Here is a 57671-nt window from a genome sequence, read left to right as displayed (position 1 = left end):
TATAATTATCAGGCTGTGGGGAATATGAACGAATTGAGCCATCCCACCATCTAACTTGTTGACCTTCCATTTTAGGTCCGAAATTCGCATAAGATCTAAAGTACGGTCTAAAACCACTTGGAGAAGCTGGATCTGCAATCCATCCTTCTTCAGTAGCTCCATTTGCTACATTTGTTTCTCTATCATAACCTGGGCCATAAGTATTTTGAAATCTCGGTAAAAAAGCAACCTGATCCATTGAACCCTGATAGTTAAAATCAATTCCTAAACCTCTGCTTTTTGAACCTTTTTTAGTGGTGATTACTACAACACCACTACCAGCGTCAGAACCATACAATGCAGATGCACTAGCACCTTTTAGTACAGTTAAACTTTCAATATCAGCTGGGTTAATATCTAAAATACCATTACCCCTAACGCGTTGATCGTCCCAATAGTTGTTATTGTTTGCGCCTGCTGCTCCATTTTGGCCATCATTTCTTATCATTACACCATCCACAACGTAAAGTGGCTGCTGATTGTAGTTTATAGAGTTGATACCTCTAATTTGTACGTTTACAGCACTACTTGCACCACCAGGTGCAGTTGTAATTTTTACACCGGCGGCTTTACCATAAAGTGCAGAAGCAAAATTGGTATTCCCAGCCTCGGTTAACTGTTTTGCAGTTACAGTACTAACGGCATAACCAAGCGATTTTTCTTGTCGTTTTATACCTAATGCCGTAGTTACCACATTAACCTCATCAAGCTGGTTGGTACTTTCTTTTAATACAATTGCAAATGTAGTTTTATCGCCTACAGCTACTTCTTGCCTGGTGAAACCGATTGCATTAAAAACAAGAACATCAGTTGAATTAGCTGAAATAGAGAATCTTCCACTCCCATCTGTTTGTGTAGCCTTAGATGTTCCTTTTACAGAAATACTTACACCAGGTAGTGCACCCGATGCATCTTTTACTGTTCCTGTAACAGTTTTCTGTGCATAAGCAGCTATTGTAAAAATTGTTAACAATAGCGTACTTAAACACGTTAAGTACATTTTTTTCATTTTTTTGTAGTTAGTAATAATTTATTTAGTTAGCTGGTTGTTAATAGATGATTTTTGTTTGTTTAGTCCTTTATTTTATCATATCGTAAGGTTTAAGTTTATGTAAGGTGATTAGTTAAAATGACTATGCTCAACAAGTAAGCTTGCCGCTGCTAATGATTCTGCCTGTTCGGCCAGTTTAGAAAGTACAATGGTTGTTTGATCTGCTACCCTTGGGATACAAAACTCATTTATAGCTTGCTGTATTGGTGGCAAAAGCATTTTTCCTGCTTTAGCACCACGCCCACTTAGTATAATTCTTTCAGGATTCATAATATGAATTAAGGTTGCCAAGCCTTTTCCTATTTGAAATGCAGCATCTGATAATATAGAAATCGCAACGGGATCTTGGTTTACCACAGCATCCAGAAAATGATCTGCGTGGCTTTTACTTTTATCAGCAAATAATGCTTTCATACTAGTTTCAGCATCATCATTTACAGCTTTCTCTGCTTTACGTACCATTACCAAAAGGGAAGTTTCAACCTCAAGGCAACCGCGTTTACCACAAGAACATAACGCGTCAGAATTTGACAATGGAATATGGCTAAACTCCCCCGCGTAGCCGCTACTACCACGATAAAGCTGGCCATTAACAATCATACCTAAACCTGTTCCCCAACCAATGTTAACCACCAATACATCCTTTAAGTCAATAGCCTGCCCAAAATTCAATTCAGCTAATGCAATTAAACTGGAATCATTATCAAGAAAAACCGATAGGTTTAAGTTTCTGGAAAGGTAATCCTGTAAGCTAGAACCATCTTCAATATGCAGGAAAGAATAATTCATCCCCTTTTCTGCATTTACAAAGCCAGGCATTCCAATTCCTACACCTAATAAATCAGCTCTGTTTATTTTAGATTTTTCAATACATGCATTTATAAACTCAATTAATTCATCAGGACTATCTGCAGCAGACATATCCAAATTAACAAGCTGGGTTGGGAGAACTTTTTTATTTGATAAATCATAAATCGTAAGGCGGGTAATAAACTGATCCATTGCCACTGCCACGATGTATTTTTTGTAATCGGGATTTAAAAGAAACATGATCGGCCTGCGGCCACCTGTTGATGGCGCCAAACCTTGCTCAATAATCTGACCTTCTTCCACCAATCCATTTACGGTAGAAGTAATCAGTGGTAAACTCTTTTGTGTAAGCTTACTTAAATCTGTTAACGATAATACTTTCTTATAATAAAGAAGCTTAATAATATCAGCTTTTAGTCGCTGACCTTTTTCTATTATAACAGACATTTAATTTGGTTTTAAAACAAACTTAATAAAAAAATATAAAACAACATTAATCTTTTTAAAAAAATTAAAAAGATTAATTATCTATAAAAAAACGACTTACATAAAATGGAAGTCGTTTTGATTCAAATTTGTATTCTTTAGTGAATTCCTTTTAGTAATCTGCTCCACCTAATTTTGTGGAAGAAAGATGCATTGCTATCCCAACTCATCCAAATAAAGAGGGCTTTACCAACCACGTGATCCTCAGGTAAAAAACCCCAATAGCGAGAATCTATAGAATTATGACGGTTATCTCCCATCATCCAATAATAATTCATTTTAAACGTATAAGCAGTTGCCAACTTATCGTTAATGTACCAGTCCTTTCCCTTTTGTTCTACTTTGTTTCCCTCATATGTCCTAATTGCCCTATAATATAAAGGCATTGTGTTACTATCCAACTGAACGGTCCATCCTTTTGCTGGAATTTTTACAGGCCCAAAATTGTCTACATTCCATTTACGATTTTTATCAAGCGGGAAAAGATCGCCATCATCAACTGATGGAAGTTTTACATCTAAAGCAACAGATTTTATAAAATCCAACTTCTTTAACTTTTCTATCATTTCCGGAGTAGCGTTTGCTATATAAGTATCGGCACTAAGCTGCTGCATTTCGCCAACTGTAAAACCTAATTCGGTAAATACATCAAAATTAATATCGGTTGTTTTAAACTGGATTTTATAAGGCATTTGTCCGGTATTTTTTAAAGGCTCATTTTTACCGTTTACACTTACAATACCATCTTTCATACTTATCACATCACCAGAAATACCAATACATCGCTTAATGATATTTTCTCTTTTATCAACTGGCCTGCTGGTTATGGTGTATTGATTGTTAACGGTTTTCCAATCAGATTGACGTACTAAATTATAATAACTCGGTTCTTGATTTTCAAGGGCTACAGTATCTCCAACGGGTAAATTGAAAACAACTATATCATTTCTTTTAATTTCTGATAAGCCTGGTAAACGATGGTATTTCCATTGTACTCCATCCCAATAAGCTTTTGTACCGGTTAGGGGCATAGTATGATGTGCAAATGGAAAAGCAACCGGCGTCATAGGTATTCTGGCTCCATAATTTACCTTACTTACAAAAAGGAAATCGCCGATTAACAAAGATTTTTCCATTGAACCACTTGGAATGGTATAAGCCTCAATAAAAAACACCCGGATAATGGTTGCAGCAATTACAGCAAAAATAATGGCATCAAACCATTCTCTAGTTTTAGTTTTTTTCTTCTTATTTACATCGTTCTTTTTGCGCCAAAATTTCCAGTTCATAGTTTATAATTATAGTTTGAGTTAAAGATCAGTTTGTTACAACAGATTTTTAGATAAATCAAACTTCACTTTGTTACAATAAGAGATTGATCAAAATACAGCTTCTAACTAAGAGGCATCAATGTTCTTGCTCCCCGTTTAGTATTCTTGCTCCTGCGGTATATTAAAAGCCCAACACTTGGTTATTTTTTAAACAAAAAAAGCGGGAGACTTTTAAATCTTCCGCTTTTCTATTAATAGGGTATATTTTTTTCTAATGGATTCCTCTAAATAATCGGCTCCATCTAATTTTATGAAAGAATGAAGCGTCGCTATCCCAACTCATCCAAATAAATAAAGCTTTACCAACCACATGGTCTTCAGGTACAAAACCCCAATAGCGAGAATCGGCAGAGTTATGGCGATTATCACCCATCATCCAATAATAATTCATTTTAAAGGTATATGATGTAGCTGGTTTATCATTAATATACCATTCGTTACCTTTTTTCTCTACCTTATTTCCCTCGTAAGTTCTTATAGCTCTATAATATATCGGCATGCTTGTACTATCTAGCTGAACCGTCATTCCTTTAGCAGGGATTTTAACAGGGCCAAAATTATCTACATTCCACTTGCGATTTGGATCGTGTGGAAATAAGCCACCATCTTCTCCAGCAGGCTCTGCAGCCATATTAATAGATTTTACGAAATCAAATTTCCTTATTTCATCAGCCATTTCTGATGATGCATTAACCACATAAACCAAAGGACTAGAAGTTTGCTGTATGTCGGAAATTTTTAAACCAATATCATTAAACACAGAAAAGTTAACATCATTCGTTTTAAATTCAACTTTGTAAGGCATCATCCCTGTGCTTTTTAAAGGCTCAGCTTTACCATTAATGCTTACTATTCCATTCGTCATACTTACCACATCGCCACCAATACCTATACAACGTTTAATATAATTTTCGCGTTTATCAACTGGTCTGCTGGTTATGGTGTATTGACTGTTAACGGTTTTCCAGTCAGATTGTCTAACCAAATCGTAATAACTAGGGTTTTGGTTTTCCAGGGCAACGGTATCACCTTCAGGGAAGTTAAAAACAACTACATCATTTCTTTTGATATCTGATAATCCCGGTAAGCGGTGATATTTCCATTGAACACCATCCCAATAGGCTTTTGTACCGGTCAATGGCATAGTATGGTGTGCAAAAGGAAAGGCAACGGGTGTCATTGGTATTCTTGCACCATAATTTACCTTACTTACAAAAAGGAAATCGCCCACTAATAACGATCTTTCCATTGAGCCTGAAGGTATGGTATAGGCTTCAATAAAAAACACTCGAATAATAGTTGCTGCAATTACTGCAAAAACAATGGCATCTACCCATTCTCGGGTTTTAGTCTTTTTCTTTTTATTGGCATCATTTTTCTTCTGCCAGAATTTATAATTCATATATCTTAATTTTGGTTCACGATTTATTTAATCGATTACCTGTTATCTGTATTTTCGTTTAACTGATTAGTTGTTAAATTTTTTAACTGTTTCTCAACTGTTAACTGAAAACTGTTTTATTCAAATATATCAGTTATATTGAAAAAACCCTTTTTATTCTGCAACCACTCTGCAGCTACCACTGCGCCCAAAGCAAAACCTGCCCTATTGTGTGCAGTGTGTTTAATTTCAATATCATCTACCTCACTACTATAAATTACAGTATGTGTACCAGGTATATTTTCAATTCTATGAGATTCTATCAGCAACTGTTCTCCTTTTGGAAAAACTTCTACATCCGTACCTACAACTTCATTTAACCATTCTGTTTTTCTTTCCAGGTTTTCTACAATGCCTTCGGCAATTGTAATGGCTGTACCACTTGGCGAATCCAGTTTTTGTGTATGGTGTATTTCTTCTACCTGCACTTCGTAAGCTGGATAGTTATTCATCAGCTTTGCTAAAGTTTTATTCAGTTTGAAAAACAAATTAACGCCAATACTAAAGTTAGAGCCATATAACAAAGTATTGTTACCCAAATCGCATTCATTTTTAACTTCCTGCAATTTTCCGTACCAACCAGTTGTACCTACAACAACAGGTACATCGGCATCAAAACAGGTGTCGATATTTTGTAATACAGCATCCGGTGTACTAAAATCTATTGCAACATCTGCGTTTTTTAAATCCTGACGGGTTAAAGTATCTTTAGAAGATATTTTTAAAACAACTTCATGACCGCGTTCTAAAGCAAATTTCTCTATAATCTGGCCCATTTTGCCATATCCTAAAAGCGCAATTTTCATATTTTATTTAAAATGTAAGGGATAGTTTTAATGCTGGCGTGGCCGGATTAAAGCTATACATACTGTTGTTATTAATTACTGTTGGGGTAATTTTAAAAGTAAGCTTATCATCGATATTAAAGAAATGCAAACGGGCGGCTACGTAAGCATCAACCACATTTGCAAAGTAGATTAAACCGTAAGAAAACAATACAATTTGCTTATTTCTTTTATAGGTGCTTTTTGCGGTAAGAATTCCTTCATTAGAATATCTTGCTAAGGCGGGGTTGCCAACTAAATTTGTTGCACCTTGTACTCTGGCTTCTCTATACTGTGCTTCGGCTAAAAAGATTTTATAGTTGTTGCTGTTATCAATGTAAGAAAGTGTAAGTACAGTGAAACCGGTATAAATAGCTGCAATTTTACCAATGGTATAAACTTTTTGGAGTGTTTGGCTTTTTCCGGCTCTTTCGCCATACCCATCACTAAGCAACTGGATATTATAAACCTGCCCTAAACCTGGTAATAATAATGATTTTAGTACCGCTTTACGTCCTGCAATTTTACCAGGGTTTACATAACTTTCTTTAGCACTCTTTTTTCTAACGGTATCTTTACCAAGAGGCTTAATTGCCTTTGTTTTTAAATTTAAAGTATCAACAGGTTTTTGCACACTATCTTTTACCTGTGCGTTTGCCACGTTTATAAGAAAAAAAGTAAACAAAGAAATGAGTATAATCAGCCTACCTTTTTGCATTACCAATCTAATAATTCTAAGATTCTGTTTAGATCGTCATCGCTCATAAAAGGGATTTCTATGGCTCCTTTTCCGTTTTGACCAACTTTTAATTTTACTCGGGTTGCAAATTTAGAAGCTAAATCATCCTGTAGCTTTTTGTACTGGAAAGAAACAACCTTTTCTTTAGGTTTTTCGCTTTCCTTTAATGGAAGATGTTGCAGGTTACGCACCAGTTCTTCTACCTTACGTACCGATAGTCCTTTTTCCAGTATTTCCTGATGGATAAATAATTGTTTATCTACACCATCCACATTTATCAATGCACGGGCATGGCCCATTGATATTTTTTGATCGCGGATAGAAGCTTGAATCGCTGGCGGAAGTTTAAGTAAGCGCAAATAATTGGTTACCGTGGTACGGTTTTTACCAACACGTTCGCCCAATTGTTCTTGCTTTAAGCCAACTTCATCAATCATTCTTTGAAAACTCAATGCAACTTCAATTGCGTTTAGGTTTTCTCGCTGAATGTTTTCTATCAATGCCATTTCCAGCATTTGCTGATCGTTGGCACTACGGATATAAGCAGGAATTTGAGTTAAACCGGCAAGTTTTGAAGCCCTAAACCTACGCTCACCAGAAATAAGCTGATACTTATTTGCTGAAAGTTTTCTAACGGTAATAGGCTGTATTAAACCTTGTACTTTAATGGAATCGGCAAGCTCATTTAAAGCAACCTGATCAAATTCTGTACGTGGCTGGTATGGATTGGTTTCAACTTCTGTTAAATTTACATGACTGATGGTACCAATCTGTTCGGTTTCGCTTACAGGGTTTACACTCTGTTTTGGCGGATGAGAAGATTCGCTATCATCTAAAAGCGCACTTAACCCTCTTCCTAAACCTGTTTTTCGCTGAAAAGATGTCATCTATAATTTATAAAGTTGCTGTACCTATGTTTTCTTCTTCTTTTAACAAGCCGTTTTTCTTTACAATTTCACGGGCAAGGTTTAAGTAATTTATGGCACCCTTACAATTTGCATCGTGCATAATTACAGAAACACCATAACTTGGTGCTTCACTTAAACGGGTATTACGTTGAATAATGGTTTCAAAAACCAGTTCGTGGAAATGCGTTTTAACTTCTTCAACTACTTGGTTTGATAAGCGTAAACGTACATCGTACATGGTTAAAAGAATACCTTCAATCTCTAACGCTGGGTTTAAACGGTTTTGTACAATTTTAATTGTATTTAACAATTTGCCCAATCCTTCTAAAGCGAAATATTCGCACTGAACCGGAATAATTACAGAATCTGCAGCGGTTAAGGCATTAATGGTAATTAAACCCAATGATGGAGAGCAATCGATGATAATAAAATCGTATTGATCTTTAATTTTCTCCAAAACCGCTTTCATTTTATACTCACGATTATTCAGGTTGATCATCTCAATTTCCGCACCCACTAAATCAATATGTGCAGGGAGTAAATCTAAATTCGGAGTATCTGTTTTCTGAATCGCTTGTGCAGGATCAATATCGTTGATGATGCACTCGTAAATGCTATCTTTTATATTCCGGGGATCAAATCCAATACCTGAAGTTGAATTTGCCTGAGGATCAGCATCTACCAGTAAAGTTTTATACTCTAATACGGCTAAACTCGCAGCCAGGTTAATAGATGAAGTTGTTTTACCAACGCCACCTTTTTGATTTGCTAATGCAATAATTTTGCTCATTTATCTATCCGAAATTTACTTAACGTTTATTTGGGCTGTATTATTTAATGCGATTTAATCAGCAAAAAGTTCTATTTTTGTGCTGTTTACGCCCTTTTTCACAATCAGCTAAGATACAAACTATATGGCAATTTTAGCAATAAGGCTGCCTGCGTTTTAAACATCTTATTAACAATTATACATGATTACAATTATTGCCGCCACAAACCGATCTAATAGCAATACGCTTAAAGTTGCTAAATATTATCAGAACCAGCTTAAAATTAAGGGTGTAGAGGCTGGCATTTTTAGCTTAGAGCATCTGCCTATTGATGTTTTGAATACGGATATGTACGGTAAAAGATCGGAAGCGTTTCAGAAAATACAAGACTTAATTACCGCAACTGAAAAGTTTATTTTTATAATGCCTGAATATAATGGGAGTTATCCTGGGGCGTTAAAAGTACTGATTGATGCAAGTAATTTCCCTGATAGTTTTTACGATAAAAAGGCGGCTTTAGTAGGCATTTCTTCTGGCAAATACGGCAACATTCGTGGTGTAGATCATTTTACAGGCGTTTGCCATTACATCCACCTAAATATTTTACCGCTACGCTTACACATCCCAAATATTAAAATGGAATTAGATATGGATGGCAATTTGATTAAAGAAGATACCATAAAATTTACCAACGAGCAGATTGATAAGTTTATAAAGTTTTAAGGTAAAAGCTTAAAGTCCAAAGTAGAAAGCTTAAAGAAAAGGGACAGGTAAAAAAGTTCGGGATCGTAGTTAACTACTCGCCGCTATTGTTTTTATTATTCTTGCTAGGCATTAGAATTTGGAAATGAACGCTTCGGTGTATATGGCAATTGTAGCCCCGCTTTTACGCTGTATCCCCGATGAAAAATCGGGAGATGCCGCTTCAATCATGTTTAAACACAAAGTTTGTGCACTTAATGTCCCCACTTCTTGCTGCTCTTATTAAATAAACCAGCGCGACAGCGGTATCCCGATTTTTTCTATCGGGATTTAGCAAAGGGCGGGACTGCATTACCCAAAGGCTACTGACAATAATTTCCAAAAAAACAATTCGCTTCTAACCTTAATTAGCAAAATATCGCCTCCCCAGAAAATTGACCTGACCCAAAAAAAACGTTTCATTAGATATTATATAAGCCATGAAGAGAGTTAAAGTGATTTGAAAAGCAAAACCTGTCTTTTATTTTAAAGCTTTTCCTGCTGTTTGCTTCAATCTTTTTAACAAACCTAATCTTTACTAAAATTTAGAGTTTCTGCAAGTTAAAAAGGATTTTTGCGACCATCAGGTTTAGAAAACCTCAGATACTGTAAAAACAATAAAGCTTGTTATTCTACTTTTCTAAGGCATAAACCGCGAATGAAGCCAACCAATGATCGCCACCATAATTACCAGCAAAAACAAGCGGTAAAGCATTTGCCAAAAATCCATTGGCTGTAGCTTCAAAATGCTTTTTCCATTTATGGTTTTTTGGCAGTTCCTTTGCAATTCCCTTCATGCACCATGCCCTGGTAAATGATAAACCAACTAAATGTACGCCTTGATAATCGTTAATATCACTAATTACAGGCATTTCACTAATTCGCTTAATGCTTTTTTCTTCATAAAATTTGTTCAACCAATTTACAAATTGAGCATTTGGCAGTACTCTTCTCATTAAATCAGCAATTTCCAAACTAGGTGAAAAGAAATCAGAACCATCTGGCTCCAGATATGCCGGTGTAGCAGTATTATCCAAATAAAAGGCTTTCGCTTTATCATCAATTAACTTTTCAAAATCTTTATCTTTAAAAATACGTGCCCAATCTAAAGCGAAAACCAACCCAAAAGCGGTATTTGGATGCACGCCTGTTCTGTTAGGATAAGTTTGTTTTGGCAAATATGCATTCCAAAGTTTTAAAATCTGCTGCGTTAAAGGTTGCAAAGCAGTATACCATTTTTTAGCATCAGGGTTATCCCAGGTGTATAATTCCTGATCCAGTTTTAACAGCCATGCCCAGCCGTAAGTGCGCTCGTAAGTATTTGCCACTTGATACTTGCTGAAATATTCAGCCTCAGCAAGCATTTTTTCTGGCGTAAAGGTTTTATTTAACTGCGCAATAATTTCCTGTTTATTTTTTAAATCTGGAACCGTTTTCAACAAGCGCAGTAACATCCAATGTCCATGCACAGAACTGTGCCAATCTAAACAACCGTAAAAAGCAGGATGTAATTCACTCGGCAATAAACGACCATCAACGGCGGTATTGGCCACATGAGATGTTTTATTTGGGAACTCTTGACTAATGCAACCTAACGGCATTTTCGAAAGCTTCTCAGCAACCTCCGGTGTTAAAGTCGGAATAACTTGTGCCTTTATGGAGTAAGATAATGTTGCAAGCAAAAATAAAGCGACAAGTTTTTTCATATGCGTTAAAATTTTTTGAATGAGTGAATTATAAAATTTAGAATGAGTGAATTATAAAATTTAGAATGAATGATTGATTGATTTTTGAATGCAGAAAACTAACATTTTCTTATTAAAATAATTTTGAATGTAGTTGCAAGTTAACATTCTCTAATTCATTCATTCAAAATTCATTCATTCAAAATTCATTCATTCAAAATTCATTCATTCAAAATTCAATCATTCAATCTTCACTCATTCAATCTTCACTCATTTTCTAATCAATTCCTTTCCTATGCTCCAAATCTAATCCATTTATCGCCTTCATGGCCAAAAATGAATGATCCTGGATGCAACATTTCGGCAAAATCTTCTATTAATGAAACTGCATTTTCTGCCGAGCGTTCACGATTTACATCGTCGTTTAATAAAACAATTCTATTATTTTGTACTGCTTGCCAATCTGCACTAAGCATACCGGGTACTTCTCTCATTAAATCGGTTAGGGTTTTACCTGGCTGATAATAAACAACGTATACGGCACTCATCACATCAGTTTCTATCATCCCTCCGGCTTGTGTTATTTCTTCAGCCAAAAAATAATTTGGGTTATTGCTTAAATCCAAACATGCAACCGGAATTTTATCCATAAACTTAATCTTATGCTCTACAATATCCAAACGTTCCTGTAGTTCTTCCTGTTTAGCGGCATCAAGCCCAATAAATAAATCGTTTAAAAAAGACATCTGCATTAAATTTATTAATTTGTGCAAAAATAACATTCCTTTATTCATGCGAGGCTCATTTAAGTATATATTTTGGTTTTTATGCACTACAATTTTCATTTCTTGTCGGGAAGAATCTACAGATCAAAATAAAAAAGTCTTTAATATTAACCTCGATCAGGGCTTAACATCGCTTGATCCAGCATTTGCGAGAAACCAAAATGCCATTTGGATGACTAACCAGCTATTTAATGGACTGGTACAAATAGATTCTACTTTAAAAACAATCCCTTGCATAGCCAAAACCTGGCAAATTTCTGCTGATGCACTTACTTATACCTTCAATTTGCGTAACGATGTTTACTTTCACGATGATCCAATTTTTAAAAATGGGAAAGGGCGAAAAGTTGTTGCAACAGATTTTGCTTATAGTTTTTATAGACTAATTGATCCTAAAGTGGCATCATCTGGCGGATGGATTTTTAGCGATAAAGTTAAGAATCAAAATAATTTTGTGGCGCTTAATGATTCTACGTTTCAAATTAAGCTTATTAGACCTTTTCCTCCTTTAATGAGTTTGCTAACTTCTCAATATTGTTCTGTTGTGCCTAAAGAAGTGGTAGAGCATTATGGAAAAGATTTTAGAAGCCATCCTGTGGGCACTGGTCCGTTTAGCTTTAAATACTGGAAAGAGGGCGAAATTTTGGTGCTTTTAAAAAACAATCACTATTGGGAAAAAGACAGCAATGGGGCGCAATTACCATATATAGATGCTTTAAAGGCTAGTTTTATTACGGATAAACAGAGTGGTTTTATGAGTTTCTTGAAAAAGGACCTCGATTTTTATTACAGTGTAGATGGAAGTTACCGAGATGATATTTTAACCAAAAGCGGAAGAATGACTAGTAAATATAAAGGCAAGTTTCAACTTAAAAAGGGCCCGTATTTATGTACAGAATATGTAGGAATTTTAGTAGATAGCTCTTTAGCTATTGTAAAAAACTCTCCGCTAAAGGTTAAAAAAGTTAGACAGGCAATTAATTATGCCATAGATCGTGATAAATTAATTAAATACCTACGCAACGGAATTGGAATACCAGCTACCTCGGGTTTTATACCAAAAGGAATGCCTGGTTTTGATAGCTCGGCCGTTCATGGCTATCCTTATAATCCAAAACTTGCTGCAAAATTATTAACAGAAGCAGGTTTTCCGGAGGGCAAAGGACTAAAAGAAATTACATTAAATACCACTACAACTTATAAAGACTTGATTGAATTTATACAGGGCGAATTAAGTGCAATTGGAATTAAAACAAAGATAGATGTTAGTCCAAGTGCGAGCCTTAGAGAGTTGATGGCTAAAAATAATGTGAACTTTTTTCGTGGTTCGTGGATTGCGGATTATGCGGATGGCGAGAATTATTTATCAATGTTTTACTCCAAAAACAAAGTGCCTTATGGGCCAAATTATACAGCATTTTACAACAAGGCTTTTGATAAATTATTTGAAGAAAGTTATTATGAGCCTGATAATGAAAAGCGCTTTAAGCTTTACCGCCAAATGGACCAAATGGTGATGGATTATTCTCCCGTTGTACCTATCTTCTACGATCAATCGGTAGTAATGCTCCAAAATAATATTAGCGGCTATCCAATGAATCCGTTAAGCTTGATGATTTTAAAACGGGTTAAGAAAAAATAAATATTACAAGTACTTTTTTCTTTCTTTTAAGCTATTTGGGCAAGCTTTTTTGGTAAAAAAAGAGGAGCACTTTTTTGTACTCCTCTTTTGTATTTATTTAAAAATCACTGTGAACAACCCTGTCCTGCCAGTGTTTGATAGCCAGATGCTATGCACTGTGCATATTGGGTTATAGAGTCAGCTGTTTCACCACTTGGAGGAGCCGGGTATTGGGCTCTGCAATCAGGCACTACCGATAAATATTTATCAGCACAATCATTACCAGTACTTGGTCCACCGCCATCACCGGGATTTACCAATCCGCCCATAATAGTCTTTAACTGAGCTCTTGTAAGTACTTCAACATTAGCAAGAGCTGTTGGATTTGATTTTAATTTTTTCATATATAAGTTTTTTAAACGAATTTAATAAATAGAATTTAAAATACAAACCCATAGTTATTACTCTACTGTACGCCTCCCATACCTCCGCCTTGTTGCTGCTGATCTTGCTTAACATCGTCGTTTTTAATTTTCTTTTTCTCTGTAAATTTAAGTTTACCGAAAGAATAACTAAAGTTAACACCAAACGAACGCAGTGGATAATAAATATTTGCAGTCTTATAAATAGTACCAGCGTCGCTCTGAGCGTTATTAACGGTTTTAATATGTAAGTCTTTAGTGAAAGGGTTCAATGTATTTATTCCTATACTACCTTTTTTATTAAACAAATCTTTTTTGATAGATGCACCATAGATGTAAAATGGATCGGTAACACCTTGATAAGTACGTTTTTTTGAAGTAATTACATTAAAAAGCTCAAAATTATATCCTTTACCAAAGCCATAAGCCGAACGTACAAACCAGTTAAAATTAAAATATGTTCCTGTATTAATATTTGTTATAGTATTTGTAACAGAATACGTGTCGCCTGTGAAATTTGTCATCAAAGTCCATTTTGGCTTAGGATTGTACGATGCAAAAATATTAAATCCATAAGTTTCGGCTACACCCACATTAATATAACTGGTTAATGTTTTTGTTGCATTATCTTCAGTTAATGGGGAGATAGAACTTTCTATTACTCCATTAGTGCGACGGTAATAAACAGATGCATTAATAATTGATCCTTTAATAAAGGTTGAATAACCTAATTCCATATTTTGGCTCAATTCAGGATCCAGGAATGGATTGCCTTGCATAATGTTAAACTGGTCGCTTTCATTTCTAAAAGGGTTTAAATAGTTTAATGATGGTCTTTGTACCCTTCTGTTGTAGCTTAACTTTAAAGTTTGATTACCCTTAAAAGTTTGAGAGATAACTGCACTTGGAAACAGGTTAAAATAATTATTTTTAGCCGGACCGCCAGCAAAGCTAATATCCGTATATTCTGCTCTCAAGCCACCTTTAAACTTTATCTTTTTTGTTAAATCAAAACTGATTACACCATATGCTGCAGCAATATCCTGTGTATAATCAAAGTCTTTTTCTGATAAATTGGAATATTGACTTTTTATATTACGGAAAATTCCTTTTGCACCAACCTCTAATATAGTCGCCTTAGTAAATGGATAGGTATAATCTGCTTGTGCAGTATATTCATTGTTTTTACCTGTGTTTTCACTTCCAGTTGCCTGTCCGTTTGGGTATTGTGCAGAGGTAAGAAAGTTTGTAAAGTTGTTTGGTGTTCTACCTGTTGACAATTGACCAGAAAGCGTAAATTCTTCACCCTCTTTTTTAGTTGTCTTCTTATAATCAACATTCCAATCCATGTTATTCATTGTCATGTTAGCCCTACCAACATTATTAGCAACAAGATCATTAATATTGTAAACTGATTCACTTGGCCCACCATTTGAAAAACGGCTGAATTTTACATTTGAACTTATATTATTATACGCATTAAAATCATAATCCAAACCAAAGCTACCATTTACTGCGTTTCTATTCCACTTTGAATTACCCGTTTGCAAGATATTTATAACGCTTCCATCTGGTTTTATAGTGTTAGTAACATATTCAGTTCTTGTATTTTGAGGATAAGCATAAAAGCCCCCTAACGCCGTATTTAAGCTCAATCTACCCGTTTTTGCAGTTAAATTGAATGAACCATTGTTTTGTCGGCTTCCTGCTGAAGCATTTACACTTCCACTAACACCCTGTGCATTAGATTTTTTGGTAATGATATTAATGATACCACCCGATCCTTCAGCATCATATTTTGCAGAAGGACTGGTAATTACCTCAACACTTTTAATCTGCTCTGCAGGAATCATTTTTAAGGCATCGGCAACGCTGCTTGCCATTGTACCAGACGGTTTTCCGTTAATTAAAACCCTAACCGCAGCACCACGTAATTGTACATCACCGTTTGCATCAACAGATAACATTGGCACTTTACGCATTACATCCGTAGCATCGCCACCCGCATTTGTTCCATCAGCTTCGGCATTGTAAACCATTCTATCAACTTTATTTTCAATAATGGCTTTTGTTCCTTGAATTTGAACATCGGCTAAATTATTTTCGGTTGATGAAATATAAATTGTACCCAAATTATTATCGGGTTTTGATGGTGTGGTTGTTACTGTAATAGATTTTGTTTTGTAACCCATAAAGCCTATCAGTAATTTATAGGTATCTGGAGCAATATTTTGCAAGGTAATTTTACCCTTTGGATCGGTTACACCACCGTTAACAGATTTGTTGTTACTGGTTTTAACCAATGATATTGTAGCATAATCAATAGGTGTTTTTGATAATGAATCTAAAATTACCGCAGTAATACGTCCGGTAACAGCAGATTTTTGGGCACCTCCACCAAAGCCTCCCATGCCAGGCATTTGAGCTTTGGCATTAATCAGTATCCCTAAAGTGAAAATTAAAAGTAAAAGTCGTTTCATGTTTGTTAGTTAATCTTTTGTAATTAGTCGACGCAAATTGCATTTTGTTACAATACAACAAAATACTTTTTACGTGATACAAATAAATTAATCGGCAAACTGATGAATTTAGTCGGTAAACAACTATGCAATAATTAGGAAGCGCTTAATTATAATAGAATTATTTTACCGGCTGATATTATTTGGTCTTGAGTAAACCATCTGCATTACATTTATATTTCGCATGGCAAAAGCCGCTTCACAGTAATTTAAATAGTAATTCCATTTACGGATAAAAGTTTCGTCAAAGCCCAATGCCTTAACTTTATCTAAGTTTTTATTAAACTCTATAAACCAAAGGTGAAGTGTTTTAGCGTAATCAAGACCTAAGTCTTTTAAATCAACCAATGTCATATCTCCAGTTTCATTTATAGCATTATTTATGGCGGCAACAGAAGGTAATAAGGATCCGGGGAAAATATGTTTTTGAATCCAATCTACACCATTGCGCAGTTTATCGTAACGGCTATCGGGTGATGTGATGACCTGAAAGGCTAAAATCCCATCAGGTTTTAATAAATACTGGCATTTTTCAAAATAGGATTCTAAATATTGATGACCAACGGCCTCTAGCATTTCTATAGATACAATTTTATCAAATGTGCCTTCAATTTTACGGTAATCCTGAATAATAATTTCCACTTTATCCTCCAGATTTTCTGCTGCAACCCTTTCGATTGCTAATTTTTGCTGCTCTTTTGAAATGGTTACCGAAGTTACTTTGCAGCCATAGTTTTTAGCTAAATAAATTGCGTTTCCACCCCAGCCACTTCCAATTTCCAAAACATGATCGGTTGATTTTATTTTAAGCTGTTTCGCTAATCGTTCATATTTAGCATATTGAGATTCTTCTAAACTTAAATCTTCCTGATAAAAATAACCACTCGAATAGGTCATTGTTTTATCTAAAAAAGTTGCGAAAAAATCATTATTTAAATCATAGTGCTCAGAGATATTTTTTTGAGAACCAGCTAGTGTATTCGCCCGGCGTACATGATAAAGCTTATTTACCCATTTAAAAAGATTTAATGCCAAAGATTTAACCTTGCTTCCACTAACGGATGGCGCATTTTCGATATTCAAAATTACCCACTTTATAACGTTTGTAATATTGTTTGTATCCCAAAGGCCACTGGTATAGCCCTCCCCAAACCCAATATCCCCATAAAGTGCTATTGATTTAAAAAAATCTGGGTGGTTAACCTGGATATTTGCATTAATTTTATTTTCGCCATTACCAAAAATTAAGGTTTCGCCGCTGGGCAAAGTCATTTCTAGTTTCCCTAAAGTCATTTTAGAAAGCGCATTAAGTACTATTCTTTCGAAAAATCCTGTTGATGTTTTAGTGGCGGCAATGGAATTCATGATCTTTTTTTGAACGTTTAATTATGGTTTATATGGCTTATATACGTTACGTTGCAGCTCAGGGTTTTCGGCTTTTGGATGAAAAGGTGTTTTTTTTAACCACAACCTAAAGGCTTGCCAGTGTATCATCCACATTACCTGTAATGGAATTAAAGGGATAGAAAAGAAATATTTAAGCAAACTGCCATTGGTAAGCACTTTTCTTTCACCTTTTAAAGTGGTTATAAAGAAACGATTACCTTTTTTATCCAAATCATCAATTTTAATATCCAGCTGCGCCCCAGGAACCTTTAATTTGAAATCAAAAGCATTATCATGATCTATAAACGGAGAAACATAAAAATATTTTGTAGTTATTTTTTTAAAAGTATCGCCTTCTAATTCGTCCTTACCGAAGAAAAAAAGTTTCATTTCTCTATAAGTATTACTGATTTCTGCTATGCAGCAAACTGGTTTTTCATCTTCATCGAAACAGTAATAAAAGGAAACGGGATTAAAATTATAACCCAGTACATTAAGATTTGTTAATAATTTAATTTTAAACTTTGAGCCATCAACACCATTCTCCTTTAAATAACTTTCTAAATGTCCGCGGGTATTTTTAGTTCTATCTGGGTTTTCTTTCGGAAGCTGAAGGTGTTCTTTATCTCTAAATGAAAATAAATTAAAATGATTTCTGCTAAACCAACGCAACCTTTTACTCAAAGCATCAATTTCATCCAAATCAATATAAAACATATACACATTGTACCAAAAGGAGTGTTTTTTGGGTGCAAGGCGATTGTGCATCACTTTAGCAGTGTATATGCTTGAGGTAATATGGGATGTGGGCGATGTCATTTAGCTACTACAATTTACAAATCATTTTTGTTATTCTGAACTAGGTGTTTATTTCACAGCATAAACTGATTAAATATTAAATCCCTGCACACAAATCAACTGCACTTTTATAGGCATCTTCATGAAAGCCATATTTAAAATAACTGCCGCAATAATAAATAGGTCCGGTTTCGTTTAGCTTATGCAATTGCGCTTGTGCTTGCATTGCAGGCACATCAAATAATGGGTGATGATAATCGATTTCTTTAATCACTTTATCAACATTTAAAGTGGCTGTAGGATTTATAGAAACGAAATAATTTTGTTTTTTCGAAACTCCTTGCAAATTATTCATCCAGTAAATGGTGCTCGGCAACAAGTTATCACCTTGCTTTTCTACACGGTAATTCCAACTGCTCCACGCTAATTTAGCGATTGGCATTTGCGCTTCATCCGTATGTACAACTGCTTTATTCAATTGATATTTAAATTTCGAAAGCAATTCGGTTTCAAGTGGCGTTTTATCTTTTACAATTTCAAAGGTTTGATCGGCATGGCTGGCCATAATTACCTTATCAAACTCAAACTTCTCTCCTTTCGATGATTCTACTTCTACCTTACCATTTGCCAAGCGTTTAACAGCAACAATTTTGGTGTTGGTTTTAATCTTATTGCGAAAAGGTGCTATTAGTTTTTCGCGGTAGGCCTGACTTCCATTTTGCAGTGTATACCATTGGTGCTGGGTATCTAATCCTAAAAAACCATGATTTTTAAAGAAACGGATTAAAGTAACCGCCGGAAAATCCAATATCTGATCCATTGGGGCACTCCAAACCGCAGCACTCATCGGGATTAAATATTGCCACAACATATCATCGCTGTACCCAAATTCCTTAAAAAACTGTCCGATAGAATGGTTTTGATATTCTGGCTTATCCAAAATTTCTATACTTTGTTTATTGAAACGATTAATTTGCATCAACATTTTTAAATAAGAAATATTGAACAAATTTTTCCGTTGAGCGAATAAATGATTTAGGCTGGAGCCGCTATATTCTAAGTTTTTCGGCAAAAACTGCACACTAAAAGACATATCAGTTTTAATAACTGGTGCATCTATTTCTTTAAATAATTTGCAAAGATTAGGATAGGTTTGATAGTTAAAAACCATAAAACCGCTATCAAGATAAATAGATTTTCCATCCTCCTGGAGTATAATAGTATTGGTATGCCCACCAATATAATCCAGTTCTTCAAAAACCGTAATATCATATTTATGTTGTAGCAAATGGGCGCTTCCCATTCCTGCTATCCCTGAACCAATAATGGCGAGTTTCTGCATTTTTATAGATTTAATTCTTTTCTGGGCTAATTTTTTTCAAATAAATAATGGCACACCATCCATTCGTTCCCTTTGTTGTAATTAAATAATTCGGCACAAGCCATATAAAACAAACGCCAATAAACCCACCATTTTACAGCTTGAGCTTTGCCATAAGTATTTTCGAGAATTGGCATAATTTCCTTCTTATGGTTATCCATGTTGCTTAACCAAGCTTCGGATGTTTTACCATAATTGGTACCATTAACTACCCAGTGCTTCTCAATTTTCAGATCATCATTAAAGTAGAAAAATAAATGGTTTGAAGGCATAATTCCACCCGTAAAAAAGTATTTGCTCATCCAATCCGTTTCATCTATAACTTCATATTTGTAAGCCAAAGTTTTATGCGTAAAAATGTGGACGAAGAGTTTTCCATCGGGTTTTAAAAATGAAGAAACCTTTGCCAACAGTAATTTATAATTGCGCATATGCTCAAACATTTCAACAGAAACCACCCTATCAAAAGTATCGGCAATGGTAAAAGTATTCATATCAGCAGTAAGTACGGTAAGATTTTGAATGCCACGCTGCCTCGCCGTTTCATCTATAAAAACTTTCTGCGTAGCAGAATTTGAAACTACTGTAAATTTACTTTCAGGAAATTTAGCCGACATGTAAAGCGATAAAGAACCCCAACCACAGCCTAACTCTAAAACATTTTGACCACTTTGTAAATCTGCCCGCTTACAGGTTAATGCCAACATATCATCTTCGGAGGTATCAATATCTTTAACTCCCGGCTTCCAATAACCGCTGCTATATTTTAGGTTTTTACCTAAACAATACTGAAAAAACTGCGTGGGCAATTCATAATGCTGTTCATTTGCATCTGCAGTGTTTATAGCAATTGGAGAAGATTTTAACTCAGCAACCAAATCCATAAATTTCTGCTGTTGTAATTCTTCATCGCCAAGTGTTTCATCGTCCAGGCGTTGTTTAAGCAATTTTCTAATGCCAATACGTAATGCAGCATCAGGAAGTTTATCGTTTTCTAAAAGTTTATTGTACCACATATTAAGATAAGGGATTGTAAGGTGAAAGGTTTAAGCTTTTTTAAACCAAGGGAAAAAAGCACTTGTTGTTTGCTGATATTTTTTATAGGCTACAGGCTTGCTCCTTAAATTTTGTTCTTCATTATTTGGAACTCCAGTAACTTTTAATAATAAATATAAAATAATAGCAGGGCTAATAATGGCTAAAATACCCCATGGGGATGCTAAGGCGAAAACAAAATAACCCATCCAAGTTAACCATTCGAAAAAGTAATTTGGATGCCTACTGTAATTCCATAGTCCGGTGTTACAAACTTTGCCTTTATTAGAGGGGTCTTTTTTAAACTCGGCCAGTTGTCTATCAGCGATCATTTCACCAAAAAAAGAAATTATCCAAATGGCTAATCCTAAATATTCTAAAAAGGAAATTGTTGTTAATGAATTTGCCGTAATTATAAAAAACGGGATGGCTAAAAGCACATTGGATATAGCTTGAAACTGGAAAAACCAGAAGAAATTTCGATTAGCATTTTCTCCCCATTCCTTACGTAATTGCTGGTATCGGCCTTCTTCTTCATTTAAATGACCAATTACGCGTTGCCATAAATGCAAACCCAGGCGTAGCTCAGCCAGTAAAAACATGCCGCAAATTAAAAATTTTCGGGTTTCTAAGCCTTCTGATAAGAAAAAAGTGATTACTGTAATTACAGGGAAATTTAAAGCCCAGAAAACATCAACTACGCCAGCATTTTTAATTTTTTTGGCCCAAAGCCAAACTAACGCCATAATTACGCAACAGGCAATTAAAGAGAGAAGCGAAATAAATAGAATGTGTTTGTAATCCATTTTAAGGTTTTGGTTTTTAGGCCTATGGATAAAAAGCCCAAATGATATAAACTTTCGTTATATCCTTAACCTTTTACCTTTTTGCCAGCAATTCTTTAACACCTTCGCCAGTTTTTAGTTTGAATAATTGAACTAAAACATAAGCTAAAGTGCCGATGCTACCTAAACATACGAATAAAATGGTCCAAACGATTTTAAGGAAAACGTTTTTTTCTTTGTAAAACATCCACAAGGTGATTATGAAGATGTTAGCGTAAAAATCCCATAAAGTGGCACGCATCCAGGGGATACTGCCAAGAAAATCCCACTGCTCAAAAAGGTTACTCTCTATAGAAGTTGTAATTACTTTATAGCACATAAAAACAAAAAGTGCCGAGAAAACAATTTTGAGCAGGTTGATCATATTAAAAGCTTTAAACTTTTCTAATTTTGATAATTCGCATCCAATGCAAAACTTTCATCACTGGATAAGTAGGGTCAAACTCCCACCATTTAGAGGCAAAGTTTGGGCTATTGGGTTTTTTATGGTGATTATTTTGAAATAGCTCGCCCATTAATAAGAAATCCCATGGAAGAGAATTTTTACTATGATCGTCATTATCATGATTTGAATAACCATATTTATGACCACACCAGTTTACAATGGCACCGTGTAAAGGTCCCATCAAAAAATGTATAGGTAATAATAAAAACATCCACCAGTGGTTTGCAAAAACAACGTAAAAGCCTATATAAAATAAGCCACAAGAAATTCTCCAAATCCACGAATCGCCAATACGATCTACAAGAGGCCACTCCGGATAATTGCCTCGAAAAGCAGGCTCTGGCTCTATTTTAAAACGTAAATAATTTAAATACATATTCTTGGTTGCAAGCATCATTCCAAACACATCTTTAAAGAAATGTGGAGAGTGTGGATCCTTTTCCGTATCGCTATAGGCATGGTGCATGCGGTGTAAAATGGCATAAGCTCTTGGATTTAGGAAAGAAGAACCTTGCGAGATTAATAAAACCAGATAGAAAAACTTTTCCCAAAAAGGCTCCATTTTAAACATTTTATGTGATGAGTAACGGTGCAGAAAAAAGGTTTGACTAAAAAGCGATAGAAACCAATGTGCAAGAAAAAATATTAAGATAATCATTTACTATTTGTATATGTGTGTTGTGCTATTATTAACGAGTTTTTGCGGTTTTTGGTTTCTTTAGAACAAGAAACCTTTAGAGACGTAGTTTAGTTATTATCAAAAAGACTGTACTAATCCCTATTACGTTATGGTTTCCCTGTTTTACGTAATGCTAAAGATTAATACAGTCTAAAATTTATTTATCTACCGAAATCGTCTTGTACTCTAACGATATCGCTTTCATCTGATGGGTTTGAAGCATCAGTATGTTGCCAAATTTCTGCTACAACACCCCAATCTTCTAAACCGATTAGGCGGTGGCGCTCACCTTGTTGCAATTTAATTTGATCTTTTGGATTATATTTTTTCACTTCACCTTCTTCATCAGTTTCGCTGGTTTTAATGCCAACAGTACCAGTTACTACTTGCCAAATTTCGGCTCTACGGTGATGATATTGCCACGAAAGGCGTGTATTAGGTGCTACAATTAAAATTTTAGGACTTAATTTACCGCCTATTTTAAGGTCTTCAACATTTAAACCATCAAAATAAGTATCAGCAAATTGTTGAGCCTGCGCTTCATCAATTACAAAAAAACCTCCCCACGGACGGGTTTCATCGCGGTTTACTACATTAAAACCTTCAATTTTTAAACGTTGTGCAACGCTTTCGAATATTTCTTTTTTATCGTTTTGCATAAGGTGGTAAAAATAAGGCTTATAAATTAAAAAAGCCCTTTCGGGCTTATATTTTTTTCTCAGCAAAATTATATCCTGCTTTACAATATTAATGGCATGATTTTACTGTTCCTCCAAGAAATGCACTGTTACATGCAGTATAACAGGAGACGCCACAATCGAACGCGACAGCAGACCGTACACGCTTATATTTATCGGTGCATACACAATTAACTGTTACAACGGTTGCGCCACCGTTAATTTCTCTCATTTCTTTTCTAGTTAATTTACCAGAAAACTTTTGCGATTTCATCTCTTTTTCCATGTTTTTTGATTTAAAGGTTATTTCTATTTTAGAGTTATAAACTATTTCATTTGGATACTAAAGAGCAATTAAAGTAAATACCACTCAATCTTAGAGTTAACACCTACCTTAATTGCTTTTTTAATCGTTTTTACCAGCCAAAAACTTGCTTCAGATTAGGATTTAATACAATCTGATTTTGTGGAATTGGTCTGTAATAATACTGCGGTTCTATAAAATTTCGCTTTACCGATTCGGTTACAATATTTCCACCATTGCTTACATCTTGAAGACAAACAGCTGCATCAGAAGCAATTAATCCAGTTCGGTAATAAATTAACTTGGTGCCTAGTGTATTTTTTTCTTTCTTATCCTCAGCAGGAATAGAAGCAGATGCATCAATTAAAATGATATCTGGTATACCATCACCGGTAAGGTCATATTTCCCTAAACCTGCAAAGTACATCCCTTCGGGGCTTTTTGTTAGTAAGCTACCGGCTTTCCACCTCATTAAATCATCGTACCTGGTATTTTCGAAGGCAAATTCTATTCTGCGTTCCCTTCTTATTTCTAAAATTATGCCCACGTTACCGCTAACATTATTGTACTGTTGTTGCAATTTTAAATCGGGTGAAGAATTTGCCTGTACCATGTTTAAATCTGGCATTCCCACCCTTTTTCTAATCAAATTGATGGATAAATCCAAATCCTGTTGGGTTAAAACATTCAACTCTGCCTTAGCTTCAGCATTTATTAATAGTACTTCCGCATAGCGATACACAGGAAAATCGACACTGTTTATGGTTGCATCATCTTTGCTATTTACATAACCTTTTAGTTGATGGTATCCCGTAAAATTTCTACTTAATTCTTGAATATATGGTGTACTGTTTGGACTCATTATCCATCCGGGGTATGCCATTGTTTGACTTAAACGGGGATCACGATTTTGAAACTCCTGTACAAAACCCAGTTTATCGTAATTTGGAATATCTGTAAAACGGCTGCCATCTTTCATCAAATAAGATTGAATAAGATCTTTGGCTGGCGCTTGCTCATAACCTCCAAATAGTGTTCTATTTACGTTTTGACTTTTATTTTTGGTCTGGTCAAAAACATTAACCAAAATTACCTCTGGGTTGGTTGTTAAATCCTGACTGGTAAATAAATTTCCATAATCCTGATCTGTTTTGCCAGTAGAATAAATAGAGAACTTTTTAGAAGCCATAATATCATTTGAAACATTAACCGCAGCCTGAAGAAATGTATTTGCACTAGCGGATAAATTCAATTCTGGATGATATTTACGATACGTACCTTCATAAAGTGCTGCCCTTGCATAAAATGCAGCTACCGCCCATTTACCTGGCGTACCTGTAGGAACGCTTTCTTTAACGTTTTTATAGGCAAAGTCTAAATCAGCCATTACACTATCAACAACTAAGGCACGTGGATCGCTCGCTTTCAGTAAACCTGCATCGCCTGGGTTTAAAGTTTTGGAATACCAAGGCACATCAGAGAAACGCTTAATTTTATCTATATAAAACATTGCCCGATAATATCTTGCTAATCCAGCGTAATGCCTTTTAATGTCATTACTAACTATTGCATGATTACAGTTTTCTAAAAAATAATTTACATTTCGTAATCGTTCCCAATCCCAACCCACTATTAAATTTTGTGCAGTTGTTTTTCCACCCATAACAAGTTTCACTTCCACAGCAGCCGTTGTAGAAACATTATCGCTACTCTGATCGTTTAAATAGCTGCCCCTATCTGGTTGCGAAAGCAAACCGTTAATATATGATGAAAGATCGTTTTCGGTATTAAAAAAAAGACTTGGCGATATACTGGTTTGCGGAAGGCGATCGAGATCGCCTTTTTTACAAGCGGCAAAGCATAAGGTAAATGCCAATAAGGTATATATGATGTTATATTTCTTCATAACTGATATTTTTAAATAATTAAATGCGAGAGGGAGTTAAAAGTCTAAATTTAAACCAATAGCATATTTCCTTTGATAAGGATAGGCCCATGCAGTTGCTCCTTGATTTACAGCCTCAGGATCGATGTATTTCTTAATGGCTGAAAATTCGTAAAGGTTATCGCCCGTAACAAAAACACGTAAACGACTTATTTTGAAACGATTTGTAAACTTTGAAGGTAAAGTGTAACCCAGTGAAATATTTTTAATTCTTAAATAAGCTCCGTTTAACATGTACTTTGTTTGTGGAATATCTAATCCGCTGCCAAAATTATTATCAGCAAGCCATGATTGTAAAACCGGATAATTTGAATTGGTGTTGGCATCGGCTAATCCGGCAGCAATATATGAAGCAGAGTGTTGTGCTCTAACTTGTGGCGCATCGGCCGCTGCTCTGTAATAATCAAGATTCCAAGGGTAAACGTTAGCATAAGGCTGTTGATAAGGACCCCAAAACAAATAGTGATGAGGATAAAAGTCTCTTTTTAAAACGCCCTGTAAGAATATAGAAAGATCGAATCCATTCCAATCCATATTAAAATTAGCACCAATAGTATAGCGATTACTGCTATTTCCAATAACCTTTAAATCTTTAGGATCAAGCGTACTTAAACCCTTTTCAATTTTGCCATTTCCATCCAGATCTTTGTATTTTGGCCAACCCTGTACAATGGTTAAAGCACCCCACGGAATAATACTGGTTTCGTTTAGAGCTGCTATTTCGGCTTTATTTTGGAATAAACCATCGTTTTCAAGTCCCCATATTTCTCCAATGTTTTGTCCAGGCCTGTAATCACCAGAAAATAATTGCTGTTCATTAGGAAATTTTGTAATTTCTGTTTGCGAATCCGCCAGCGATATTTTTGCCTGAAATCCGAAAGGTTTAGAAGCAACTATAAAACGATCATGGTAGGTGGCAGATAACTCCCATCCTTTTGTTCTTAAATCAGCACTATTTTGTCTGGGCACTGCAGTTCCAAGTACACCAGGCAATTCCTGTCCGCCAGTAAGCATTCCGCTTGTATTGCGAATAAAATAATCAAATGCAAATAGAAACTTATCTTTAAAAAGACCAATATCCGTTCCTACATTTAAGGTTGATACCTTTTCCCAAGTATAGGTATTTGGATCAACCAACAAACCGGGCGCACCTTTTATAATAGGACTCTGCCCAATGCCGCCAATAATATATTTGGATGCATCTGTTGCCAGCGATTGAATATAACCGAAATCACGAAGTGGAGGATCAGAACTAATTGCTTGATTGCCTAAGGAACCATAAGATGTACGTAATTTAAAAGTAGAAAGTACCGGAGCTAAAGGTTTAAAAAAATCTTCAGCACTAGCTATCCACGCTCCAGATGCTGAAGGGAAAAACCCCCAACGCTTTTGGATAGGAAATCTGGATGAGCCATCGTATCGGCCAGTAGCTTCTAAAATATAGCGCTCTTTATAGGTGTAGTTTATACGGGCAAATCCACTGGTTGTTGCATAAGATCTATAGGCCGCACCTGTTGTAGCTGTACCGTTGGTTAGCGCAATGTATGGCAATGAAGAAGATATAAGACCATCTTTTGATGCCGTGATTTCAGAATAATTATAATCTTCTGAGTTATAACCTAACATTGCACTAAAAAAGTGATTGCCTATTGTTTTTTTGTAGGTACTATATAAGTTAAATGCATTATGATCCAAGTATCCGTTTCTTTCACTTACGCTGCTCAAACTTCCTTCTTCTCGCACATCATTAGGGCCATATCCAATTTTGTATTTTTTAGCATTTTTAGAATACCGCCAAAGTTCCCTTTTAAATGAAGCATCGCCATTAATAACTAAATCGCCTTTTAAAAATGTAGCGGTTGCACTACTTATATTCTGAAAGCCAAACGTAGTTTCAAGATTTTTTCCACCATCCGTTAGTTTAGCAGCCAATCTTCCTGCACCTGTATTTGCCCATGTACCATCAGGATTTACTGCTACATCAGTTGGTTTTAGGTAATAAAGATCTGTAATATCGGTAAATGGATACGCTCGTTTTGTTTGATAAATATTAAGGTTATTATCAATTTTAAGCCAATTTAAAGGTGTAAAGGTAACTCTTGGTCTTAAAGCGTAACGATCCCAAAAATCATCCGATAGTTTATTCATTCCATTTTCCTTAGTATAATTTGCAGATAAGTAATAAGTTAATGGCTTGTTATTTATGTTAGCACCGCCAGAAAAAGTTAAGCTATGGTTTTGAGAGAAGCTAGCGCTATTAAAAAAATATTTATACCAGTCGTTATTTCCCATATATGCCCACTTTGATGGATCTTTAATATCAACACGGGTATCGGGCAAAGCTGGATTATCAGAACGTTCTTTTGCCCATTTTAGATACTCATCAGAATAAGTTGAATTATTCCAGGGGGTATTATCTACAGCTGTTTCTACAGTTCTGGCGTAGATATAAGGATCGGTGATGGGCTGAGGTAAAATTGTAGGTTTGCCCCAGGTACTCAATGTACTATAGCTGATGGTTTGATGATCAACCGAACCCTGCTTGGTTGTTACTAAAATTACTCCGAAAGCAGCCCTAGCTCCGTAAATAGCAGCAGATGCAGCATCACGCAATACAGTAAGTGAAATAATATCAGAAGGTGTAAGTCTTAACAAATCTTCGTTGTTTGCTGCCGGAATACCATCAATTACAATCAACGGAGAACCACCATTGATGGAAGTCATCCCCCTGATGTTAATATCCGGCGTAGTACCAGGACCACCACCTTTATAAGTAATATTTAAACCCGGACTAATACCTTGCAAACCCTGCATAACATTTGAAATAGGCCGTGACTCTAAATCTTTTCCTGATATTTGATCGATAGCACCAGCTACATTTATTTTTTTCTTTGTACCAAAACCAACAACAAGAACCTCCTCAAGTCCTGCGTTTTCTGGTAAAAGCGTTACATTCAGTTGAGTTTGACCATTTAATGTAATTTCTTGTCTTTTGTAGCCAACATAAGCGAAAATAAGTATGGCATCAGGCTTAACACTTATGCTAAAAGCTCCGTTAGAATCGGTTGTGGTAGCTTGTTTAGTGCCTTTAATAAGAATGCTCACTGCTGGTAAAGTTTCCTTACTTTCACCATCTATAACTTTCCCCTTAAGTGTAATATTTTGAGCAAATGCACTCGTAGTTATCAAAAAAAAGCAAATCATCCAAAACAGTGAGCATCTTTTCTTTATTATCTTGCCGAGAGGTAATAATAACAGGTAATTTTTTTCCATCCTTAATTAATTGAAATTGATTATTTAAAATACAGACATTGTATTTTGCCGCTAAACTATCTGCATTTCAACACCTGAATATCAATTACATGTTAATTAATTCACCGCTCATTTATTCAATAAATTAACATTGACGTAATAAATAAAAAACAGCCTATACTGTTTATTAAGGCACTTTTTTAGAGCTGTTTTAACTCACTAAGCCAATCCATCACATCATTATGTAATGTTATAGAACATGAATTTTGAATAAAAATTGGGGGTTTAGAGCTAGATTTCTTCACAATTGCCAATTAATAGCGTGCCGATTTATCATAAATACCCTTTAAACGTTGCAAATACGAAAGGAATTTTTAAAAATTTACTATTGAAATGGCTTTTTTGAATATAGAAAAACTAAGGGGTATATGATTTATCTTAAAAAATTGATGACAATTATTTAAAACTATATAGGCAAAATTAATACTGCTGTAGATTATGCTTAAGGAGGGAAAACTTGATTGTTAAAAAAAATTACGGTTGGCATCCACCTAACCGCAATTAATCATTAAACTAACTAAAACAAAATAAGCAGCGATAGTATCTCTGCAAATCCCATATGTCAAATAACTTATTAATTCAGCCAGAAAAGAAATTTCTAACCTACCCACATCCCCCCAAAACACACCTATACATGCCTAAAATCGCTTAAAAATTAGCCAACGTTGAAATGATTTCCCTCAAGAGAAATACTTAATAAGAATTATAAGGAGAATGCTATAATATTTTACTTGGCAACATTGGGTTTGTTCTCATTGGAGTTTGGATTATGATTAGATGATCTTCTACCTCTCCTCCAGTAACTATACCAGTTGGCGAAGAAACATCAATCTTTGATTTCCCATAACGCAAACACGCACATAAGTATTTTTATTTACTCTATTTGCTGGTATTATCCATGTAAGGTCTACTGATGTTTGATTTGCAGGTGCCGAAACTGTTACTCTTTCACTATCATCAAAAATACCATTCTGGTCAAAATCAATCCAGCCAGAAATATAAGAACATTTCTATCTGAGAGACAATACTTTTGACAGAAATAAATGAAAAAACAAAAGGATAGTTATTTCTTTTAAAAAGCAAAGATCCAAGCACCTAAAACTATGTGTAAACCCTCACTACTACCCAATGCTTTTAGAGTTTATATTTTCCAATAATCTGGACTACCCATTGTTAATAAAAGGCTACTCAAGCTTTCACAAATTTGTCATCCATAAGTGAAGGTCTTCCCTTGAGGTAATTTTTAATTTTTTACGAATCCGATGTTTTTTTCCTTGTACAGCTTTTACAGAAAAGTTTCCATATCGAGCAATCTCTTTTGTTTCAAAATTTAGCCTTAATAAAACACAAATTTCAAGTTCTGAAACAAGTAAATCTGGGGTAATGGATAAAAGTTTATCAATAAATGTGGGAGAAAAGGCTTTAAATTTTGGAAGAAACGTGGGATCATTTTTTTTTGCGAGATTAATAATTTCATTCAAAATTTCTGAATCACCATGTTCAGCAACTAATTTAGTATTGTCGTTTTCTTCGAGATATGTTTTTTTAACAAACTGAGTTTGCTTTCTTAATAGAAAAAAAATAAGAAAAATGCTCGCTCCAATAAATATAACAAGAATTATATTTACCGTACTTAACCTTATTTCTTCCTCAGGTTTAAGCAGGGCTATTTCTTTTATTTGTAATTTATCTTCTTCATTTAAACTATCAGCAAGCATTGAATATTTTCTCAGAAATACATTTTCCATTTCCTTGTTTTTCATCGCACCATAAACTTCAAACATTCCTTCATATATGGCTTTTTTCTGCTCTGTCATTCTCGATACTAATGCCATTTTAAGTGCATTCTCATAAGCTGTGATTGCCTTTTGATATTCTTTTTTCTTAAAATATAAAGTACCTAGATTTTGAATGGTTTGAATCTTGATTCTAATAAACTTTGATTCATCGTAATGACTAGAAAGATGGTTTGCCAAAAGGATATATTTTTCCGCAGAATCACACTTATTAATACTCAGATAAAACAATCCTAAATTATCAAGTGCAATTATTCCACCACTTTTTAACTCTGATTTATTGCTAACCCTTTGAAATTCTTTGACACTTTGACTGAGATAAAATAATATACTATCTGAAGAATTTTTGCTTGCTTGAAGTATGTGAGAAATATTTGAATAAGCAATACCAATATGCGCATGAGATTCGTCAGCATTTGGAATTTTCTCTGCAAATGATGCTGCCTGATCCATTGATACCCTTGCCTCTTTAAAAAATCCCAATTTCGTATAACTTACACCTTTCATCGCAAAAAGCTTCGATAAAAGCATGGGGTTATTTAATTTCAATGCAGTTTGAATATTTTGATCGGCTAATTCTAACACCTTGTTATATCGCCCAAACTCAAATAATTTTTTCCCCAAGCTAACACTACTTCGAACAGACGCCGTAGGATAATCAACTGACAGGCAAAGTTTTTGTATTCGATGATTTAATTCTACAGACTCTTCAACTGAGTTGTTTTTATCAAGCAAAGAAAGTAAACTATCTATTCTTTTTTTAAGATAGGAATCGGGCTTTGTTCCTTGCCCCAAAACTGATAATGAACTGTAAATCAATATTAAAAAAACAAATAACTTCATAACATTTATAACGCATTATGCGATTGAATTGGATAAACTTAAATTTCAATAAATGCAACCGATATAGTGGCACATTTTTTTTATTTCGCCCATTAATTTGGATCAAAACTTAATATTTTTCAGGCAATGTTTGGGATAAATGCGAGCCTATGTTTTAATAGTTGAAGAGGATACTTATAAGAGTCTAAATTAACAAAAATGTTACACTTAATTTTATAAATAATCTGTTTTAAAGAAAAAAAATTAAATACCTAAATCTACCCAAATAATCCAAGAATTAAACAACAGAAATTAATCTTATTTTTTTAAGAAAGTAAGACTACTTGAATAGTACATCTCAAAAAAAATAAATAGAATATTATTAGGCATCCAATGGGTATAAGTAGGTAGCCACCACCCTTTATTTTAAGTATAAGTTGACGGTTCTTTGTATTAATAAAAATTAAAAGAACTACAAAGGATTATACTTGTCATCCATGCCTTTAAAAACCTTAAAAGAACTACAAATAGTACTTATTGATAATGATCCAAACATCATTAATACACTTAAGCTTGCATTTTTAGGTTTCAAGCATCCTACCTTCCGTTTCAATTTTACTTTAACAGGTTTAAAAGATTTAACGAGCTTAAAGGATGTGCTATTTAAACCTGATGTTATCTTTTTCGACAATTATGCATCTGATTTTAATGGTTATCAAGGTTTAAATCAATTAATTAAACATTTCCCTAAAAGCGCAGTAATTGTATACTCTAAAGATGATGACAGTTACGCCATTATTGAAGCTATACAACTTGGTGCTAAAGGGTATCTAAAAAAAGGAGTTAGCAACGATGAGCTTTTAATGGCTGTTATTAAAGTAATGGAAGGTTGTTTATATATCAGTCCTTTATTAATTAAGAAAATATTTGAGGTTATAAAATTTCAAACTTATCAATTTTCTGTACTTACAAGCAAGGAAAATGAAATTGTAAATGCTATAAATAGAGGTTTAAGCTATAAATTAACAGGATATAGATTAAATATTTCTATCAACACGGTTAGAGAACATATTAAAAGAATCTATAAAAAACTTAACATTAATAGCAAAGGAGAATTAATGGCCATGAACAGAACAAATCCAGAAGAAGCACCTTTAAAATTTGAAAACATGGAAGAGTGCTTATAAAGCTGATTATTTTTTTATCCTGATAGCTTTTTAGTTGTATCTATTTTCTCTTCACTTCCTAAATAAATCAAAATTTTACCTTCTTCATCCAGTAAAACATATAAAGGAATGCAATTTACTCTGTATGCAGTCCCTGTTTTTCCAAGTCCTTTCTGGTTATATTCGTCGATTACCTGAGACCAGGGCATTTTTTCCTCATCCATTGCCGAAAGCCAGTTTGATCTTTTCTTATCTAATGAAACACTAATAATTTCGAAATCTTTAGAATGATATTTTTGATAAACCTCTTTCCAATGTGGAATAGCATTTCTACATGGCTTACACCAACTTGCCCAGAAATCAATCAAAATGTATTTTCCTTTCGCTGCTGAAAGGGTGAGCGACGTACTATCTGTTTTTAAAAGTGTAAAATCTGGAGCTACATTGCTAGGTGTCAATAACTGTCTTAGGTCAACATCTTTTGCAATCGATTCATAGTAAAATGAGTTTTTAGCAGCCCCTTTAAACTTACTTAAAAAGGTAACCAGATCTGCTAATGGCATTGTTTGATTTCTTTGATAGTAAATATTCAATAAGTATGGCCCAATAATAGAATTAGGATTTTCAGCTATAAGTTTATTAATCCATTCCATTTTCCATATGCCCGCTTCTACAGTTATTTTATTTATTGCTGAGTCTAACCTACCTTTCTTATTTTCGTCATTTTCTGCTTGGTACTGCTTTTGCAACAATACATATTCAGCATTAAACTTTAACCTTTCGGGATTGTTCATGTAACTATTATACCTTGCTTGATTATCTGAGCCACTAAACACAACATTAATAAGTGAAGCCTCTTTATTACCACCGTATTTGGTATAATCACGATGTACAGCACCAGCAGTATCAGCATTTAAAACAATAATACCCTTATCTACAAACACATCAGTAGACCAATTACCAGGTTTAATGGTAATTAGCATTACTTCTTCCCGATTAATTTTTCCTGTCAAGTTAAATGTACCATTTTGAAATACAGCACTATCCACCGCTTCGGCATCACCGTATCTGGTTAGCTTAACTGTTCCTTTGTCGAGGCCCTTTATAGTGCCTTTTATATTAAAATTTCCATCTTTTTTATCCTGTGAATAGGAATTTATAGAAACAAATAGCAGTACGTTTAATAGAAATAGAATAGATTTAAAGCTGTTTTTCATTTGGGTTTATTTTACAACAAGTATACCTTTAATAATATGAAATACATACAGTTATAAAAATAGATTAAGGTTTTTTTAACGAAGAGAAAAGCAAATAAAAAAGACCAATCTAAATGAATAAATCGGCCTTTAAGGGTGGAGAATATCGGATTAAAAAATTCGCTTAAAACTTCTCCGTAGATGCCTTTTTGATATTCTGAGAGGGCTTTTACTTTTCTAATTTCACTATTTTTAAAGGATTGCTGGCAGACTTTTGTCAGACTTAACAACCGCATTTACAATAGCAAGAATACCAAAATCGAAATTCCTTTACAAGAAAAAACGTAACTTATGACATGTACAGCAACTCGCCAAATAAACAAAGCACAATAATTTTAAATTGTTAGGCTTTTAATTTATCTATTTTAGTAAGAGCTACGGGCTTGCAGGAGCGAAAACGCTAAAACTCACGCTACACCAGCAGTGGGAATTATTCAGCATGGTAAACAAGATTAGCGTATAAATGGAAAAACCACAAAGCATTGACCCCATCTCACCAAAAACACGTAATTAGCAATTAACTGGTTTACAGTTAATTTCCCCATACTTTAAAATTAGTGGAATGGGGTCAATCAAACTGGTTTACGCAAAGTATCCTAATAATCATATGATATCATCTTTTATGTTAGATTAAACGGATATACCTCATGAAATAGACTATTAGAAAACTTGTTTATTACCTATTAATCAAGGTTAGTCTATTATTTGTGCAAGAAATTCATTACTTGCATTATGTAATGCAGCAATTCTGGTTATAAATTGCATGAGAAATGGCAGCAAAATTAATAAAATAAAAAAACTCTGATAAAAACTAATTATTGCTACAACTATTGTAATAATTAACTCTAGAAAAAAGATACATAATATGTGTATTTTATTTTTGATTGGAAATCGTCGTTAGATTCAAAAAGCTCAAATTCTCCTTTATCTACTTTTTTAAATATTTTATCTTTGGAACGAATTTCCCAATTGTCATCTTTAAAGGACAAAGAGTTTGAAGTAATACCCGTAATAATATACCCCTGTTCTTTTAACCGTAAATTTATTCGATCCATTAATAAGGATACTTTTATTTTACTTTCCGCTGAAATTGTTTTTTTTATTCTCATAATCCGAAATCATATGTATGAGGCTGCCAATCTTCTTTAATATTTACTGGCTTGCCAAAAGTTGGGGTTCCAATCAAAGTAGTATAACCAACACTACCTGATCCAAACATTTTAAATGATAAGCCTGAAAACAAATAAATAACTACTCATTAGAATCTATTCAATTTTATGAAGCCTTTTTATTTTAGAGACGAAATCGGAATTGAAAAAATCAACAAGGGGTTTGATTCCTACACTTTCAGCTTGGTATCCACCAGAAATTAATGTTTTATTATAGGCTTTAGTTAAATAAACATTCGTTTTAGATCTCACTGCCTTTCCTTGAGGTTCTAGTTTTAAACCGAATTCAATTATATTATTATTAGCTTTTAATTCTATGGTTAATCTGATTGCATAATCATCTTTTACATTCCCAACTGTATCGGTTATGAAATATTTGCCATTGGATCTTAACTTTGAATATCTATCAATATCTATTATTAGTTCATTTACACTTCCCTGGTATTCATAACTTTGAATAGGTGGCGTTTGCCGACTGACACCACCGACAAAATATATTATTACGCCTATTGGTATCAGCATAACGAGAATGTACACGACGATTAAAATTTTTTTCATTATTTTAAAATTTTATATTTATTTAACAGATTGTCCACCTAAAATTATTTTATAACCTCCAATGCCTAAGAATGCAGCAGTCACTCTTTCAGCCCATTTCACTTCTTCTGCTGTAATTCTTTGTCCTGTGATCGTGTCCTTAGATCCCCGGTAATAAGCAGCTATAACACCAACTGCATCTAGGGCTAGTTGTTGGTCTGCAGCAGAAACTCTACGTCGGAATAACGCTCCGTTAATTCCGCCAACTTTCGCTGCATCATAAGCGACATCGTGGCGCTGGGCTGCTGCATCTAACATATCTACAGGTTTCAAGATATTGCCGTCATACCCCGTTAGTTTATAAGGATTTCCATCAGGACCTGGGCCTAAGAAATTTCCATACCATGGTATAGGACCACCTATTGCCCCTCTTACAAGCTCATGCCAGGTCGAAACAACACTAACTGTATTCAAAACCTGCTCATCTTTCCCTGTTTTGGTATTGAAATATGTTTCCATGCTTCCATTAATGACAGAACCATTTGACCAATAGCCATATTTACCGTCACTTTTATATCCATATTGCACTCCTCCCTCACCAGTTTTGCTCAATACACCATTTGTATCAGAAAAACCTTGTGAGATTGCCCATCGGTAACTATCACTTCCATTCCATGCACTCCAGTCTCCATAACCTATACCATCGCTCCAGTGGTTACCCGATCCAGCGCCTATCCTTCCATAGCCTCCATGAAAGTTAACGGCCTGCGACTCATTACTGCGTCCTCCCGGATCTCCCTGCTGTGTCAAATCCCCCATTGGATCGTTAAACATCACCGGGTTGTCCATCGAATAATGGTAAGTACCAAAACTATCGCTGGCCTCAGCCATAGGATTTACGTATGAGTTTTAACTCATATTTTTCTCCTCTACATGTCCTCAACAAAACCTTATAAACAAATAGAAATCTACACAGTATTTTCACTGTATAATATTCATTCCTATTTTCCTTTGTGATTACATAGATATGTACATATGTTGTTATAGTTAATTTCCCTAAATCTGATACTGGAAACAACACCAATTTATCACCACCAAAGTATCCCTTATCAAACAAGCCCGTACATTTAATCCTTTGCAAGGTCATCTTTTCAGATTTTAAAAAAGGATTAATAAATCTTCGTAAGCATTGTCGAAAATAAGATAAATATTGCTAATAATTTTTTCATAATGATATAGATTAAGGAATTGATCCCCTTTGAAATGCTGATGGAGTTGTAGTAGTAATAGGGGAAAGCACCACTGCATTATTAATAATTTGGAACCCATAAGTAATAGTTGTTATTGGCACATAATGCCCGGTGGTGGGAACATTTAAGCATGAACACTAAAAAGTGTCTTTCCACCATTTTTTTATTTTTCCCTCCAATGATGGCCTTTGCTTAACTTGCTCTGTTACCGGATGTTCTTGCTGGTGTTTAAGTAGCTTTTCACGATTGTAATTAGCAACTATAATAAACGACGCAGCTGTAATCACCATATAAAGAATGATCAATAGCCCTCCCTTTATATCTTTGGTAAAGTTGCATTCTAAGAAGAGTTCTCGTCTAACAAATACAAAGTAGTTTAATAGCCAGATAATTGCTATGGGAATTAATATGTAATATTTGCTCGGGATTATATCGTTAAAATAATCACAATAAATTAGCCATGAATAAACGGTGAATACGTTAAAAAAGATCAATAAGGCACTTATAGACGCCACATAGATTAAAGGAATGTCATTCTCTTTCATTCTATCTGTATAGAATTTATAAACCCTAAATAAAAAATAATAATACGCTCTCATCATTCACGTCTTGGTTTATCAAACAAAGTATCCCCAGTAGAATATTCGTATATAGCTTTACCTCCAAAATACAGAATACTCACCCCTGCACCAACAGGGCCCATGAAGCCTATTGCACCAAATGTGGCATCCACTAATGCCTCTTTTCCGGTAATCTGACCATTTATATATTGATAACCGGTAATTCCAACACCAGCTAAGCCAGCGGCTGTACCTAATCCTCGAAGTACCGTACCAGTTGTCCTTAGTGCACCAGTAGGAACATGAATATTTGCAAGGGTGGTTCTTAAAATAGTAGTCGCACCCGGTGCCCCATAAAGTGATCTACTCTTGATAATATTTCCAGCCCAATTACCTACCGCACCTGACACATATCCAACACCTGCAAGGCCGTTGCCAATATCACCATTATTCTTATCGAAATAATTTAGCGCGTTATCTCCCCCCTGATTGGCAGTTAACATATGCCAAGTTGAAACAAAATCACCTGTGTTCACACTTTGCTCAACTTTCCCAGTTACAGCGTTAAAATAACTAGTAGTGCCCGTTTGAAATATAGAATCATTTGACCAATACCCATATTTACCGTCACTTTTGTATCCATATTGCACTCCTCCCTCACCAGTTTTGCTCAATACACCATTTGTATCAGAAAAACCTTGTGAGATTGCCCATCGGTAACTATCACTTCCATTCCATGCACTCCAGTCTCCATAACCTATACCATCGCTCCAGTGGTTACCCGATCCAGCGCCTATCCTTCCATAGCCACCATGAAAGTTAACGGCCTGCGGCTCATTACTGCGTCCTCCCGGATCTCCCTGCTGTGTCAAATCCCCCATCGGATCGTTAAACATCACCGGGTTGTCCATCGAATAATGGTAGGTACCAAAACTTTCGCTGGCCTCAGCCATAGGATTCACGTATGAGTTTTAACTCATATTTTTCTCCTCTACCTGTCCTCAAAAAAACCTTATAAACAAATAGAAATCTACACAGTATTTTCACTGTATAACATTCATTCCTATTTTCCTTTGTGATTACATAGATATGTACATATGTTGCTGTAGTTAATTTTCCTAACTCTGATACTGGCAACAACACCAATTTATCACGACCAAAGTATCCCTTATCAAACAAGCCCGTACATTTAATCCTTTGCAAGGTCATCTTTTCAGATTTTAAAAAAGGATTAATATATCTTCGTTGCACATTATAGATAATTAGTTTATAAGCTAAATAATTTAAAGCAATAAACACAATTATTAATACAATAACTATTATAATAATTTTAACTGGCATATTATGACTATTATTATTTTGAAAATCCTATTCTAAAATTTGCCTCGATACCAAAAAAGAATTGTGCATTAACAGATGGATCAAATCCGACAAACCAGTCAGTTACATTTCCTGAGTTGTCTAATTTAACCTTTCCACCAAAACCAACTACTCCTAGTGATAATTCATGTTCTTTAACCCCTTTGTAAATCTGTCCTTTATAGTCAAATCCTAAATAATAGGCAGCCCCTATCCCCCAATTATTCTTTTCTCCAGGATTATACATTCCACCTTGAGTGCCTTTTATTCCTTTTTTATAACTAAATTCCACGTCACTATGAACCGTTGAATAAATATTTATTCTAGCAGCTAATCCCTCCTTAAATCCACCTCCAATCTGAGCCCCAAATGAAAGCGAATAGCCGCCAGCCACATCAAAGTGCTCCTTCATCCAATTCCATGCATTCCCCTTCCATGTCGAAGACTTTGAGTTGCCATTGTAAAAGGCCTCCCCAACTTTAACAAAACTCATTCCCCTTTCTACAGTTCTAAGTTAAGTTTCCCTCCTATTTCTTTTCCAGATCCTAAATAATCAGAATATCTAATTTTATCTGCATATCCCATCCCGGAATAAAAGCGGCATAATTGATTATTATTTTACAATTTTTATTAAATTAAAATTATCTCGTTCATTAATTTAACTGAAAAAACCAAGTTAAAAAGAATAAAAATTACAACACACCAGACAATTAAACTTCCAATCCGTTTTTTCTTCTTAGGCCATTTTTCAAACTCTTCAAAAGAAGATTTCCATTTATTTGAAAAAGTAAAAAAATACAATGTTGTACAAAACGCTAAGAGGAAAGGTATGAAACCAAGTGGCTGCCCGATTGAAAGTTCAATCCTTACACCTAGGAAGATACTCATATAAGCATATAAAGCAATTATCATCCATATTTGAAGAACAGTAATACATATATCTGCTTTAAATCTATTGGTTAGAAGGGGATTGTAATTTTTACTCCAAGCCTTGTAAATAGTATAATAAAAATAATAATATGCCTCTTTAATTTTCATAATCCATTTTTTTTATTTGCCTCCTAATGGCATGGGCCTCCAACTTGGTCCTAAAATTCTTTTTGTTTCTGCAAACCCTTGCTCAGCTCCATTCATTAATCCTTCAAAACCACCAGGTACAAATGCCTCAGCTCCAAAATAAAATATTGAGGGAACAGTTCCTACTCCTGTTAGACCCCATAGAGCCATCGTTGTATTAGTCGTCATCTTATTGTCACTAATATCGCCTTTATACCAGCTATATCCATCTACTGCAATTCCTGCTACTACTAATCCTCTTGAAGTAATAGCACCTATTTTTCCGACATTAAAGGTTTTTGCATATCTATTCCCTGTCCATGCATTACTATAATATTTAGGGCTGAAACCTAATTTTACAGTAGACAATCTAACAGACCCAGAAATATTTTGCAAACTAGTAGTCCCTAAAGTTAAGCCCCAATTGACCTTACTTGTACCATTAGCAAAATCTTTCCAAGTCTGATCGTCATTTAACATATGCCAAGTTGAAACAAAATCACCTGTGTTCACACTTTGCTCAACTTTCCCAGTTACAGCGTTAAAATAACTAGTAGTGCCCGTTTGAAATATAGAATCATTTGACCAATAACCATATTTACCATCACTTTTATATCCATACTGCACTCCTCCCTCACCAGTTTTGCTCAATACACCATTTGTATCAGAAAAACCTTGAGAAATTGCCCATCGGTAACTATCACTTCCATTCCATGCACTCCAGTCTCCATAACCTATACCATCGCTCCAGTGGTTACCGGAACCAGCGCCTATCCTTCCATAGCCTCCATGAAAGTTAACGGCCTGCGGCTCATTACTGCGTCCTCCCGGATCTCCCTGCTGTGTCAAATCCCCCATCGGATCGTTAAACATCACCGGGTTATCCATAGAATAATGGTAAGTACCAAAACTTTCGCTGGCCTCAGCCATAGGGTCAACCGCTATAAACCTGCCCAGTGCTGCATCATACATCCTGAAGAACGTTTGCTGCAAATCGGGTAGATCCCCAAAATCATCTTGCCACTCACTTCCTCTGTTATAGAGATTTTTATTGGCTGCTGTTGGCACTGTATTACCTGGCATGCTTAAGCCAAAAGGATAATAACTGTTTTCCTGCCTTACCACCGCTATACCGTTTTGCTCCTCAAAACTTACCCTGGCATTGCCCTGCTGGTCTTTAATAATATACTCCTGTTTCAAATTGCCAGCAGCATTTCTTACCCTTCCCTCAGTTGCACCAAAATAAGCCAATGTTCCGTTTTCATAAACAAAGCCTTCGATGTAATCTGTGGTTTTTACCAGGGCTCCATTGTCAATTGCCTGCTTACGAATCATTGACCCACCTGCATCGTAGGTATAATCAATATACCTGCCCGAAGCTGTATTTACCATGATTCGCTCAGTCCGGTTGAGGACATTATAAGAAAGCCCTAATCCTTTTTTAGGGTCAACTGTTAAGTTTCCATTATCGGCATATACATAAGAATTAACCGATCCGGTAAGGTTTTTAAACCCAAATACATTATAGCTTCCCCCGGCTCCATCAGCTACATTGCTAAGCCTGTTGCCATCATAACTGTAATTCAGGTCATCAACAGCAGTGATATTCCCGTTCAATATCGCATTGCGTTGTAAAGATAATATATTTCCGTTTAGGTCATAACTGATATTTTTTTCGTCAAAGGCACCTATGTTTCCCCAGCCATTACCTGCAGAGCGGTCGGCATAATTTGCGCTCGTTAACCTTAATAAGGCATCATAATTAAACCGATAACTTTTTTCGTTTCCGCTGGTTACACCAGGTGCATTGGTTTTCCACTTCACCGCCGAAATCATTCCATTATAATAGCTCGTATTCCCTAAGCTGGCATCGGTTTGATCGTAAAGCAATTCCATTCCAAATACATCATTGGTGTCGTCATTCCTGCTATCAGCAGTTAAACTACCGTTATTAATACTGGTAAGTTGCCCCCTGATGTTGTAGCGATAATCTACCGACTGCAGGTAACTGCTCCCCGCATTGGTGCTGTGGAGTTTTTTATCCACCAGCTGGCCAATCTCATTGTATTCGTAGGCAGCAACCCTTACAGCAGTCGCCCCGTTATAACTTTCATCTACTATTTTTAACCTGTCCATATGATCAAAAGTATAGGCAGTTTGTATGGTAACAGTTGTAGCGCCTGCGTGGATTATTTTAGTTAGCTTAGTCTTCCCGGTAAAATCGCGTACCAGCGTTTTAACCGAAGCCAGGTTAGCATTGAGCTGGTTATTGCCCAATGTTTGAATCAATTGCCCTTTACGGTTATAAAACATCACTGTGCTTAGCCATATATTGGAAAGCCCTGTTCCAACCGTTCGTTTCCTGATTATGGTAGGCAAGCCACTGATGTAATCGGTCGCTGTAGCCTCGCCATTAAGTCCCTGTGTTTGATACACATAATCAGGTGTGCCATTACCATCCAGATCATAATTATCAAAGTAGCTGTAGGCTAATGGTTCGATATTAGACGCTGGAAAAGTATTGTTGGTGTAAAAGCCTGTGGCTCCATCGCCGTTTCGAACTTCGAAATAAGTATTATTGTAATTAATGGCAGATACATAAGCCTGCATTGCCGTACGACTACTTCCATCGTTATAAATACCCTGGCTCACCGGGTTTTGCCGGCTATCATACTTAATATAATTCCACTTTCCCTGTGTACGGAGGTTACCATCCTGGGCCAGCACAAGTCTGTCCATCCGATCGTAAACCATATAAACTGCTGAACTTCCAGGCACTGTTTTTTCTATCGGCCTTCCCTTTTCATCATATACATAACTGAAGATTAATTTGGCTACTTCAGGCTGCGATAACGTATAATTGCCTAGCGACTCCATTAATGCAAAGGCTTTTGGAGGAATCGCAAAAACAAGCTGCCCAAGGTCATCATAAACATAGAACGTGTTTAGCCAGCTGATACCACCCTGACCCAGCCATTGTCGTTTCAGTACCGTTTGCCCCATCGCATCGGTATAAACGGCTGTTTTCGTACCGCTTTCATCTGTTATCATACTTACATCCAATGTTCCAGCAGGCCATATTCCGGCATCGTTGCCGTCTGGTTGCCATCTGCGAATTGTTTCAGAAGAAAGATTTGTACCATAAGCCATGGTTTTATAATGCTCGCCTGGCTGAAAACCAGCACCTACAGACCCCAATTGCAATACGCGTTGCAAGGGGCTATTTTCAAATACCTGTTGAGAAAAGGGACTGGAATCTGTAGCCGTCTTCTGGCCAGCTGTACTATAAAATGCATTTTGTTCCGCGACAGCATTGCTTCTGAAGGCAGCATTATTATTTAAAGATGCATAAGGCAGATAGATCTTAGACTCTCTTCCTATGTTGTCATAGCTTTTATGCTGAATCAGATCTTTACCATTTGGACTACCTCCAGCTACAACTATCTGTTGCACGCGTCCAAAACCATCGCTATATGTTCTAGTCACCTGTTTTTGTAAAGGTGTTAAGGTACTCAATTGCCCATCTGTAAGTACGCCTTCAATCTTAACCACTTCCTGCTGAACAAACGTTTTGTTTTGTGATAGAACTGGCAAAGCACTTATTACAATTTCTGTAAATACAATAATTGTATAGATTAAATATCTTTTCATGAATTTTCCTGATATCATAATACCTTATTCTATTGGTCCTAATGAGCATTCTTCATTAGCCACCGAGATGGATAGTTTCTCTTTTCCTGTGAGATCAACACCAAATTCGTAGATATTCACTCCTGGGGATGATGATAGACAGTTTTTGAACAGATTGGTATTGTTCGGCCCTACTGTTGAATACTGTATACTTTTAAACCCATAAGGATTTGAAGTAGCGTATGCCCCAGAAATACCTATTCTAACTGTATAAATCCCTGGAGAAATACTAACAGGTCCCGAACTCAATTCAGCCGGAGAAATCTGTCTAACGATCTGATTATTTTGATAGAAAGTGAGCGTCATGTCCCAATCAGCTATTAGCTGGGTTCCAATAACCTGTGGCTGTGAGACAATCAGATTTTTAGTAACACTCACAGATCCATACACGGGTGCTGTTTTGGTGAGTGATACTGTATAAGTGCCTGCCACACTGTATGTATGTTGCACTAAGCTTTCATATGTACCCGTAAATGAAGGGCTTCCATCACCAAAGTTCCAAGTGAAGGTGATCCCATCACCAGAAGTTACGGCATCATTTTCCATGCTAAAATTAATAGTTTGATTAACCAGTTGGTTTGTTTCCGTTGCAATTCTCGGCGTAAAACGGTCTTGATTTGCACCTAAAATATAGCTGGTTTTCTGCACCATATTACGATCCTGATCATAAACATGTTTTATCCTGTTCACACCATCGTAATCATAACGGGCTCCTATTCCATTTGAGGAATAGGTTGCAAGTAAGTTTTGTGTAAGCAGGTCGTAACTACTTATTCCTACCTCGGCTTCTTCAGGTCTAAAAATTACATCATCTATCAGCAAACTAGATGTGCTCCATAATCTTAGTCGAAAATTAGGTCCAATAGCATTTACAGGTATCCTAACCTGATAATATTTCCAGGTACCTGGTGCCGAAATAATGTTTACTGAACGGGAAACAAGCTGACCAGAGCCATCACTTACCGTGAGGTTAAGAATAGAGGCTGCATTAGAATTTATCCAGGCCGACAAAATATAGGTTGTAGCGCCCAATTTTTTCTTTAAGTCCCGGTAGAGTACCGCCGAAGTATTTGTAATTACACTCTGCTTACCAGTATGCGAATCAACAGAGCCCTGTCCGTTTGCCTCAAACCAAAGACCTGCGAGGTTTCCCTCCTCAAAATTGCTATAGAGAACTTCATCATGTCTCGCATTTTTGATTCCAGCCAAAGCCAATCTTGAATTATAATCATATATAGATGAACTGACATTACCTTTCCCATCATTTGCTGAAAGTAGTTGTCCGTACGCATTATAATCGGTAAAATTTCCAGTTGTATAGTATCTTCCATCACTTACAAAAACCCCAGATTGAATATTCGAGGGATGGAAGTCTGTTATCCCGGTTGCATTTCTGAATATTAACGTTTTTGCAGGTTGTTCAGTACCAGGGGTGAAAATTGCGAATTTCGTCAGGCTAGCCGAAACTGTTTTACTATTTCCTGCCCGCTCAACTTGATTAATGATCTCTATAGGTACATTGATGTTTTTTAACACCATACTTCTTATGGCAAGTGCAGCTGAATCGTTTGACAGGGATGTATTATAGTCCTTTGTATAAGATGTAAGTACACGTAGCAACTTCCCATCCCCACTCTGGGTCTCTATTTTTGTTGGATATTGATGCCCGTTACCCTCATAGAAATAGCTAGTTATTTTATGTTGTTGCTGGCCGCTAGCCACATCAAAGCTAAAATCTTGTTTTTGTTGGATAGCGCTTTCTACCCCAGTTAGAATTTTATACTTAGCATAAGCAAGTACGCCACTATTATATTCTCGCTTAAATCCAGGGATGTATATGGCATTTCCTGTTCTCGAAAAACTATATAGCGTTTCCGACAATTTTTGGTCGGCTTCGTTATATACCGCCTGCCTTATGGGCATTCCTCTCTCAAAACTTATATCCATGTTCGGCACAAACGGATATAAATCTCTATCATTATTGAGTGTACCACCTGTTCCGTTACATCCGGCAATATTAGTTATAATCCGGTTCCAGTCTGAAGAACTGGTTAGGTCAAAGTGGGTTGCTGGAAGCGTAAACTCAGCTGTGATATACCCTTGTCCAGGAACACGCTCTTTAAAAAAACCATACATTATCCCATCATCCACCTCAGAAAGGTCTTCATCAGAACGAACAATTGAATTTTTCCAATCTGCTTCCGGATTGAGACTAAATGGCTGTGCCCTGATAAAAGCATATACAGGAAGTGATAATGCCCTACCGCTAGTATGTCCCGTAGCAGGATCTGCATAGTTATAATCTACTACCTTCTGTAAACCAGGAACTGTGATATCATAAGTTGTGAGTTTTTTCACTCTTATTCCACTTCCGTATGGATCGGTTCCAGATTGAGGGTCAAAATAAGTATTTGATTCATATTCAATTTCGGTGGTTCCTCCATCAAGTATACTAACCTTTGCAAGGCTACCGGTAATTAACGCAGCGAGATTAACTGTTCTGGAATTCCCACTTAAGGAATAAGGGTAATACGCGGCAAGCGAGGGCACTTGTTCATACCTTAATTTCTCCATACCAGTTGTTACCGGATTTACAAATACCTCAGGCATAAGTGAGGTTGCTGCGGATGCATTATAATACCCCCACCTGTCGAGCTGTTTAGAGCTTGAATCTGGAAGTGTAGTTGTTGTCTTTTGGAGACCTGCAGAAATCCCATTATAATCAAAATGGTAACGTAAAGGGCTATCTTCAGAAGATTCTCTAAATTCTCTTAAAAAAAATCTTTTATAATCACTATTTATAGAATAGGCCTCATCATAAGAAAGTATCCAAGCTCTTCCGGGGCCTGATATCCCTTGGAGAAGCGGCATATAGGTACTCGAATTATAAACATATGTAAATGCAAATTTCGGAATCCCGGTCAGCACATCATCTGTTGTATAATCAATTCCTGTAAGCATCATTGTAAATGCAGCATCCTCAATATAAAATTGAGAACTCTTATTAACGGTGTTGCCAACATAGAGGTCATAATTCTTACGGCTCACCCTATAGGCATTCATATAATAATCGTACTTAAAGGTAATTTCGTTTCCATTATTATCCTTGATCGAATTCAGAAGCCATTTTCTTCTAAAACTTACAGCTTTTGAAACATCATACTTACGTTTAAAAAACTGTATTGCAGATTCGTTGGTGGTAAAAGCCTTACGGGTAACTAATTCAGAAACATTAAAACTATAGGTAATTCCTTTATCATTAATAATTGTAAAGCTTTTATACCATTATTATCTGTGGTATAACTTACTTTTATATCCCTGTAAGGAATAGTCCTTGGTTGATGGTTTCCATCAAATATGAGCTTGCATGATAATCCAGGCACACTAATATTAAATACGTCCGGCTCTGTATCAGATAAATCCCCAAAATTATTACTGATATAAGACTGGTCAGCGCTTTCATCATTGCATGTACCAGGATTACCATCGTTCAATATGAAAAAGTTGCCAATCTTTGCTGCATTATTATTGTACATCCATCCCTTTGAATTATCAGCCAGATCATCGGGCACATCCCTAAGTTCTCGCGTAATTGCTCCGCCTGCTGATAATTGCCAGTTCATGCCTGCCGATCCCTCAATGTCCTTTGCTCTAACTCCATTACCATAATAAGATAGAGAAATCGGGACTACAATTTTTCCTCGGGTCAATGTATATATTGGAATGTTTATAGTGGCCGCCCCCGACGACTGACTTACATTCACGATTTGTGCATTGGTTACACCAATTTGAAATAAAACTACTGTAGCACAGATGAGCTTAATAAGAATTTTTAGATTTTTCACGAAATATTATAATTTTTAAAATTATTTGTTCCATCCAAATAAAGGCTTCATTAATAAGCCTTGAAAAAGTCTTAAAAACAAAGTCAATAAACAATATTAAGGATGATGAAGGTCAGAAGTGACTTTACACAAAAGACCTTAATTGTAACACATACATTGGAAAGCTGTCGTCAGGCTGTAAAAGTGACAAAGAGTGGGATTTAATTGAGATCATTACTTAGATTTTTAGATAAATCTAATGTAAATAGAGTAATCACATTATCAAAATACAATATTTAACTTCTTTAAGTTAAAAGATTTGAAATATAGGTATTATATCGCTAAACCTCAGTTTTATTAATTTAAATAAAGTCGAGGATTTTGAAATAAAGAATTTTTTGAATTGTTAATAACACGTTTAGTAATCAGCAGGAATCTCGTTTCAATTTTTATTGCATTATTTATAACTTATTCACCCTATGATTAAAAAAACAAGTAAAATAATTAGTATAACCCTAATTAGTGAATAATATCTTTTTTATCGTTTACGATGGGTTTTAATATGAATTAAAATTATTTTAGGAGGAAGAAGAATTTGTGATCCAAACTAACTATTAAAAACTATTACTCATTTGAAACATCGGCAGATACATTGCAATTAGAATAACACCAACTGCCAGACCGAGAAAAATAATAATCAATGGTTCTAACAAGCCACTAATAGCATTAGTTTTATATTCCACCTCTTCTGTATATTGAGTAGATAGCTGTTCAAAAAAATACTCAAGTTTATTTACTTCTTCGGCTATCCGGATCATTTGTACAAATTTAACAGGATAAAATTCATGCTTGGCAAGTGAGTCTGACAAACTCATACCATGTAGAATATCATTTTCGGCTACATTTAGTGAATCTACAATTGGGTGGAAAACAATCATTTGTTTAACCATTCCTAATGCACTTAATAAGGGAATATTGGTACCTGTTAGCAATCTCATTGTATTTGCAAAACGAGCCAGATATACCTTTTTCACAATTTCTCCAACTACAGGTATTTTAAGTACCATAAATGCTGAAAGCCTTTGAAACCAGGGTTTATTACGACTAATAAAATAAAAAACTAATACACCAATTATAATAAACAAAATGAGGTATATATATCGATCCAACCAATCAGAAAAACTCACAATTAACGCGGTAATATATGGCAGTTTACCCCCAAAACGCTTAAATATATCAGCAAACATTGGCACAACAAATTTGATCATAAAAAAGATAGCGGCAAGGGATGTACTTAACACCAAAATCGGATATGTAATTGCGCCTATAATTTTTCTTCGTTGCGTAATTTTACTTTTATAATATTTAGCCAGCTCTCCAAGTACCTCACCTAATCTACCAGTCTCTTCACCAATGCTTACACTAAAATATTCATAGCTACTAAATTTGTTTTCATTCTTCAAGGCATCAGAAAGAGATTTACCAGAAACAACCTCTGCTTGTAATTTCTTAAACAATTCTAAGTCCTTTGCTTGAGTATAAGAACTGCAGGTTAGCTCTAAAGCCGTTTTAATATCTATCCCAGATCTAGTTAAAGTACCTAATTCATTATAAAATGCCTCTTTCTTTTTGTCTGATAACTGGCTACTACCAAAAGAAATATCCTTGTTTAATAATTCCAATAATCCATTTTTAGATGAATGGTTTATCTTTTTGGGCTTCTGCTTATATCCTGAAATATCTATTGATGGCATAAATTATTTAAATAAATCAACGGCACTATAATTCTTACTAATTTGTAAATTTAGCGCAGTACTTGAGCCTTTTAGCTTAATTCCTAAATTTAGAAAATCGACGGTATCTGCAACTCCAGCAGATTTTCCTTCAAAATAGAACTCTTTATCTTTAAGTTCAACAAAAAATGTATCGGTATGCAGACCTGGAACTATTCTTAAAATTTTATGTTCATCAAACGTATAACTAAGCTCTGTGCTGTCATTTTTAAGCTTAAGCCCTTCATCTGTTTTGATTACATATCTGGATTTTAAAAAATCCTTGTCCATCACCAGTTTTAAATCGGTTAACTGAGCCGATGTTTCATTCTTTATTCTAAATTTAGAATAGTAATCCTGAATTAAACCATAGGCAGTAAAACATATTGTAATACAAATTGCCGATAGCAACATTGCTACAGTTACTTCCATAAGGGTAAATGCCTTTAGCCTATTGCTCATCATTTTTGTAAATAAACCGGGTCCGCCCGAGTATCTTATTATTTAGTTTACCAGTAATCTCCATTGTGGTTAATCCAGATAAACGTGTACTATCAATATTAAAACTATATACCACACTATCTACAATAAGTTCATTTTGATACTGATACCCTTTTTGTTTAACGGAATTTGTCAGAATGTTTAATTGTTGTTCTACTTGTATTTTTTTTATCGATACGCCACTATATAGTACGTTATTAAAAATTTGAATTGCAGTGGTAAAAACAACCATAATAATAACCATAGCTATTAATACTTCTACTAGAGTAGAGGCGGCTAAACTTTTTGGCTTAATCTTTTTTAATTTAAAATACTCCTTTTTATAAAACATTCCAAGATTAATTTAACCACTTTAAAATTTTGTTGTTTTTTTCATTACCAGAAAATAAAGCCGAACTTAAATAATATTTACTTCTTGCTTTACGGTTAAAAGTAACATCAATTAAAAAATTTTCATATAGTGATGTAGGTGTTGTCATAATAAATCTATTAGCAGAAACTTTTCCTGATATAACCACACCCTTGTCTAATTTAACTAAGCCTGTAGCATATACTTCGCCATTAAGTTTTGCTTTTTTGCCCAATGAAATTATGGTTTGCATGGAGCTACGAACTTGTTCATAGCTAAATAATATTCCATTCATTTCAAAATTTTCACCTGACGTTATATTTGGTTGATCGGCCGAGCCTTTTTTTCGTATTACACCTAAAACCGAAGGATAATTTAATTTTACATCATTTTTAACCAAGATAGAATCACTGGCAAAAACCTGACAATTTCCTCTAAAGCCAGACTCAAAAGTTACCGTGTGTGCAAATATTTGAATATTATCTAATTTCGCATTCGCTGAAATAATAATTGAAGAATCTGATACCAAAATAATATTGCCGCTCAAACTTGAATTTAATACTGCTCCCGGAGGCACTGTAAATATTTTTGTTGAATTTTTAAAACCGTTATGTAAATCTGCACCACCCAATATTGGATATTTCTTGGTGGTATTGTCAAAATATGCTTCTAAATATTTAAGCCTTTTATTTTCTAGTTCTTTAAGCTTTCTTCCACTATCGCTTTTCTTTCCATATAATAATTGATCGCCTGTATAGGGCTTACCTTCTGCATAAGATTGTTTTATACCTGATTTTGGTATTTCTGCATCACCTGTAATTCTTGTTTCACCACTTATAGAAAGCGGTCTATCTTCATCAGCAAGATATAAAACCTTTCTATCCTTGGAGGTATTTAAACCAACAAGGAAAACCCGGCTCAGTGTATCTTTATTTGTAAATGCTTTTACAGTAGAAAGATCGTATAAGCCCCATTTTTTTTTGCTTATTTCTACACTATCTAGATTATCATTAAATAAATCGACGTTTTTTGATAAGTCGACATCCGTTACATCAGCAAGTAAAAAATCTATACCAGAATTTAAATTATTCTGCAACCGTTGATACCTTACCTCTTTCAAATGAGCAGAACGATAGTGTGCAGCTAACATAATTAATGAAGCACTTATAATTGCAATAAAAAATGCAATTACAATTGAGAAATATAAGGCGCCTGCTTTGAGCTTCATTTAAGATAGATAAGTAAGTTACAGACAATCATAGTTCCACTTAGTCTGTTATTCCTAATATTTTAATTGGTCTAAGATAAAAAAAACTAAGTCGTTAGAATGAATTATCCAACTTGATCTCATATTAATCTATATAAATTAAATTAACTGTCGAAATCTAGCCCCCGTTTCTTATATATTTAACCAAGAGAAGATTACCAAGTCAATCCCGACCGTTACCAAGTCAATTGCGACTGTTACCAAGTCAATCCCGACCGTTACCAAGTCAATTGCGACCGTTACCAAGTCAATTGCGACCGTTACCAAGTCATATACGAACGTTACCAAGTCAATCCCGACCGTTACCAAGTCAATTGCGACCGCTACCATGTCAATTGCGACCGCTACCAAGTCAATTGCGACTGTTACCAAGTCAATTGTGACCGTTACCAAGTCAATTGTGACCGTTACCAAGTCATTCCCGACCGTTACCAAGTCATTCCAGACTGTTACCAAGTCGTTCCAGACCGTTACCAAGTCATATACGAACGTTACCAAGTCAATTGCGACTGTTACTCAGAATAAACAAAAAGCCTAACAACTCTTAACGGTTAGACTTTTATTTTTCAGTTATAAATCCTGAAATCCATTCATCATTATCGATTTTACTACAAGAAATCTCAAAACCTTCTTTAGAATCTTTAAATCCATCCAATAATTCAGCTCGTGACTGTGCAGCCATTGCTTTATTTTCAGTGCTATAAATACCAATCAATTTAATATCCTCACCACCAAGCAATTCTTCATCAACATGAGTATGCCATAGTAAATAAACAAATTTTACATTCATTTTTTGTGTCTTTAAATTTAATAAAGGAAAATATTTAAGCTAGTGTCATGAATAAGTTGACTTATAATTAATGGGGAATTACAAGTTTAAAGTATACTTGAAGACATTTCATCAGGATCATCGCGTACTGTTGAGTAATTACTCCTACAGCATTAAGTATCCGGCTCATTCCAACTTCTAGATGCTAGTTCATCTACTTTAATGCCATTTGAAGAATATGAAAGAGATAGTGATAATTTTATTGACTTAACAGTATAAATCGGCACTATTTAATATCATTGATACTTTCCTTAGGTATGCCAAGACCAAAAAGGCTTATGTATAACAAAGCCGAGTTCTTTCTTGGGTATTAAAAACTGTAAATTAACTAGTTTGGGTCTTTTCAACATGATTTATGTATTTACATCTAGCTAAGCCAAAGCACAAAATCTTCGTTCTACTTTAACCCGGCCTAACAAATTTTTGGGTATGCACTAACAAGCCCATGCAAAAACTTAAAAACAAAAATTTTCAGCCGGCATTTTTCGTTTCTTTTTGATGCCAAAAAGAATAAAGCCCGTCCGGCCAGGACAAAAAGCAGCCTTTTCATTAACCAGAAAGTGAATTTTAGCTCAAAATCAATAATCTACATCCAAAACTCACGTTAAACTCACCTACTTATTCAACTTCTTCTTCAACTCATCAATCTCTTTTTGTTGTTGGATGATGTACAAAGTCAGTTCTTCTACTTTTTGCAAAAGTTTGGTTTGCAATTCGCTTACACCTACGCCTTCTTCTTGCATGGTTTTGGCTGTTGGGATTTCGGGCAGGTGCTTGTTTTGCTTTACAAAGGTTTCTATTTCGGTTAATGGGCGTAATTCATAATTGTTTTCGAATACAAAATCGGCTCCGGTGGTGTTGACCACAATTTCGTTGGCGCGGGCTTTGCCGTTAATATCGAGTTTGTAAGCGGGGTTGGTTTGGGAGGTTTTGCCGATGAGGACGTTGCCATCGCCCATTACATAGAACTTATTTTCTACTCCAAAATCCAATTGTCCAGGCAGGTTCCTTCCGCCCGTAATCAATAAGCCGTAATTGGTTGTATTCGAATTGCCATAACCAAAATACATATTGTGACCATTGGCTTCGGTATTGCTAAAATGAGTTAACCAAGCATAGTTTGTTGTTCCTTGAACCTGTAGTTGCGAAGACGGGTTTAATGTTCCAATGCCTACATTACCACTATTTGGAAAGGTGTTTTGCGCCATAGCCACTGGGCCAGCCAATAGCGAGAAGGCTAATAAGAGTTTAATTTTTTTCATGATGGTTATTATTTTTCTCGATTATTTTCTTTAACAATGCTTCTATCGTTTGCAGTCTTTCGTTTTGAACTTTATTCATTTCCTTTTCTTTGCTTAACTCTTTATCCTTCTCAATCAAATGCAATGTCAGTTCTTCAACCTTTTGCAATAAGCGTTTATTCATTTCACCAAGCTCCAATCCATTAAGTTCAACTTCTTTTGCCGATGGCATTCCGGGTAAGTATCCCTTTTCATTAATGTATTTTTCAGTTTCTGCTAGGGTTGGCAATACATAATCACTCTTAAATACATAATCAGGCCATCCTGTAGTTTCTACCTTAACTTCTTTAGCGCGAATGTTGCCATTTACAGAGAGCTTTTCTTTTGGAGTAGTTGTACCGATGCCTACATTGCCATTACCTGCCAATGTTAATTCATCCGTTAATAAACCAACATTATCATTTGGTACAAGTTGCACATAATCAAAGTACAAATCAGTTAAGCCAGGTTGAAAATTAATTCCCCTAATCTCTACCGCGCTCTCATTTTCGGGTAAGCTAAGCGAGATTGTAATTAATTGCCACTCGTTATTTGTTTTAAACATATTGGGCTTTAGTGAAACTCTTTTATAAACGAAACCACCAGATGAGCCAACGATGTCTAATGATAAAATATCATTTGAAGAGGCATTTGATGCTACTTTTAACCTGAATTGTACCAGGTAATTTCCTGCAGCAACATGAAAATATGGCCCCCACCACATAGTGTTTTGATAACTACCTGAAGACCGGAACATGCAACTGCTTTTATTGGCTGTAACATCATTAACCATGGTAGTTTGTGTTTCTTTGATTAATGTACTTTCATCCAGAAAAATGGTTTTTGGAAATTCCTGTCCAAAATTTTTCTTTGCAATACAGACAAAAATTAAAATATAAAGTAGTTTTTTCATGTCTATTTTTCACCTAAGTATTCGTTTAACATCCTCTTTAAATCTTTGAAATCCTTTTCCAACATTTCAATCTTACTTTTTTGATTATTTATCTGCTTTTCTTTATCAATTAAGTAAATAGTTAATTCTTCTATCTTTTTCTGCTGCAGTTTAAACATCTCACTCATAGCTAAGCCATTGCTTTCAACTTCCATAGCAGAAGGCATCCCGGGTAAGTATCCCTTTTCTTTAATATATTTTTCAGTTTCTGCTAGGGTTGGCAATACATAGTTCTTAGCAAAAACATAATCTGGCCAGCCTGTTGCTTCTACTTTAACTTCTTTAGCGCGAATGTTTCCATTTACAGAGAGTTTTTCTTTTGGTGTTATTGTACCAATACCTACATTACCATTACCACTATAATAATTAAAGGATTGAGGAGAGAGCTGATAATTCCATATTGCCTGAGTTGCAGGTTGGCTATCGGCTGTAAAATAAGGCTTATAATCTCCCCCTCTGATTAAAAATGTAAGTCCAAGGTGATATTCCGGCGTTTTAATATAAACATCATAATAATTTTGCCCTGGGCCATCATTTCCAGAGAAAGCATACCATTCTATTTTATCTGCTGATGCTCCATTTAATATCAATATGGGTTTAAGGTTACTATTAATGGATTGAGGGAAGCTGAAATCGATATAAGATCCACCATTACCCTGATAATCGACAAAATATAAACGGCCAGTAGCACCCCCTTTACCCCAAAAACCCATCGTATTATCATAATTTTTAATCCTAAAAAGCTTAATCCATTCTGGCGTGGTATGATTGTAATATTCGAAAACAGATAATTTTGTTAAACTCTGATTACCAATATCTGTTTGAGCTATTGCAACCAATTTAAGTAAAACAAAGCCAAGTAGTATTAATATCTTTTTAAATCTCATTTTTTTGATTTTTTATGCTGCATATTCAGAACCTTTCTTTCAAGCGCTTTATTTTGATCGTCCAATTCTTTTAGTGCACTTTTAAACTGTATTGCTTCCTTTTTACTCTCTATAAGGTAAATAGTTAATTCTTCTATCTTTTGCTGTTGTAGTTTAAACATCTCACTCATAGCTAAGCCATTGCTTTCAACTTCTTTTGCAGATGGCATCCCCGGTAAATGCCCTTTTTCATTAATGTATTTTTCAGTTTCGGTAAGCGTTGGTAATACATAATTCTTAGCAAAAACATAATCTGGCCAGCCTGTTGCTTCTACTTTAACTTCTTTAGCGCGAATGTTGCCATTTACGGAAAGCTTCTCTTTTGGTGTTTGAGTATCTATACCTATGTATCCCTTATTGGTGAGAATACTAATATTCCCTCCTTCTAATTCATTCTCAACCCATAAATTATTGGTACCTGGCCCTCCATATCCAAACCATCCAGACCTCGCAGTTGGGTTAATGCTCCGGGCATAAAACTCTATATAAGCATGATCTGCTGCTGCTGGTCTCAATTGTAATCCTGCTCCACCACCATCAGCCTGAATAGATCCATTTATATTAGCGAGCACTAATTTTTTCCATGCGTTCCAGTTTTCATTTCCATGCCATCCTGTTCTGTACAAAATACCGCTATTACTAAAGTTAAGTTGATGATTTTCTCCTCCTGAAGCATCATACCAAGGTGCTATGGTTAACATTGTTGAATAACCATCACCCAGAATACCTACAACTGATTTAAACTTAAAATCGAATCGGGCAATTTGATTATAGTTTCCAGGTAGCTCATTTGAGCTTCTGGTATCACTCACAGTAAGCTGTTCTGCAGTTTGAGAGTATCCATAAAGTACTTTTAGAGATAAAAAAATGAGTAATAAAATACGATATTGAAACTTCATTTTGTTTGTATTAAAATATGAACTAATGTTTATTTTTTCTTTCCAAGCTTTTAAGACGTATATTTTGTTCAGATAGTTTAGCATTTAATTTGTTGATTGCTTGGTTGGAATATCTCTTTTCAGCAATCAAATGCAAGGTCAGTTCTTCAACCTTTTGCAATAAGCGTTTATTCATTTCACCAAGCTCCAATCCATTAAGTTCAACTTCTTTTGCCGATGGCATGCCGGGTAAGTATCCTTTCTCTTTAATATGCTTTTCGGTTGCTTCCAAGCTTAATAAAGGATAATCTTTTTTGAAAACATAATCAGGCCAGTCTTTGGTTTCTACTTTAACTTCTTTAGCGCGAATGTTGCCATTTACAGAGAGCTTTTCTTTTGGAGTAGTTGTGCCGATGCCTACATTACCATTAGATAAGACTTTTATAGCTATTGATGCGCCATCGGTGCTGTATAAATTACCAACAAATAAATCCCATTCATTAGTCATGGGCTGTAGCTTAGTTACCGTTAAATCATTTCCTGTAGTACTTAAAGGCGTGAATGTACCGTTAAAGTTAATGGATGTTACTTTTATATAAACAGTAATTGGTTCTGAAACTCCGTATGTATTCACCGCCCTTACCCGAAACCGAGGTGTACCACCATAATAATCTCCGTTACAATCTATTGTAAAGTTACGGTATCTATCAACATATTGATTGTCGTTAATACGCCCCGTTTCGCGCCAAAGCGATGAATTCGCATGTGAAATTGCTGCTACATGGGTTGCCGCTGCCGCTATGTTACCTCTTGTGTAAGATATTGAAATATTATAATATCCTGAAGCTCCTGCAGAATATGGATCAACGCGGACAAATTCGATATAATCACCTATTGCATATCCTGCAGGGAAAGTGACAGACGTTTCATATTCATTAGTGGTAAATAATGGTATTTTATTTACCTTCTCAACTTTTGTGAATGCAAAAGATGGATTGATTAGCATAAATGCTAAAAGAGCTGTAATTAGATAGTTTTTCATTTTGTTTTACGTGCTGGAAAGAGTTTTTGTTGTTGAATTATTTTCTTTTTTAATGCTTGAATTTCTTTCTGCTGATGAATTAAATAAAGCGTTAGTTCTTCTTGTTTTTTAAGAAGCTGCTTAACCATTTCACCAAGTTCCAATCCATTAAGTTCAACTTCTTTTGCCGATGGCATGCCGGGTAAGTATCCTTTTTCTTTAATATGCTTTTCGGTTGCTTCCAGGCTTAATAAAGGATAATTTTTCTCAAAAACATAATCAGGCCAGCCTGTTGCTTCTACCTTAACTTCTTTAGCGCGAATGTTACCATTTACAGAGAGCTTTTCTTTGGGCGAAAGTGTTCCTATGCCTACTCTTCCGTTCAAATCCATAAACATAGTGGTTTGATAACTTAACGATTCATAACTACTT

Annotated in this window: 51 protein-coding genes (2 of these 51 only partly in view); 3 read left to right on the top strand and 48 right to left on the bottom strand. The window is 35.3% G+C overall.

Features of this window, described 5'->3' with window-relative positions; genetic code table 11:
- From EHC72_RS01050 to EHC72_RS01015, 8 genes are all read right to left on the bottom strand, one after another.
- Positions 1–1048 carry the start of a SusC/RagA family TonB-linked outer membrane protein gene (locus EHC72_RS01050; protein WP_131535622.1) on the bottom strand. It extends 2219 nt beyond the left edge of the window, so the window shows 1048 of its 3267 coding nt (coding positions 1–1048); it begins with the start codon at positions 1046–1048; its stop codon lies beyond the left edge, outside the window.
- Positions 1049–1159: 111 nt separating this feature from the next.
- Positions 1160–2347: an ROK family protein gene (locus tag EHC72_RS01045; RefSeq protein ID WP_131535621.1), complete on the bottom strand. Its 1188-nt coding sequence runs from the start codon at positions 2345–2347 to the stop codon at positions 1160–1162.
- A gap of 137 nt (positions 2348–2484) precedes the next feature.
- Positions 2485–3675: a signal peptidase I gene (gene lepB / locus EHC72_RS01040; protein ID WP_131535620.1), complete on the bottom strand. Its 1191-nt coding sequence runs from the start codon at positions 3673–3675 to the stop codon at positions 2485–2487.
- 253 nt (positions 3676–3928) lie between these two features.
- Positions 3929–5119 (bottom strand): signal peptidase I, encoded by a 1191-nt coding sequence (gene lepB / locus EHC72_RS01035; RefSeq protein ID WP_131535619.1) that lies wholly within the window; start codon positions 5117–5119, stop codon positions 3929–3931.
- A gap of 116 nt (positions 5120–5235) precedes the next feature.
- Positions 5236–5964 carry a 4-hydroxy-tetrahydrodipicolinate reductase gene (gene dapB, locus EHC72_RS01030; RefSeq protein WP_131535618.1) on the bottom strand — a complete coding sequence of 243 codons (729 nt, stop codon included), beginning with the start codon at positions 5962–5964 and terminating at the stop codon, positions 5236–5238.
- 7 nt (positions 5965–5971) lie between these two features.
- Positions 5972–6643 carry a DUF5683 domain-containing protein gene (locus EHC72_RS01025; RefSeq protein WP_131535617.1) on the bottom strand — a complete coding sequence of 224 codons (672 nt, stop codon included), beginning with the start codon at positions 6641–6643 and terminating at the stop codon, positions 5972–5974.
- Between the two features lie 56 nt (positions 6644–6699).
- Positions 6700–7608, bottom strand: a complete 909-nt coding sequence (locus EHC72_RS01020; RefSeq protein WP_131535616.1) for a ParB/RepB/Spo0J family partition protein — start codon at positions 7606–7608, stop codon at positions 6700–6702.
- A gap of 7 nt (positions 7609–7615) precedes the next feature.
- Positions 7616–8419 carry a ParA family protein gene (locus EHC72_RS01015; RefSeq protein WP_131535615.1) on the bottom strand — a complete coding sequence of 268 codons (804 nt, stop codon included), beginning with the start codon at positions 8417–8419 and terminating at the stop codon, positions 7616–7618.
- Positions 8420–8600: 181 nt separating this feature from the next.
- On the opposite strand from EHC72_RS01015, the gene EHC72_RS01010 reads away from it, so the two are divergent.
- Positions 8601–9122, top strand: coding sequence for an NADPH-dependent FMN reductase (locus EHC72_RS01010; RefSeq protein WP_131535614.1), 522 nt, complete (start codon positions 8601–8603; stop codon positions 9120–9122).
- 650 nt (positions 9123–9772) lie between these two features.
- On the opposite strand, the gene EHC72_RS01005 is transcribed toward EHC72_RS01010, so the two are convergent.
- On the bottom strand, positions 9773–10846 hold the full coding sequence (locus EHC72_RS01005; protein WP_131535613.1) for a DUF2891 domain-containing protein: 1074 nt from the start codon (positions 10844–10846) through the stop codon (positions 9773–9775).
- Positions 10847–11118: 272 nt separating this feature from the next.
- Positions 11119–11571 carry a substrate-binding domain-containing protein gene (locus tag EHC72_RS01000; protein WP_131535612.1) on the bottom strand — a complete coding sequence of 151 codons (453 nt, stop codon included), beginning with the start codon at positions 11569–11571 and terminating at the stop codon, positions 11119–11121.
- 46 nt (positions 11572–11617) lie between these two features.
- Between EHC72_RS01000 and EHC72_RS00995 the strand changes: the two genes are divergently transcribed.
- A complete protein-coding gene (locus EHC72_RS00995; RefSeq protein WP_131535611.1) occupies positions 11618–13252 on the top strand; it encodes an ABC transporter substrate-binding protein in 1635 nt (544 codons plus the stop codon).
- Positions 13253–13356: 104 nt separating this feature from the next.
- On the opposite strand, the gene EHC72_RS00990 is transcribed toward EHC72_RS00995, so the two are convergent.
- From EHC72_RS00990 to EHC72_RS00930, 14 genes are all read right to left on the bottom strand, one after another.
- The gene (locus EHC72_RS00990; protein ID WP_131535610.1) at positions 13357–13635 is read right to left on the bottom strand and encodes a hypothetical protein; all 279 of its coding nucleotides are present in this window, start codon (positions 13633–13635) and stop codon (positions 13357–13359) included.
- Positions 13636–13697: 62 nt separating this feature from the next.
- Positions 13698–16133, bottom strand: a complete 2436-nt coding sequence (locus tag EHC72_RS00985; protein WP_131535609.1) for a TonB-dependent receptor domain-containing protein — start codon at positions 16131–16133, stop codon at positions 13698–13700.
- A 165-nt stretch (positions 16134–16298) separates the two neighbouring features.
- Positions 16299–17537, bottom strand: a complete 1239-nt coding sequence (locus tag EHC72_RS00980; RefSeq protein WP_170311702.1) for an SAM-dependent methyltransferase — start codon at positions 17535–17537, stop codon at positions 16299–16301.
- A gap of 21 nt (positions 17538–17558) precedes the next feature.
- Positions 17559–18377: a DUF1365 domain-containing protein gene (locus EHC72_RS00975; protein ID WP_131535608.1), complete on the bottom strand. Its 819-nt coding sequence runs from the start codon at positions 18375–18377 to the stop codon at positions 17559–17561.
- 76 nt (positions 18378–18453) lie between these two features.
- Positions 18454–19698 carry an NAD(P)/FAD-dependent oxidoreductase gene (locus EHC72_RS00970; protein ID WP_131535607.1) on the bottom strand — a complete coding sequence of 415 codons (1245 nt, stop codon included), beginning with the start codon at positions 19696–19698 and terminating at the stop codon, positions 18454–18456.
- Positions 19699–19724: 26 nt separating this feature from the next.
- Entirely contained in the window at positions 19725–20753 is a 1029-nt protein-coding gene (locus EHC72_RS00965; protein ID WP_131535606.1) for an SAM-dependent methyltransferase, read from the bottom strand.
- A gap of 30 nt (positions 20754–20783) precedes the next feature.
- Positions 20784–21578, bottom strand: a complete 795-nt coding sequence (locus EHC72_RS00960) for a DUF1295 domain-containing protein (protein ID WP_131535605.1) — start codon at positions 21576–21578, stop codon at positions 20784–20786.
- Positions 21579–21651: 73 nt separating this feature from the next.
- Positions 21652–21981, bottom strand: a complete 330-nt coding sequence (locus EHC72_RS00955) for a DUF1475 family protein (protein WP_131535604.1) — start codon at positions 21979–21981, stop codon at positions 21652–21654.
- 10 nt (positions 21982–21991) lie between these two features.
- Positions 21992–22720 carry an acyl-CoA desaturase gene (locus EHC72_RS00950; RefSeq protein ID WP_131535603.1) on the bottom strand — a complete coding sequence of 243 codons (729 nt, stop codon included), beginning with the start codon at positions 22718–22720 and terminating at the stop codon, positions 21992–21994.
- A 182-nt stretch (positions 22721–22902) separates the two neighbouring features.
- Positions 22903–23400, bottom strand: a complete 498-nt coding sequence (locus tag EHC72_RS00945) for a cupin domain-containing protein (RefSeq protein ID WP_131535602.1) — start codon at positions 23398–23400, stop codon at positions 22903–22905.
- A 434-nt stretch (positions 23401–23834) separates the two neighbouring features.
- Positions 23835–25628, bottom strand: coding sequence for a RagB/SusD family nutrient uptake outer membrane protein (locus EHC72_RS00940; RefSeq protein ID WP_131535601.1), 1794 nt, complete (start codon positions 25626–25628; stop codon positions 23835–23837).
- Positions 25629–25664: 36 nt separating this feature from the next.
- Positions 25665–28856 carry a SusC/RagA family TonB-linked outer membrane protein gene (locus EHC72_RS00935; protein WP_246029349.1) on the bottom strand — a complete coding sequence of 1064 codons (3192 nt, stop codon included), beginning with the start codon at positions 28854–28856 and terminating at the stop codon, positions 25665–25667.
- Positions 28857–29782: 926 nt separating this feature from the next.
- Positions 29783–29977, bottom strand: coding sequence for a GEVED domain-containing protein (locus tag EHC72_RS23265; protein WP_394346872.1), 195 nt, complete (start codon positions 29975–29977; stop codon positions 29783–29785).
- A 198-nt stretch (positions 29978–30175) separates the two neighbouring features.
- On the bottom strand, positions 30176–31618 hold the full coding sequence (locus EHC72_RS00930; RefSeq protein WP_131535599.1) for a helix-turn-helix transcriptional regulator: 1443 nt from the start codon (positions 31616–31618) through the stop codon (positions 30176–30178).
- Between the two features lie 476 nt (positions 31619–32094).
- Between EHC72_RS00930 and EHC72_RS00925 the strand changes: the two genes are divergently transcribed.
- Positions 32095–32784, top strand: a complete 690-nt coding sequence (locus EHC72_RS00925) for a response regulator (RefSeq protein ID WP_131535598.1) — start codon at positions 32095–32097, stop codon at positions 32782–32784.
- 14 nt (positions 32785–32798) lie between these two features.
- Here the strand turns inward: EHC72_RS00925 and EHC72_RS00920 are convergent, their stop codons facing one another.
- The 24 genes from EHC72_RS00920 to EHC72_RS00805 all read right to left on the bottom strand — a co-directional run.
- Positions 32799–33980: a TlpA disulfide reductase family protein gene (locus tag EHC72_RS00920; RefSeq protein ID WP_131535597.1), complete on the bottom strand. Its 1182-nt coding sequence runs from the start codon at positions 33978–33980 to the stop codon at positions 32799–32801.
- Positions 33981–34864: 884 nt separating this feature from the next.
- Positions 34865–35128 carry a hypothetical protein gene (locus EHC72_RS00915; protein WP_131535596.1) on the bottom strand — a complete coding sequence of 88 codons (264 nt, stop codon included), beginning with the start codon at positions 35126–35128 and terminating at the stop codon, positions 34865–34867.
- A 156-nt stretch (positions 35129–35284) separates the two neighbouring features.
- The gene (locus tag EHC72_RS00910; protein WP_131535595.1) at positions 35285–35746 is read right to left on the bottom strand and encodes a hypothetical protein; all 462 of its coding nucleotides are present in this window, start codon (positions 35744–35746) and stop codon (positions 35285–35287) included.
- An 18-nt stretch (positions 35747–35764) separates the two neighbouring features.
- Positions 35765–36616: a hypothetical protein gene (locus EHC72_RS00905; RefSeq protein WP_131535594.1), complete on the bottom strand. Its 852-nt coding sequence runs from the start codon at positions 36614–36616 to the stop codon at positions 35765–35767.
- 496 nt (positions 36617–37112) lie between these two features.
- Positions 37113–37577, bottom strand: a complete 465-nt coding sequence (locus EHC72_RS00900; RefSeq protein ID WP_131535593.1) for a hypothetical protein — start codon at positions 37575–37577, stop codon at positions 37113–37115.
- Positions 37574–38488 carry a hypothetical protein gene (locus EHC72_RS00895; protein WP_131535592.1) on the bottom strand — a complete coding sequence of 305 codons (915 nt, stop codon included), beginning with the start codon at positions 38486–38488 and terminating at the stop codon, positions 37574–37576. Before EHC72_RS00895 ends, EHC72_RS00900 begins: the two co-directional genes overlap by 4 nt.
- Positions 38481–38876, bottom strand: coding sequence for a hypothetical protein (locus tag EHC72_RS00890; RefSeq protein ID WP_131535591.1), 396 nt, complete (start codon positions 38874–38876; stop codon positions 38481–38483). The genes EHC72_RS00895 and EHC72_RS00890 overlap by 8 nt, the downstream gene beginning before the upstream one ends.
- Before the next feature lie 13 nt (positions 38877–38889).
- Positions 38890–39387 (bottom strand): hypothetical protein, encoded by a 498-nt coding sequence (locus tag EHC72_RS00885; protein WP_131535590.1) that lies wholly within the window; start codon positions 39385–39387, stop codon positions 38890–38892.
- 137 nt (positions 39388–39524) lie between these two features.
- Positions 39525–39932, bottom strand: coding sequence for a hypothetical protein (locus tag EHC72_RS00880; protein WP_131535589.1), 408 nt, complete (start codon positions 39930–39932; stop codon positions 39525–39527).
- Between the two features lie 12 nt (positions 39933–39944).
- Positions 39945–43601, bottom strand: a complete 3657-nt coding sequence (locus EHC72_RS00875; protein ID WP_165585748.1) for a DUF6443 domain-containing protein — start codon at positions 43599–43601, stop codon at positions 39945–39947.
- A 24-nt stretch (positions 43602–43625) separates the two neighbouring features.
- Complete coding sequence (locus tag EHC72_RS00870) at positions 43626–46703, bottom strand: PKD domain-containing protein (RefSeq protein ID WP_131535587.1); 3078 nt, start codon at positions 46701–46703, stop codon at positions 43626–43628.
- 155 nt (positions 46704–46858) lie between these two features.
- A complete protein-coding gene (locus tag EHC72_RS00865) occupies positions 46859–47485 on the bottom strand; it encodes a hypothetical protein (RefSeq protein WP_131535586.1) in 627 nt (208 codons plus the stop codon).
- Positions 47486–48078: 593 nt separating this feature from the next.
- A complete protein-coding gene (locus EHC72_RS00860; protein WP_131535585.1) occupies positions 48079–49218 on the bottom strand; it encodes a type II secretion system F family protein in 1140 nt (379 codons plus the stop codon).
- 3 nt (positions 49219–49221) lie between these two features.
- A complete protein-coding gene (locus EHC72_RS00855) occupies positions 49222–49701 on the bottom strand; it encodes a PulJ/GspJ family protein (RefSeq protein ID WP_131535584.1) in 480 nt (159 codons plus the stop codon).
- A complete protein-coding gene (locus EHC72_RS00850) occupies positions 49688–50068 on the bottom strand; it encodes a hypothetical protein (RefSeq protein ID WP_131535583.1) in 381 nt (126 codons plus the stop codon). Before EHC72_RS00850 ends, EHC72_RS00855 begins: the two co-directional genes overlap by 14 nt.
- Positions 50069–50075: 7 nt before the next feature.
- Positions 50076–51314 carry a hypothetical protein gene (locus EHC72_RS00845; protein WP_131535582.1) on the bottom strand — a complete coding sequence of 413 codons (1239 nt, stop codon included), beginning with the start codon at positions 51312–51314 and terminating at the stop codon, positions 50076–50078.
- Positions 51315–51485: 171 nt separating this feature from the next.
- Positions 51486–51851, bottom strand: a complete 366-nt coding sequence (locus tag EHC72_RS00840) for a hypothetical protein (protein WP_211660255.1) — start codon at positions 51849–51851, stop codon at positions 51486–51488.
- A gap of 61 nt (positions 51852–51912) precedes the next feature.
- Entirely contained in the window at positions 51913–52143 is a 231-nt protein-coding gene (locus EHC72_RS00835) for a DUF7336 domain-containing protein (protein WP_211660254.1), read from the bottom strand.
- Positions 52144–52796: 653 nt separating this feature from the next.
- Entirely contained in the window at positions 52797–53444 is a 648-nt protein-coding gene (locus EHC72_RS00830) for a hypothetical protein (protein WP_131535581.1), read from the bottom strand.
- Complete coding sequence (locus tag EHC72_RS00825) at positions 53431–54375, bottom strand: hypothetical protein (RefSeq protein WP_131535580.1); 945 nt, start codon at positions 54373–54375, stop codon at positions 53431–53433. The genes EHC72_RS00830 and EHC72_RS00825 overlap by 14 nt, the downstream gene beginning before the upstream one ends.
- Positions 54376–54377: 2 nt before the next feature.
- Positions 54378–55301, bottom strand: coding sequence for a hypothetical protein (locus EHC72_RS00820; protein ID WP_131535579.1), 924 nt, complete (start codon positions 55299–55301; stop codon positions 54378–54380).
- Positions 55298–56239: a hypothetical protein gene (locus EHC72_RS00815; RefSeq protein WP_131535578.1), complete on the bottom strand. Its 942-nt coding sequence runs from the start codon at positions 56237–56239 to the stop codon at positions 55298–55300. Before EHC72_RS00815 ends, EHC72_RS00820 begins: the two co-directional genes overlap by 4 nt.
- A gap of 22 nt (positions 56240–56261) precedes the next feature.
- Entirely contained in the window at positions 56262–57260 is a 999-nt protein-coding gene (locus EHC72_RS00810; RefSeq protein ID WP_211660253.1) for a hypothetical protein, read from the bottom strand.
- On the bottom strand, positions 57257–57671 hold the final stretch of the coding sequence (locus EHC72_RS00805; protein WP_131535577.1) for a hypothetical protein. It continues 650 nt past the right edge of the window; 415 of the gene's 1065 nt are visible here — the last part of the coding sequence; its start codon lies beyond the right edge, outside the window; its stop codon occupies positions 57257–57259. The genes EHC72_RS00810 and EHC72_RS00805 overlap by 4 nt, the downstream gene beginning before the upstream one ends.

This window comes from Pedobacter nototheniae (assembly GCF_004335085.1).
Classification (GTDB): Bacteria; Bacteroidota; Bacteroidia; order Sphingobacteriales; family Sphingobacteriaceae; genus Pedobacter; species Pedobacter nototheniae.
The sequence above is the reverse complement of the archived record's forward strand: the minus strand, read 5'-3'. Positions and strand labels throughout refer to the sequence as shown.

Excerpts from the sequence above, each read along its gene's own strand:
- EHC72_RS01045 (WP_131535621.1), bottom strand. The coding sequence starts at position 2,347 with ATGTCTGTTATAATAGAAAAAGGTCAGCGACTAAAAGCTGATATTATT.
- lepB (WP_131535620.1), bottom strand. The coding sequence starts at position 3,675 with ATGAACTGGAAATTTTGGCGCAAAAAGAACGATGTAAATAAGAAGAAA.
- lepB (WP_131535619.1), bottom strand. The coding sequence starts at position 5,119 with ATGAATTATAAATTCTGGCAGAAGAAAAATGATGCCAATAAAAAGAAA.
- dapB (WP_131535618.1), bottom strand. The coding sequence starts at position 5,964 with ATGAAAATTGCGCTTTTAGGATATGGCAAAATGGGCCAGATTATAGAG.
- EHC72_RS01020 (WP_131535616.1), bottom strand. The coding sequence starts at position 7,608 with ATGACATCTTTTCAGCGAAAAACAGGTTTAGGAAGAGGGTTAAGTGCG.
- EHC72_RS01015 (WP_131535615.1), bottom strand. The coding sequence starts at position 8,419 with ATGAGCAAAATTATTGCATTAGCAAATCAAAAAGGTGGCGTTGGTAAA.
- EHC72_RS01010 (WP_131535614.1), top strand. The coding sequence starts at position 8,601 with ATGATTACAATTATTGCCGCCACAAACCGATCTAATAGCAATACGCTT.
- EHC72_RS01005 (WP_131535613.1), bottom strand. The coding sequence starts at position 10,846 with ATGAAAAAACTTGTCGCTTTATTTTTGCTTGCAACATTATCTTACTCC.
- EHC72_RS01000 (WP_131535612.1), bottom strand. The coding sequence starts at position 11,571 with ATGTCTTTTTTAAACGATTTATTTATTGGGCTTGATGCCGCTAAACAG.
- EHC72_RS00995 (WP_131535611.1), top strand. The coding sequence starts at position 11,618 with ATGCGAGGCTCATTTAAGTATATATTTTGGTTTTTATGCACTACAATT.
- EHC72_RS00990 (WP_131535610.1), bottom strand. The coding sequence starts at position 13,635 with ATGAAAAAATTAAAATCAAATCCAACAGCTCTTGCTAATGTTGAAGTA.
- EHC72_RS00985 (WP_131535609.1), bottom strand. The coding sequence starts at position 16,133 with ATGAAACGACTTTTACTTTTAATTTTCACTTTAGGGATACTGATTAAT.
- EHC72_RS00980 (WP_170311702.1), bottom strand. The coding sequence starts at position 17,537 with ATGAATTCCATTGCCGCCACTAAAACATCAACAGGATTTTTCGAAAGA.
- EHC72_RS00975 (WP_131535608.1), bottom strand. The coding sequence starts at position 18,377 with ATGACATCGCCCACATCCCATATTACCTCAAGCATATACACTGCTAAA.
- EHC72_RS00970 (WP_131535607.1), bottom strand. The coding sequence starts at position 19,698 with ATGCAGAAACTCGCCATTATTGGTTCAGGGATAGCAGGAATGGGAAGC.
- EHC72_RS00965 (WP_131535606.1), bottom strand. The coding sequence starts at position 20,753 with ATGTGGTACAATAAACTTTTAGAAAACGATAAACTTCCTGATGCTGCA.
- EHC72_RS00960 (WP_131535605.1), bottom strand. The coding sequence starts at position 21,578 with ATGGATTACAAACACATTCTATTTATTTCGCTTCTCTCTTTAATTGCC.
- EHC72_RS00955 (WP_131535604.1), bottom strand. The coding sequence starts at position 21,981 with ATGATCAACCTGCTCAAAATTGTTTTCTCGGCACTTTTTGTTTTTATG.
- EHC72_RS00950 (WP_131535603.1), bottom strand. The coding sequence starts at position 22,720 with ATGATTATCTTAATATTTTTTCTTGCACATTGGTTTCTATCGCTTTTT.
- EHC72_RS00945 (WP_131535602.1), bottom strand. The coding sequence starts at position 23,400 with ATGCAAAACGATAAAAAAGAAATATTCGAAAGCGTTGCACAACGTTTA.
- EHC72_RS00940 (WP_131535601.1), bottom strand. The coding sequence starts at position 25,628 with ATGAAGAAATATAACATCATATATACCTTATTGGCATTTACCTTATGC.
- EHC72_RS00930 (WP_131535599.1), bottom strand. The coding sequence starts at position 31,618 with ATGAAGTTATTTGTTTTTTTAATATTGATTTACAGTTCATTATCAGTT.
- EHC72_RS00925 (WP_131535598.1), top strand. The coding sequence starts at position 32,095 with ATGCCTTTAAAAACCTTAAAAGAACTACAAATAGTACTTATTGATAAT.
- EHC72_RS00920 (WP_131535597.1), bottom strand. The coding sequence starts at position 33,980 with ATGAAAAACAGCTTTAAATCTATTCTATTTCTATTAAACGTACTGCTA.
- EHC72_RS00915 (WP_131535596.1), bottom strand. The coding sequence starts at position 35,128 with ATGAGAATAAAAAAAACAATTTCAGCGGAAAGTAAAATAAAAGTATCC.
- EHC72_RS00910 (WP_131535595.1), bottom strand. The coding sequence starts at position 35,746 with ATGAAAAAAATTTTAATCGTCGTGTACATTCTCGTTATGCTGATACCA.
- EHC72_RS00905 (WP_131535594.1), bottom strand. The coding sequence starts at position 36,616 with ATGGCTGAGGCCAGCGATAGTTTTGGTACTTACCATTATTCGATGGAC.
- EHC72_RS00900 (WP_131535593.1), bottom strand. The coding sequence starts at position 37,577 with ATGATGAGAGCGTATTATTATTTTTTATTTAGGGTTTATAAATTCTAT.
- EHC72_RS00895 (WP_131535592.1), bottom strand. The coding sequence starts at position 38,488 with ATGGCTGAGGCCAGCGAAAGTTTTGGTACCTACCATTATTCGATGGAC.
- EHC72_RS00890 (WP_131535591.1), bottom strand. The coding sequence starts at position 38,876 with ATGCCAGTTAAAATTATTATAATAGTTATTGTATTAATAATTGTGTTT.
- EHC72_RS00885 (WP_131535590.1), bottom strand. The coding sequence starts at position 39,387 with ATGAGTTTTGTTAAAGTTGGGGAGGCCTTTTACAATGGCAACTCAAAG.
- EHC72_RS00880 (WP_131535589.1), bottom strand. The coding sequence starts at position 39,932 with ATGAAAATTAAAGAGGCATATTATTATTTTTATTATACTATTTACAAG.
- EHC72_RS00875 (WP_165585748.1), bottom strand. The coding sequence starts at position 43,601 with ATGAAAAGATATTTAATCTATACAATTATTGTATTTACAGAAATTGTA.
- EHC72_RS00870 (WP_131535587.1), bottom strand. The coding sequence starts at position 46,703 with ATGAATGCCTATAGGGTGAGCCGTAAGAATTATGACCTCTATGTTGGC.
- EHC72_RS00860 (WP_131535585.1), bottom strand. The coding sequence starts at position 49,218 with ATGCCATCAATAGATATTTCAGGATATAAGCAGAAGCCCAAAAAGATA.
- EHC72_RS00855 (WP_131535584.1), bottom strand. The coding sequence starts at position 49,701 with ATGATGAGCAATAGGCTAAAGGCATTTACCCTTATGGAAGTAACTGTA.
- EHC72_RS00850 (WP_131535583.1), bottom strand. The coding sequence starts at position 50,068 with ATGTTTTATAAAAAGGAGTATTTTAAATTAAAAAAGATTAAGCCAAAA.
- EHC72_RS00845 (WP_131535582.1), bottom strand. The coding sequence starts at position 51,314 with ATGAAGCTCAAAGCAGGCGCCTTATATTTCTCAATTGTAATTGCATTT.
- EHC72_RS00835 (WP_211660254.1), bottom strand. The coding sequence starts at position 52,143 with ATGAATGTAAAATTTGTTTATTTACTATGGCATACTCATGTTGATGAA.
- EHC72_RS00830 (WP_131535581.1), bottom strand. The coding sequence starts at position 53,444 with ATGAAAAAAATTAAACTCTTATTAGCCTTCTCGCTATTGGCTGGCCCA.
- EHC72_RS00825 (WP_131535580.1), bottom strand. The coding sequence starts at position 54,375 with ATGAAAAAACTACTTTATATTTTAATTTTTGTCTGTATTGCAAAGAAA.
- EHC72_RS00820 (WP_131535579.1), bottom strand. The coding sequence starts at position 55,301 with ATGAGATTTAAAAAGATATTAATACTACTTGGCTTTGTTTTACTTAAA.
- EHC72_RS00815 (WP_131535578.1), bottom strand. The coding sequence starts at position 56,239 with ATGAAGTTTCAATATCGTATTTTATTACTCATTTTTTTATCTCTAAAA.
- EHC72_RS00810 (WP_211660253.1), bottom strand. The coding sequence starts at position 57,260 with ATGAAAAACTATCTAATTACAGCTCTTTTAGCATTTATGCTAATCAAT.